Here is a 57,671-nt window from a genome sequence, read left to right on the forward strand (position 1 = left end):
ACTAACTATTACATTCTTTCATAATATATACTAACACACAAAAATCGCACAAAACGCACAAAATTAAACACATGATTTCATTGGACAATAATTATAATTCCTTTTATTTTTATCATTTCTTTTATAATCTGGATATACTAAATGATGATAATCTATTAAATAAATTCTAAATATATTATATGATTCTTCATAAGTCCCAATTAATCTAATTGATTTATCAAATCCTATTTGATAAATTTTTTCTTCGCCAAATATTTCATCCATGAATTTTTCATAATTCTTATTATTATCATAACTAATCAGTGAATTCCTTATAGCTTCTAATACCAAATCTCTTTTGTCACCTGATATTACATGGCAGTGTGTCATCCCATTATTTATTATCAAATCAGCTACAAATTCTTTATTTTTTAATTTATTTATCAATTCTCTTATTTGAAAGAAATTTTTTATAAATTCTTCTTGATCCTTTAGAAAATTATAAAATTTACCTACATTTACAGAATAATAAAGCCCTTCAAATGTAAGGTCTATAAAAAAACCTCCACTTTTAAATTTTAGTGGAGGTAATGTATTTACAACAACATTATTTATACTAGTTTGTTTATCTAGTCTAATTCCTTTTTTCTTTTTTTTAGCCATTATCTCACCTATTATTATAGCATCTAAAAATTTCTGTATCTGAAATTGTACTATTGCAAATTTCATACTTAGAGCATCCGTTTCTTGCTAAAATCCACGGACTTTCTTGGTGAGTTAAGCTTTCTAATTCATTAGCCGTAAACTTTCCATAAACATCCCAAACTTGTTCTAAAATATCTAATGTGTCTTTATTAAAATTAAAATTTTTAGACTCTGCTTTTGGTATTTCATTAAATCCATAATTCTTATACTTATCATACAAACTTCTAAAAACCGGACCATGAACCCAAGCTTCAGGTTTTTCTAAAAATAGCTTATTATCAATAGAATGTGCATCTTCATTCATTAATGTAATAAACCACGCATATGCATAATAAACTATTTTTTGTAATTTTTTTGGAGTCATACTATCCTTTATAAGATAGTATTCAGCCACTTGGAACATATTATACATACTCAACCACCCTCAAACTAATTCATTTAATCCCCAAAATGTGTATAATTGAATTACTAGTAATTCAATTATACACATTTTGTCAAATATTTTCAACACTTCCTTTCTAAATATCTATTATGAATCATTCTTGCATAAGACTCGTTTGTACTTCCTAATTGTCTAGAAATATATACCCAACTCTTACCTTCAATGTATCTAAGTTGAAAAACTAATCTTGTCCTAGAGTCCTCTATCCCCTCTATAAATTCCTCTATCTCAAGCCTAAGCTTCTTACATCTTCTAATTCTTCTGATAAATCTCACTCTTATCTTCTCTATGTATTTGTCATCCTCATAACCTTGAATCTTAAGTTCGTATTGGTTATAGGGAAAATCAGAAGCAGATGCAATAACCTTGTCAGTTACTTCTTGTGTTTTTAAATTATTAAGTCTATCCTCAAGTTCTTTAATTTCCAAGCATAAAGACTTGTATTGTGCTAACTGCTCCCTTGTCATTACTTCCTCCTATAACAATAAATATAATTCTCCCAAACCTCTATATAGAAACCTCGTCTCTCATAGTAATTGACTATTCTTATTCTGTCTCTAAAAGTCTTATATGGAATTAAAAGACACTTTTGCATTCATCATAAGTCCTCCGACTTAACGAAAGTGCCGTTTATTGTTTTACCAGTCCTAGCCTCTATTTTCTTATAAGCTTTTTCCAAGCAAATTATAGGATCTATATCTATTTGTTTGCATAGGATTATGAGGGCAACTATTATGTCTCCCATTTCTAATATCATTCTTTGGATATAGATTTCTCTTAGTTTGTCATGGTCTGTCCTTTCTACAAGGTCAAATTCTGACTTAAATTCAAATACTTCTTCTATAAATTTCATGAATTGTTTTTCTGCGTTCTTCCTGTGGAGTAGGTCTTTATCTTTAGCCCAATCTTCCACTAGGTTTTTTAGTTCGTTTCTTCCATTTTCATATCCGTCTTGGTAGGCTTGAGCTAGCTCGTTGCCTATTTTGTCTATGCTTGCATTATTCATTATTCCACCTCAATCTATTTATTATCTAAACTGTAATCTTCGATTCTATCAGCAACCTCAAAATAATCTTCCGTATCGTCTATTTCCGTAAATTTCTTTCTTAATTTATTTACTTCTTCTATATAATTTTTTGTGTTTTCAAAATTATCGCCATTCTTTGAAAGAATCTTATAGGCTTTTTTTAACCTTATTTCTTCATCTGCTAAAAGCCCATGAATTAAATTTAATTCATAATCATTAATTGTTATTGTATTCACTCTTCCACCTCTAAATTTCTAAATCAATGCTTGCTTCTTCTCTAAGTGTATTAGCAATATCTTTAAGATCTAAATAGTCTTTATCAATGCTGTCGTACATATCAATTAAGTTCTCATAAAACCTCTTAAGTCTTTGACCGCCAAAGCCGAAGAAGTCTCTCAAGACCATCATTGGTGCATACATACTCCACTTTGAGGCCCTATCTATTGCACTTTTCTCCCCATCTTCAAAAGCCTTTTTCTTAATTGCCTCTATCTGTTCCCATGTCAGGTTGTATGTTGCTACTTTCTTTTTCTCTTTTTTCTTTTTCATTCTTCTAGCCTTTCTTTTAGAACCTCAACAGTTGGCACTGTAGTTATTTTTATAGGATCTTCAAGGTCATCCGATAAGTCCACTTTAATATCAATCATTCTTGTAAGTTCCCTGTCCATCTCAAACTCATCTTGACCACTTGCAGATATCAAAATATCAACATCAGTCATTGTCAGCAAGTTGTCTATACAAGGATAGCTAGAGTTAAGGCTTATAACATTTGCCCCACGTTCAATAAGTTCTTTTGCTAGTGGAATTCCTAAGACATCAGATTGATTTATGATAACCACTGTCTTTTTATCTACTGGACCAATAATCCTAATAATAGCTTCAGCAGTTATTGTTAATCTTCCAGTTGCCACTCCCTCAATGTCATAACGTGGATGCCTTTCTAAAAATCCCACTGCATTTCTAGCAGTATTTTCATCAAGTGGCTTCAGGAATAAAACTTTATAAGGATCTCGAAGAATACCATCTTTACTGACATCAGCAACTATTGCCTCAGGAATTTGCCTTTTAATAGCCTTGATGTAACTATCCCTGCCCTTGTCCTCTATTTCTTTGTCATATACAACTATAAAATTTTCCATGCTCTCTCCAATCTACTCAACACTTACCTGTTAATCGTGAGTTTATTAATAACTAACCCTCTACAAGCTTGTAAAATGCTAGTTTAATCGTGAGTTAATCGTGCGAATTTTATAAAACACCGATTATTACCGATTATTTTATAGCGTTAAAACATTAACATTTCTTAACATTTTTCACTTTCTAACTTCTTCCAAATAAACCTCAACCCTTGGATTTTCCTTGTCATAAAGAACCCTTGAACCATCATGTGACACAATAATATTTGCATTGTCATCTTCGATGACTTCAGCAGCAACTAAAATGTCACAAGTGGCTTCCAAGAGATTTACTAAATCAACTTTGTGTCTTGTTGGCATAAAATAAAGACACTGAAGGTTATACTTTCCACTAAGTTTTTGCTTGTAGGGTCTTGTGATTTGCCTTAAACAGTCCTTTTCATAAGCAACATAAGCCTTTGAAGGCAGGAGTTTATGATATCCTCCACATTTAACAATTCTTGAAGAGTTTTTCTTAGTTATTGGTCTTCCATAAAGCGTTAAGTTCACTAGATATCAACTCCTAACTTCTCAAATCCTGCTTTTTGTTTTTGCATTGCCATTTCTTCCAGGTCTTCTGCAGAATAGGAATCAGTAATCTGCTTGAAGTTCTTAAACTTATTTTTATTCACAGGTTTAAAATCTCTAAATTTACCATCACAAAGCTTAACCAGAAAGGAGTTTGAAGCAGTGTTAAGATCAAAATTATCGCAGACCCATTTGCTTTTAGAAAGCTCCTCAATTAGCTTATTCACGTTAATATTTGAATTTATCTTTGTGAGGAAGTTAGAATCCACCTTAATTTTGAGCATGCTATTTAATAAAGAGATACTGTTATTAGACACACTATCCTTTACTTTACTTTCCTTTACTTTACTTTGTGTACTTTTGCTAACAATAACCCCAGTTTCTGCAACAGTAATGGGAGTTTCTGCAACAATAACCCCAGTTTTTGTAACATTAACTAATAAATAATCATCTATTAAGTTTTCTCTCTTTCTTCTTTTTGTTATTTCAAAGAATCTTTTTTGAATACCTTTAGAAGTTATAATTTTATATTTCTTAAATAATTCATTAGAAAATAGATCTACTTGCAAGCACTTTTTTAAAACTTCTTTAACATACACCTCTTTAGCCCCAACTGCGTCAGCAACTAAAAAGCATACATCTTCATCCCACTTCATGAAATACCCTTCATCTTTATAGATATTTCCGAGCAGCAGTATAATTATCGCAATACTATTTGGCCCACAAGACTTCATAATTTTTCTAATTTTTATATCATTCATGAAATCAACATCTAAAGGATAATACTCTATCCCTCTACTTAAAGGTCTTGCCATGTTAAAAACTCCTTTCAAGTTGCTAGCCCCGACATAAGTCAGTAGCTAGCACCCAAATTTTGTTTGTTTTTATTAGGATTAACCTTCAAAAGGAGTACCCTTTAAAAAATCTTCCTCTTCTTCAACTTCTTCAACAACTTCTGCATCTTCAATATTTTCAACTTCTTCTGTCTTAGATAGACTTAAAAGCTTTGTAATATCTTCGCAGATTCCAGCAAAATCATCTTTCTTTATATTCCTAGTACTTTCATATCCGTACTTACTTAAAACTGCCTTAACAACCTCAGCCTTACCTTCAGCTAGGTCAAATATTTTCTTTCTGTCGCAATTTCCAATAAATTCATCTTTATTTTCTAAAACAATGGTATCTTCAATTGATGGATCACTTCCCATTTCCTCCGCAGCATAAAGTTGAGATAGATCATCAGGAAATGCCTCTCTTAAAGCTTGAACTAGAGCAACCTTTCTTATCATAATGGCAGGCATGTTCTTCCAAGTTGCAGTTCCCTTATTAAACTCAGAAAGTGCTACTGTGTGGTCAAATGGGACATCCCAATCCTTTATATAAATTGATGCCCAACCACCTACTAAGTTTTCTTGACCCTTTAGGTAGAAAGTTCCCTCTCTCTTTTCGATACCTCTTTCGCTTTGAACTATAATTCCAGCTTTGAAGCCCCTAAAACTTTCATTGGTACTTGCCCTCTTTAGAAAGACATCCTTACCAGTTATGATGTTTGCATCATTGCCAAATTTAATAAGGTAGGCTTCCTTTAAAAAGGGATTCAACTTTTGAGCCTTACAAAGTTCCAAAAATAGTTTTAATTCCTTATCTGTAACCTTGTCAGCATCTCCAGTAACCAAAAACTTCTTAACATCACTTTGAGTCAGTGTTATCTCTTGACCATTAGTTTCGTATTTAACCATTAATTCCTTTGACATAAATTTCCCCCTCAGTATTTAACATTAAAATTTCTAAACTCGGTAATTGTAATACCTTCAATGACTTCTCCGTTTCCATCAACTACAATATTATCTGCAACTAAATTCAAATCTTTCTTTAGCTTAGTCTTATCAATGGACTTCTTAACCTTGATATAGTCGTCTAAGTGCTTATCTTCCAAATCTTTTAATAGGACTTCCTCGTCATAGTTCCATTTCTTTTGAACCTTGCCATAAGATGCAGAGCCTTTTGCAGTCTTTAACTTAAAGTCCTTATCTTCTTCTAGTCTTTTATCTGTATAGATTCTTAAAAGTCCTTCAAAGTATGCAATATCATCTGCAGCCTTCTTCTCCTCAGCTTCAATATATTCCTTGTACTTCCTAATCTCTTCTTCAGCATAGGCCTTTCTTTCTTCAAGGTTAGCCTTTATGCCCTTAAGTCTTTCAAAGCACCAGTCAGCACCTGAAAGAGAAGTAATTTCAAAGGCTTCTCTTTTCTCTTCAACTTCTACATCTTCAATTTCATCGATTAATTTTAAATTTTCCATAAGATCTCCTTTTATATTTTTAATTTTATTAAAAACACAATATGTTGGTGTTTAGTTTTTCTTTCTTGAAATACCATACAATATATAGTACAATTAAAGAAATCTAATATAGGGAGGTGATATTTATTGAAAAACTCAAAACAAACTTCCAAAAGAGCTGCTAGTGCTGCTTCAAGAGTGCTTCGTGACGGTAGAACTTCTAAAGCATCAAAAACAGCTGCAGGAAGTGCTCTATCTCAAAAAGCCTCAAGAAAAACTAAATAACTAACCAACTGAGCAAGATAATGATCTTGCTCTTTTACATATTCATAAAAATTTCTGTAATATCCTTTTTATTTAGCTTAAGAACTCTAGAAATGTTTTTTATATCTTTCAAAGTTAGATTTTCTCCACTATTAGCTATTCTTCTATATAAAGTATCTCTATTCATTCCAATTTCTTTAGCTAGTAAAGTTATATTTAAATTGTTTTCAGCTACTTTTCCTTTTAGTTTTAAAATATCAAGCATTAATAGCAAACCTTTCTTAACTCTCTTCTTCCAAAATCTTCAGTAATTCTGCTAACTTTGATGTTACTTACTTCCTGAGTTCCATTGATATTAAAATTATTTAAAATTTTATCAACTGTGTAGCAATAACCGTTTTGTGTAAGCTCCTCAACAGTGTGATTTTCTAGTAACATCTTCAAAGTCTCTTGATCCTTAAAATCAAGTTCAAATTCAATTTTAAATTTCATAATTTCCCCCTTATTTGTGGTATAATAAAGGCAAATAAAATATATTTATAATTTATTTAGTCCTGTTGTTTAGTCGCTGCAGGACTTTTTTCATTTGCCTTTTCTTTTAAATTTCCAAATTGTTTACTAACTATCCAACCTTTTGTGACTACAGACCCATTAAAGTCTTTTTTATTTGCATGAACATTCGAGTAAGTAAACCCACAAATTTCAGCTAGTTCTTTTAAGGTCTTTGTTTCTACCTTAGCCCCAGTTTCAATATTTACTGCAAGCCAAGATTCCAATAAATCGTATGCTAATCTTTGCAATTTTAAAGCCTTCGCCATAGTAATCAAGCTGTTGCCAGTTAAGTTTCTGCCAAGCAAATGACAACCAATATTTCTTGGTAACATTAATATATTGTCTACTGCCAAATTATCTTTATTTCCATCAATAAAGAATCTAGTTTCAGCATCTTTACCTTTTTGATTAATAGTTTTAAAGCCAAATCTTCTTCCCCAAAGCTTAATACTTGCATAAGATAAATCTATATCTAATCTATCTTTTATAATTTTCATAAGTTCAACCTTAGTCACTTTGCCAGAATACTCATCCATTATTTTTTTAATATCTGACTTTTTAACTCCGTTTATATAATCGTCAGCATAGATCCCATTTTCTCTTAGTATTACTGACACTATTGAACTGCTTATATCTAATCTTCTTGCCATTTCTCGCCCTGAAAGTTTAGTAAAGTTTTTAAGAATAAACTCTTTTCTATCTTCTGGACTAACAAAAACTAGGCTATATAATTTCGGTTTTAACATTTTGTTTTTCAGCCCTAATTATTACTTGAGCATTATTTATTATTTGCTTTGCCATATTAGAAATAGCATTTGCCTTATCAATATCAAAAGCATTCTTTTCAGTATCATCTGCTAATTTTTCTATTTCCTTACCTAATAATTCGTGTAAATCTGTTAATTTCATTCTTTCACTCCTAAAATAAATTAATTAAATAGCTAAAAACCTTGTCAATAACTGTCACTCCTGCATATATAGAGAAAAACAATAGCTTTATAAAGAAATTAGCCAACCAATAACCTAAAATAACAAGTAAGCCAATCCCTAAAATTCTTCTTGCAAGAACTGGTATCTTATAACAACTAATACTTAAAGCTTTCATTTTAACCTCCTAAATAACTTTCAACATTTCCTACATAATCTTCCAACTTTTTCCTAAAAATAATGTAAGAGTACTGCTTTTCATTGAGAATTGCAGCTCCAAAAGGCAATACCCCTTGTTGCAACCCAAGCCTTATAGTTTGCTCAGGCTTCCCAAGGATTTTCGCAGCATCTTTTATAGTTAAAGTAAGGTCACTTAACATAACTACACTCCTTTTAATTCAATTTACATATTTGCTATAATCATCATAAGGAGATGATTAAGTTGATTTATTTTAATACCTCACAACAGCTAGAAAACTTGTGTAAAGCATTATCTGAATTTACAACTGGCTCTAAAATAACCAACATGTTTGATAACTTAAATTTGAATGAAACTCCACAACAACCTAACGATACTAAATGGAGAAGATTGCATACTGCTTTCTGTAATTCTCAAAACAGTTCCAAATCTAGTGCCAAAATAATCCAATGTATTGAATGGATAATCTGTCCTCAAAACTTCATAAATGATAAGAATGCTTGGTCAGATGCAAAAAATACAATTAACAAAGTCATTCAATTTAATGGATTAAAATTAAATGATTCAGGTAAAGTTATTCAAATATCTAAACCAAAAAACTATTGTGAAGCTTATAAAAGATATTCATCATTAAAAAATAAATTAGATCCATTTAAAATTCACCCAAGAATTTTGTCTATTTGTAACCAAGAACTTCTCTCAAAGGATTATTACAGTTTAATTTTTGAAAGTTCAAAACTTGTTATTAAAAAAATTCAAGAAATTTCAGATTACGAGTTTGATGGGATAAATTTAATTAATAAATGTTTTGACTCCAAAAACCCAGTAATTGTTCTAAACTCTTTATCCACTAACCAAGAAAAAAATCTTTACTTTAGCTTAAAAGCTATGTTAAATCTTATTATCTACATGTATAGAAATCCTAAAGCTCATGAATTAAAGGCCTATGATACATCTTCCGAAAAAGATGCAATAGAAGCTCTAATTCTAATATCTAAAGCTTTGACTTTACTTGATGATTGTTCAAAGTCTTCCATTCATTGAGGTCTATCTCTTCATCAGTCACTGTTGCAATTATTCCTGTACTCTCATAAAAAGCTTCAAGCTTACCAGCATATTGGTAGGCTATTTCTTTTGAAACAAAGAACACTGAATCTCTTTTTGAAAGTGATAATGTTCCTTCCAAGTCTGCCAAGTACCTGTCGATTTTATTAATCCTAAATTTTAAAATATAAATCTTAAAATTCCTTTCCCCTTCCATCAATACCTCCCCTTTCAATTCAATTTTTCTATTTGATATAATCACTTCAAGGAGGTGATTATTATAAACGCACATATCAAACTTTTAAATGGCGACTCTGTCTTTATTAATGACTTAGAGTCAATATCCCATAAAGGCGATAGAAGCAGCGTAGAAGATGCTTATCCTAATTTTTCTTTCTATGCTAATTATTTCTATAACTTTATAGGTAAAAACAAATCCCTTTGTGTTTGTGGCAAAGACATACACCATGTAGAATTTTCAAATTCTAAATATTAATATTTAATTCAACAAGGGCATTACTAAGGTGGTGCTCTTGTTGTATTTTTTCAATAAAAACAATACACTCTTCAATTCTTTCTTTTTTCTTATCAAAGGGAATGCTTTCATTAAAGTTCAAATTTAAAATAATTTTATCCTTCATCAATACCTCCTCTCACTCTATCTGTTTACAACTAAATTCATCTTCAAGAATCAACACCACCATCTGTTATAATTACAGTAAGGAGGTGAATATAATGCGTGAAATCAAAAATATTTTCCATGATTCTTTGGATTATTTTAAAGAGCTATCAGATGATTTTGATTTATTTAGAAACGGTTCATATATAGACACAATTAAAGCCTTTTTTTGCTCAAATGAATACCCGAATTCTATACAAACTCTTGATAACATAATTCTAAAAGAAAAAGATATACTAGTTCATAAAACAACTAACACAGAATACACTATTCATGAGTTGAAGCCGATAACTATTTCTGATGAATTGACTGGATATATCGTTGGATATAAGGAAAGTCAATCCAACAACAATGTTTATAACATCAATTCAATCTCTGGCAATTCAGCGATTGGCACGAATGCTGTGTTTAATTATCAAAGTCAAACTATTGACGATCTTTTTAAAACAATAGATGAAGAACTCCCATTTAGTGAGGAAAAAAATCAACTGTTAAAAACTCTCCTTGAATTAAAATCCGAAGAAAAACCATTAGAGAAAAAATCTCTTGCAAAATTCTCAGATTTAATAAAAAAACATGAAAATCTTTTAATTCCTATCGGAACACTTATTGCAAAGATACTTTTTTCTGTTGATTAAGTTTAAAATATTAACCAAGTATAAAAAAGCAATCAGATCACTCTCAGATATTCCCTTATCTGGGAGTTTTATTAATTTAGATATCAATTCTGCCAAAATAGAATTAATCTCTCTCATCCATCTTCCACCTCCTAATTTAACAATTGGTTATTCTACTGTCAAAAAAAATTTCATTTACTTCATCATTTGATAAATCTAAAACTTTTGCTAAATTATCTATTTCAGTTCTTGTAAACTCCCTTTCTCCTCTTTCTTTGCGCGAGTAAGTTAATTCATGCACTCCAATAAGATTTGCTAATTGTTTTTGTGATAATTCTTTTTCAAGTCTTGCAATTCTTAATAATTTAAGATTCATTTAATCACCTCTCTTAATAACCATTTGTTATATACAATTTTACTAACCGTTTGTTATATTGTCAAGTATTTTTTGAAAATAAATTATATTTTTGGTTATATGTGTTTACCGAACGGTATATTTTAGTTATAATCTAATTACCAAAAGTTGTATTAGGTGGTGTGATTATGGATACTTTAGGTAAAAGAATTTTAAAGTTATTAAATGAAAAAAATTTAACTCAAAAAGAATTGGCAAAAATAGCTGGTACTACTGAAGTAACAATAGGTAGATATGTAAATGACAAAAGAGAACCAAGTGCTACTATGTTAGCTTCTATTGCCAACGCTTTGAATGTTAGTACTGATTACCTGCTTGGTCGCCCAGATGAACACCATATAACTAAAGAAAAATCTAAAGCAACAGAACTAGAAGAAGATTTCCCTGAAGGAGTATCTGTACTATATAGAGCAAACAAAAACCTCACACCTGAACAAAAAGAAATGATGCTTCGCATGATAAGAGCAACTTTTTTTGAAGATGAAGATAAGTAAATAATAAAGATTAGTAGGATGAAGATATATGCTGAACTCATAAGAAATTATGAGAAGTAAAAGATAAAAAACTTTTGCGATAACACGTTGAATATAAACACACTCGGAGCAGCTATGAGAGAAAGCGAAACTATTAAGAACGCAATGACTAATTTAAATCAAAAATCTAAAACACTTGAAACACATAGCGAAATTAAAAATGCCATAGAAAAATGGACTAATCCATTTGGAGGTGCTGCTATAGATGAAAATTTGTCCCTTTATGGAGTAATCTATAAAGTGCATTGGGTAAATTCAGGGGAACTCCTCATAGGACAATCCTGAGCCAAGCCAGAAAATCTTGTAAAAGTATCTGGAAGGTGCAACGCATAGATAGTGAGTAAAGAAACAATAATCTATCCACGAAAACCCAACATCCTACTTAACTATATTATAGCAAAAAAAGATGTTAAGAATGATAAAATTAAGTTTTTTTGAAGATGACGAGAAATAAAGTAGGTACTATATGAATTATGATGAACTAAACGAAGAATTATTTTCTCATATATTGTTATTAAATAAATTTTTTATTAAAAATCGTATTTCTTTAGATAAAGTATTTAATGAATTTATTATCGATTCTGATGATAGTAAATGTCAATTCATATTAAATACGCATCTAGGTGGAAATTATGAAAAAAGAATTATATTTAATTTGAGATATAAAAAATCTGATGAAATGGTATTTAGATTAGAAATTGATGGCAAACCTCATATAAATTTAGATGGAACTGTTACAGATAGAAACCATGTTCATATAAATAAATTCCATAATGGAAAAATACAAAAATATGGAATAAGCTTAAGCGAATTCTATGATATAATAATAAAAAATACAAGTGATATTTGTGAAGTCTTTGAAGAATTTTGTAAATACAATAAAATTAAGATTCCTGAATATCAAAAAGTTATGTAGGTGGTTTTATGACAATGTCAGGTTTAAAAAATCAATATTTAAAATTTTTAAATAACTTTGTCTCAGAAGTAAAAATTAATGATAGGGTTACTAGAATTACTACGCCTTTTTTAGATTCTGACAATGATTTGATTGAAATTTATATCGAATATAAAGGTTCAGATAATTATTATCTGACAGATGACGGTATAACATTAATTAATTTAGCTATGAAAGGCGTAAGTTTTGACAATGGTTCAAAACGTATAGAAAAGCTTAATAAGATAGTGACCGATCATGGCGTTTCCATTAATTCTAATGCACTCTTTACAGTTTCCAATAAAAAAGAGCTCCCTTTAAAACTGTTCTTTCTATCTCAAGCAATCCAGAAAGTGTCTGATTTGTATGTATTAAATAAACCATCAATTGTTAATATTTTCAATGACGATGTTAAACTGTTTTTTGATAAAAATGAAATAAGATATACTGAAGACGTTGTTTTGATGGGAAAAAGTAATTTAGGAACAAAATACGACTTTATAATACCTAAATCAAAAAATGCACCTGATAGACTTATACAAACTTGTAATACAATTGAACTAGGTCGTGCTCGAACATTTTTATTTGGTTGGATGGATACTGTTGATAAAAGAAAGGATAACTCCCAACTTTATATAATTTATAACGATTCATCTAAAGATACAACTTCAGAAATAGAGGGTGCTTTAAATAATTATGGTGCTAAATCTATACCATGGAGTAATATAAATGATGATAATTATAAAAAACTGTTAATAGCTTAAAATATATAGGGGAAAACTTCCCTTATATATTTTTTAACCACAAAAGAACAAAGATTTGATAATATGGACTTACTAAACTACAATTTACGCTGTGCCGTTAGCATGGCACATTTCGTACACAAAAAAATTACATACGAAGAAATGCTACTGCCAATAAATGTTGAAGATATCATAAAATACAGACCAGATATTAAGGTGGCAAAAGAAGACCTCTTAGGATTAGATGGATATAGTATTTATAATGATGTCACTAAAAAATATGTCATTGCCCTTGATAACGTAAATTTTGAACTGTCGCGTCAAAGATTTACCCTTGCCCATGAACTTGGCCATATATTTCTGCAACATCACACCAAATATAAATATTTAAATGATTATGTAAAGGAAAAATCTGCAGATGCCTTTGCAGGAGAACTCTTAATGCCTAGAGATATGATGTATAAGACAGCAAAGTTCCCACCAAATTATGTCTTGGACTTATATGGAGTTAGCTACAGTGCCTACGAGCAAAGAAAAAGATTTTTAGATGAGATGGAAGATTTTAACCAAAAAGTTGAAGAAAAAAGAATAATGTCAATAAAAGATGTCATTAAATACTCAAAACACGCTTTAATCTTAGATTAAAAAAAAGGAGAAAACCATGTCAAAAGAATACAGAGTAATAGAAATATTAAATAAAAACGAATTGCTAATCAACTATGGTTCCAATCAAGGGGCATCTGTTGGTAGAAAAGTAACCATAACTATAAAAGGTGAGGAGATAACTGATCCTGAAACAAATGAAATCCTTGGCACTTTAGATATTATAAAAGGAAATCTGGAAATTTACACAGTCTATCCTAATTTTTCAATTTGTAGAGATTTAACTTATGAAGATAGAGACATTATCAAGCCCTTTGGAATGAGAACTAAAACAATAGTTAGAACGAATCCTTTGAATATTTCTGAAGACGATATAAGCGGAAGATGGCCAAAAACTATACCTCCTATAAAGGTTGGGGATATTGTTAGTGTTCAATAATCACTTAACTTTATTTTATATGTATTGACATGTTATTACATTTTGATATAATACTAATATACCGGGTTGGAAAAATGTCCAATCATCTACAAAGCCGGAGTGTTATTTCAAAATAATAACACTCCGGTTTTTTGTTGCATAAAATTAATAATTATAAAGGATTTTAAAGATATGGAAGATATTAATTACGATAAGCCTTTCTTAACATTTGATGAACAAATAGATCATCTAGCAAATACTTATAATTTAATCATTACAGATAGAAATCAAGCAAAATTATTACTCTCCTCTCTCTCATACTATGATTTAATAAATGGCTACAAAGAATGTTTTATGGTCAATGAAAAGTATATAGATAACATAAAAATTGAAGATTTATATGACTTTTTGGAGCTTGATAGGACACTACAGAGCATATTAATAAAGTATAGCATTTATGTTGAAAATAGGTTCAAAAATTTACTAGCGTATGAGATTGCAAAAAATTATGGAGTGTCTATGGATCTCTATTTAAATAGGACTAATTATAAACCATCAAGCAGGTTAGAATATATTTTAAATAGACTTTTTAAAATTCCAAACAGTAAACATGTTCTTAATCCTACTAGACACTACTTAAAAAAGAATCATATACCACCTTGGATTTTATTTAAAAACGCTACTTTTAACGATACAATTGACCTTTTTGCAAACCTGAAAAATAAAGACGCTATAACAATCAGTGATTATCTTTTTAGCAATTTTATCGATTTAGATGAGAATTATAAAAAAGAATTTTCAATAAATAGTTTAATTATAGTTAGAAAATTCAGAAATAAAATAGCTCATAATTTACAATTTATTAAGTTTAGATCTAAACCAAATCAACTTATTCTTAAAAAAATTTCTCCCTTGTTTTATGGATCCTTAATTGAAAAGGAGGATTTCGAAATAAAAAGAGGTATGAGCGATCCTTACGCAATGATACTTTCTATAATTTCTTTGCTGAATGAAGACTTCTTGGTTTTTAAATTTATATTAGATTTACAAAGATTGTTTTTTATATATAAGAATGATCCAAAAGGCAATGGAGATGAAATGCTAAAAAGATATTGCGATATAACTAATATTCCGTATAACTTAGACGAGAGATTTGAAAGGTTTATTATAAAAAAAGTATATTAAAAAAATCCCCTACTCTACCGCCATAGAATAAGGGATTCAGGCTATGAGATTACCGCTATAACCTAAAATAATTATATCACATAGCCTAGTTTATAACTAGGAGGAAGATTATGAGATTACCCAATGGCTATGGAAGTGTATATAAACTTTCTGGCAATAGAAGAAAACCATGGAGGATATTGGCTCCTGCCGATAAGTTTGGCAACCAAAAGACAATAGGATATGCAAAAACAAAATCAGAGGGACTTACTATGCTATCTGATTACAATCAAAGTAAACCTCAAGACAGTAAACCGCCACTATCAGAAATATTTGAAAGCTTTATGATCACAAAAAGACATAAAGCACAAAAAACACAAGATATGTACTATACAACTTGGAATTACTTTGAAGACTTAGAAGATGAGCCCATAGACACAATCAAGTCAAGACACATACAAGATATAGTTGATAATCTTTTAGACGAAGGTAAAAGCTACTCTTCAGTCCACAAAGTAAAAGTATTAGCATCACAACTATATAAAATAGCAATGCAAGATGACTTAATAAGCAAAAACTATGCTCAATTTATAATTCTACCCGACAAACCAAAACCTAACAATGCAACTTTTAGTGAATTTGAAATAAATAAACTATTTGAATTTGCAAAGAATAATTACTGGGCAAAAGTAATGGTAGTAATGATTTATACTTGTATGAGACCAAGTGAACTTTTAAATGTAACAAAATTTAATGTACATCTTAATGAAAACTACATCATAGCAGGTGGAAAAACAGAAGCAGGTACTGACAGATATATCCCAATCTACTACAAAATAAAACCCATAATAAAACAACTTATGGCAACAAAAGGATCAGAATATTTAGTATCTATGGAAGGGGAAAAAGTGAGATATAGATATTACTTAGATAAACACTATGAAGTAATAGAAGAATTAGGACTTCAAAAACTAACACCTCATAAATGTAGAAAGACTGGAGCAACAGAATTCCAAAAAATGGGAATGGATATGGTCACTTTACAAAAAATCATGGGTCATGAAGATTTTAAAACCACAGAAAAATATTATATAGGAGATCTAACGGAAGCACTTCAAAAAGAAATGCAACAACTAGCAAAATAATTTGTGCGTAGTTTGTGCGTTATTTGTGCGTTATCCAAAAAAATTCAGGCGAATTCAAGCGAATTTTATGTATTTAAAAATATAAAGCAAAAAGCCTGCGAACATTGAATTCACAGGCTTTTAAGTGGTGCACCTTTACGGACTCGAACCGTAGGCCCACTGATTAAGAGTCAGTTGCTCTACCAACTGAGCTAAAGGTGCAAATTTTACATTTTTGATATTTTCTCTTTACATTACCAATGCAACAAAAAACATTATAATTAAAAAAAACACTCTTGTCAAGTGTTTTTTAGTCAACTTTTAAACATTTTATAATCAGCTTGTTCTTCAAACATAGAGTAAATATTCTCTATAGTTTTTTCACTAGCTTTTCTTGCTTCTTTAGGTTTTTTTTCTTCAATTAATTTATAAACTTTTTGTAAATTATTAAAATGTTTTTTGTAATTTTTCTTATCTCTAAAAATAAAATTTCCAAATCTGTAAAGTCTTTGATTTATCATGTTCATAACTTCAATTAAAATTTCATTATTAAGAGAACTGACAAGTGCCATATTCCATTCAATAATCAAATTCTGAATCAATTCATCATCTTTGTTATCGATTGCAACACGCAGTTGTTCATTCACATCTTCAAAATATTTTGTCTTTTTATTAAGACCATTCTGTGCCAAAAGTTCAACAGCAAGTGGCTCTAGCGATTTCCTAACTATATAAAGATTTTTGGCTTCTTTTACAGAGATTTTAGAAACTATGTAAGATTTTCTCGGAAAGCTTGTAACAAGTCCATCTTCCTCAAGCTTTTTTAAGGCTTCTCTAACTGGAGTCCTACTAACTCCAAGTTCTGAAGCTATTTCCATTTCAATTAGTTTATCTCCTGGCAATAATTTATTTTTTAAAATTTTTTCTTTCAAATCTCTGTACACCAAATTACTAAGTGATTTTTTATTGCTACGAAGATCCAAAATTTTCCCTCCTCCCTTTTAATAAAATGTTTTCCTGAATCACATTTTTTCTTCTTTTTTATTATATCATATAATTTTATTTTGTTTATAATTTTTTATTTAAGGGTAAAAAATAAATATAAAATTAGAATAATTGTATTAATTTTAAGGGAGGACATATGAAAAAGAAAATTTATTTAGTAACTTTAGGTATTGGTTTAGCCCTTACTCTTTCTGCTTGTGAAGCTCCAAGAAATACAGCATTAGAAGTTAAAAAGAATGATTCACAAATTGAATCTAGTAAAGAATCTGACGATAAAACAAATAAAAAGGATGATAAATCTTTTGAAAAAAATAAGTCCAATGTTAAAGATAATAAAAATCAAAATTCAAAAGATTCTAAGGATGAAAAAAGTGCTGATTCTCAAAAGGATTTATTAAATGTGCAAATCACAAAAGAAAATGCTTTCGATGAATTTAAAAAATTGCACCAAGATGCAAAAGTAGAATCTTTCAAGTTGGAAACAAAAAAACAAGATTTAGTTTACGTAATCCAAGGTTATGATTCTCAAAAAGAATACGAATTTGAACTTAATTCAGAGTCTGGTGAAGTAGTAAAAGACGGAGTTAAGGAAGAAAAAAATGAAGACAAAGTTTCTGATATTCAAAAAAATATGCTAGAATCAATCGATAGTATTACTCAAAAATCTCTCCAAGATGCAGGTGAAGGTTATGTAGTAACAGAATATAAACTTTACTATGACGATGTGAATTATATTGTAGAAGTAAGATTGGAAAAAGATGGCGAAGATATTTCCTATAGTTATGACATTGCAACAGGAAAATTATTAGAAAAGGACCTATGATATAAAACAAAATATAAAATAATTTTTATGCCAGAGAAAAAATATCTCTGGTTTTTTATTTTTATACAATTTAATATCTAATACAACTATTCTTTCCCAAAAATTATACTCTATTTCTTCTTATACTTAATCTTTAAGTTTTAGATTTACATTGTTTGGGAATAAATTAAATATAAAAATTGGAGGTATTTTTATGAAATTTGCTGTGCGTTATTATACAAAAACTGGAAATACAAAAAAACTTGCCGATGCTATTGCAAAGGTCCTTGGAGTTGAAGCTTTGCCTATTAGCACTCCCATAGATGAAGCTGTAGATATTTTATTTTTAGGTAATTCTTATTATGCCTTTAGTATTGACCCAGAAGTTATTAAATTTATTGATTCTCTCAATAAGGACATGGTTGGCAAAATTGTCAACTTTGGGTCTGCTGCTATGTTAAATTCTACTTGGAAAAAGGTAAAAAAAGAATCTGATAAAGTTGGAATTTCTTTAGACGAAAGAGAATTTCACTGCAAAGGAGAGTTTAAGGGACTTCACAAAGGAAGACCTAATGAAGAGGATTTAATGGCTGCTAAAGATTTTGCAAAGAAATTTTTAAATTAGATTCGGAAGCTATAAGTGAAAAAGGATAATTATGATATTTTAGAATTATCAGAAAATCGAGGTAAGACAATTGTAAGGACAAGTATTATTGGAATTTTAACCAACGTTTTATTAGCAGCCTTTAAAGCAACTTTAGGTATACTTGTTAATTCAATCGCTCTTGTTTTAGATGCAGTAAATAATTTATCTGATGCTCTCTCCTCTGTTGTTACTATTATTGGCGAGAAGCTAGCAAGCAAGGCTTCAGATAAAAGACATCCCATGGGCTATGGGCGAATCGAATACATTTCGTCAATGATTATATCTGCCCTAGTGCTATATGCAGGGATAACTTCCCTAGTTGAAAGTGTTAAAAAAATTTTAAATCCAAGTCCAGCATCCTACACAAAGCTTTCTATTATAGTTATTGGTATTGCTGTCGTTATAAAATTTATTTTAGGTAAATACGTAAAGAGCCAAGGTAAAAAGATCAACTCCACTGCATTAATTGCATCTGGTTCTGACTCTTTATTCGATTCAATTCTTTCTCTTTCAGTTTTTATATCTGCTATAATCTTTATGACTTGGGAGATTTCTCTTGAGGCCTACGTTGGAACTATCATCTCCATATTTATGATAAAAGCGGGAATAGAAATGATGCTCTCAACTATTGACGATCTCATTGGACACAGAGCAGACCGCTACATGGTGAAAAAAATTACTGATTTGATAAATGAAGAAGAACAAGTACTTGGTGTTTACGATTTGGCGCTATTTAATTACGGACCAAACAGATATTACTGTTCTCTTCATGTAGAACTTCCTGACACTATGTCAGTTTCTGATGTTGATAAACTCACTAGAAAATTGCAATACAAGGTATATAAAAATACTGGCATAATTTTAATTGCCCTTGGAGTTTATTCTTTTAATACCAAAAATAAAAAAGCTACAGAAATTAGAAAAACTGTTGAAAAGAAAATTTTAAATTATGATTGGGCTCTACAAGTCCACGGATTATATGCTGATACAGAAAAAAAGACTCTGCGATTTGACGTTGTTTTAAGTTTTGATATAAATAGAGAAGATGCTCTCAAAATATTAAGAAATGATTTTGAAAAATTATATCCAGATTATGAGATTCAAATAGTCCCCGATCTTGATTTATAAAAGTTCACTGAATATTTTATCCCCTTATCAATAAAAATGTAGGGGATAAAATTTTTTAATATCTAAAAAATACATAGAACTACTTTTGATTTGCACATAAATAATAATATAACTTCAATCCAATCGTCCATATTAATTGACAACTTTACTAAATAATTGTATAATCTTAAAAATTACTTTTAATTTTTATTGTTTATTTTTAGGCATCTTATATTTACTTAAAAAGGAGAAAAAGATGAAAGTCGTAAAATTTGGTGGCAGTTCTCTCGCTAATGCCACTCAGCTTAAAAAAGTTAAGGAAATTGTAAAAAAAGACGATGCGAGAAAATACATCGTTGTTTCTGCGCCTGGAAAGGGTGTGGGAAACAATCACAAGGTTACTGACCTTCTAGCAATGTGTCACGAATTAAGTGCCCATGCTTTAAATTTTAACGAAGTTTACAAGATCATCGAAGATATTTTTAAAAATATTGTTGATGATCTTGTTTTGGATATTAACATTGATAAAATTTTAAAAGATGTTAAAGATGAAATCACAGAAGTTGCAAGCTACGACTTTGTTGTCAGCCGTGGTGAATACATGAGTGCCAAAGTCCTTGCCAATTATCTTGGATATGATTTTGTTGACGCAAAGGACTTAATTGTCTTTACTGAGGGTGTTTTGAACCTTGATAAGTCAACAGAAAAAATAAAAAATATTTTAAATTCTCACGAAAGAGTTGTTGTTCCTGGTTTTTATGGACTTGATGAAAATAATAAAATTAAAACTTTTTCAAGAGGCGGATCAGATGTCACTGGTTCTGTTATTGCTTCTGCTCTTTATGCAGAAATTTATGAAAACTTCACTGATGTAAGTGGATTTTTGGTGGCAGACCCAAAAATTGTAAAAGACTCCTGCCCTATTGGCACAATTACTTATAAAGAACTTAGAGAATTGTCTTATATGGGTGCAAAAGTTCTTCATGAAGATGCAATTTTTCCTCTTCGTGACAAAAATATTCCCATTAATATTAAAAATACAAATTTCCCCGATGATGACGGGACTTTAATTTTATCTAAATGTAATTTTAGAAATAAAAATATTGTAACTGGAATTTCTGGCAAAAAAGATTTTACTGTAATTAATCTTGAAAAAGTCAATATGAACTCTGAAAAAGATTTTTTTAGAAAGCTAACTACTGTTTTTGAAAGCAATGACATTTCTATTGAACATATGCCCTCAAGTATTGATTCTGTTTCTGTAATTGTCGCTGATTCTTACATTACTCCAAAATTAAACAAAGTTTTGGAAGAATTAAAAATTTATTTAAATGTGGATAGTATTAGTTGGGAACGTGATATTTCTCTCATTGCTGTTGTCGGTCGTGGCATGATAAATGAAAAGGGTGTTTCTGCTAGAATTTTTACTGTCCTTGCAAAGTATGGCATAAATATAAAAATGATAAGTCAAGGTTCTAGTGAAATTAATATAATCATTGGTGTTGAAACAAAAGATTTTGAAAAGGCAATCGAAGCAATCTATCGTGAATTTTATAAGGAGGAAAAAGATGAAATATAATGTAGCTGTTATTGGTGCAACTGGTCTTGTTGGAAGTATGATGTTAAAAGTATTAAGTGAGAAAAATTTTCCAATAGACAATTTATTTTTGTTTAGTTCCAAAAAATCTGCTGGTAAAATTATAAATTACTGTGGCAAGGATTACACTGTCGAAGAGTTAAAAGAAGATTCTTTTGAATATAGAGATATAAAAGTTGCCTTATTTTCTGCTGGTGGATCTGTTAGTAAAAGATTTGCACCAATAGCTACCAAAGCTGGGGTAACTGTTATTGACAATAGTTCTGCTTTTAGAATGGCCCCGCAAGTTCCCCTAGTTGTTCCAGAAATTAATCCAGAAGATATTCTTTATAATAATGGAATTATTGCAAACCCAAATTGTTCTACAATTCAATCAGTTTTACCTCTAAAACCAATTCACGACAAATACAAAATTAAAAGAGTCATTTATTCCACTTACCAATCCGTTTCTGGCTCTGGGATAAAAGGTATTTCTGACTTAAATGAAGGAACTAATCTTGCCTACAAATATCCAATTAAAAATAATTGCATCCCTCAAATCGACGACTTTCTAGAAAATGGATACACTAAAGAGGAAATGAAGATGATAAATGAAACTAAGAAAATTCTTCACGATGACTCTCTACTTGTGACAGCGACAACTGTTCGTGTTCCTGTTTTGAATTCTCACAGCATTTCCATAAATGTAGAAGTTGAAAAGCCTTTTGAAATTTCTGATGTTAAAGAAATTATAAAAAATTATCCTGGAATGATTTTGAAAGATGACCCAACTAATCAAATTTATCCAATGCCACTTCTTTCAAAGGACACAGATGATGTCTATGTGGGAAGAATAAGGCGAGACTTTACTGTCGAAAACGGAATAAACTTGTGGTCTTGTGCAGATAATATTAGAAAAGGTGCTGCAACTAATGCAGTGCAAATTGCAAAGAAACTTTTGGAGGTTTAAATTGAAAATTGCATTAATGGGATTTGGAACTGTCGGCACAGGTGTCGAAGAAATTTTATATAAAAAAAAGATAACCTTTTAAAAAATAATTTTGATATAAAAATTGAAAAAGTTTTAATTAAAAATGTAAATAAAAAAAGAAATCCTTGGAATAAAGATCTAATTTTTACAGATAATTTTGATGAAATCTTAAATTCTGACGTTGACGCAGTCATTGACGCCACATCTTCTGTTGATGAAACTTATAATAGGATTATATCTCTTATGAAATCTGGCAAAAATATTATAACAGCAAATAAGGCTGTGGTTTCAAAACATTTTGAAGAATTAAATGAACTTGCTAAAGAAAATGATATTTATTTTTCTTATGAGGCTTCTGTTGCTGCTGCTATACCTATTATTCATCCTATTACGGAAGAACTTCCCTTTAACAAAATAAAAGAAATTTGTGGGATTTTAAATGGCACATCTAATTATATCTTGTCAAAAATGGAAAAAGAAAATTTAGATTATAAGGAAGTTTTAAAAGAGGCACAGGCTCTCGGTTATGCTGAATCTGACCCCACTGCTGACGTGGATGGCTTGGATTCAATGAGAAAAATTAGAATACTTTCTTCTCTTTTTTACAATGCACAAATTAATGAAGAAGAGATTTTTACCTTTGGAATTTCAAATATTAAAAAATCCGATTTAGATTTCATAAAAAAAGAAGGTTATTCCATTAGGCTAATCGCAAAATCAAAATTAATTGATGATAAAATAAATATCTTTGTAATGCCCACTCTACTAAATGATGATTTCTTTACCAAAACTTTTGACAGCACCAATGCAATAAAAGTTTTTGGAGATAGTTTTGGTGAATATGAACTAAAGGGTGCTGGAGCTGGAAAGCTTGAAACAGCTGATGCCATTATGCGTGACCTTTTAAGAATTCTCTCCAAAAGAGAAATCAAAACCTTTTATAATAACGAAAATAACTTTGATGTTTCAAAAGAATTTACAGAAAAATATTATATTAGAACATCTGAAATTTCAGATACATTAAAAGATATTATCGCAAAAGATAATCTAATAGAAAAAGATCATCATATAATTACAAAAGAAGTTTCTCTTTTTCAAATAAGTGAAATTGTAAAAAACTATACAGAAGAAATTTTTATTGCAAGGGTTGAAGAAATATGAAATTTTTATCTACAAGAAATTCAAATTTAAAAATCTCTGGACTTGAGGCAATTGTAAAGGGCATCTCTGATGATGGCGGTCTTTTTGTTCCTGAATCTTTTCCAAGTTTTAACATAATTAAAAATCTAGATTTAAGTTACACAGATTTAACCCACAAAATCTTATCACTTTACCTTACAGACTTTGATAAAGATGATTTGAAAAAAATAATTGAAAAATCCTATGATAGTTTTGAAGATGAGATTGCAAAAATAGATTACAATAAAAACATTTATCTTGAACTTTATCATGGAAAGACTTCTGCCTTTAAGGACTTTGCCCTTTGTCTTTTGCCCAATCTTTTATCCTATGCCAAAAAATCTCTTGGCATAAAAGAAAAAACTTTGATTTTAACGGCAACATCTGGAGATACAGGTAAAGCTGCCCTAGAGGGTTTTTACAACATAGATAATATTGACATTTTAGTTTTATATCCAACAGAAGGTGTAAGTTCCATTCAAAAATCTCAAATGGACACAACAGACTCTCTAAACTCAAAAGTCATCTCTATCGACGGCAATTTTGATGATGCACAATCTGCTGTGAAAAAAATCTTTAATGACAAAAAAATAAAAGATGAACTGGCAAGAAAAAATATTTATCTTTCTTCTGCAAACTCAATAAATATTGGAAGACTGCTACCTCAAATTGTATATTATTTTTATGCCTACGCTGATTTAATCAAAAACAAAAAATAAATACAGGTGAAAAAATAAATTTTTGCGTACCAACTGGAAACTTTGGCGATATATTGGCCGGATACTACGCAAAAGAGATGGGTCTTCCAATTGACAAACTTGTAATAGCATCAAATTCAAATAATATTTTGACAGATTTTTTCACAACAGGCACCTACGATGCAAATAGAGAACTTAAAAAAACTATTTCTCCATCCATGGATATTTTGATTTCTAGCAACTTGGAAAGGTTAATTTATCACAAATCTTCTGATGTAATTGTTAAAGAAAAAATGAACGAACTACAAAATTCTCATGCCTTTAATTTTGATTATGATTTCTCTGATTTTTTATGTGGCTTTGCAACAGAAGATGAAACAAAAAATACAATTGCCAAAACTTTTAAGGAAGATGGATACCTCATTGACCCACACACAGCTGTGGCGAAAAATATTGTGGATAAATTAGATTTAAAAAACACTGTTATACTTTCAACTGCAAGTCCATATAAATTTTCATCATCAGTTTTATCTGCCCTTAACGGAAATGTTTCTTACAATGAATTTGAAAATATAAAAACTTTAAATAAAATTACAAATGTAAAAATTCCAACAGAAATTGGGAAACTAAAAAATAAAAAAACAATTCACAACAATAAAATAAATAAAAGTGAGATAGAAAACGAAGTTTTAAAATTTGCAAGAAGGGGCAATAGAATAGCTGTACCTGCAACTTCTGCAAACTTGGGCCCAGGCTTTGACACTTTAGGACTTTCACTAAAACTTTATAATAAATGTGAATTTAAAATAATAGCAGATGAGAAAACATTTGAAAAAAATATTAAAAATAATTTAATTTACAAATCCTATGCACATACCTTTGAATATTTTGGCGAAAAAATAACACCAGTAGAATTTAATTTAGATTCTAATATTCCAATGTCAAGAGGTCTTGGTTCTTCTGCTTCTTGTGTAGTAATGGGAGTTATGGCTGCTTTCTATGTAATGGGTGAAAATCTTGATAAATATGAAATCTTAAAAATTGCAACAGAAATAGAAGGTCACCCCGACAATGTTTCACCTGCTATTTTTGGAGGTGCAACTGTATCAATACTAAAAAATAATGAAGTCTTTGTAGAAAAATTTAAAATTTCTGACAAAATAAAATTTTTGGCACTTATCCCAAATTTTAAACTTAAAACAGATTTAGCAAGAGGTGTTCTTCCAAAAAATTATTCAAAAAAAGATGCAATATTTAATATATCAAGAGTTTCCCTTTTGACTTTATCTCTTATATCAGGCAATTATAAAAATTTAGAGATTGCTTTCGAAGATAAAATTCACGAGCCTTACAGATATAAACTTATTCCTGAGATAAATGAAATTAAAAAAATAATAGATGAAAGTTCTGCTATAACTTATTACCTAAGTGGTGCAGGCTCAACTATTATGATTATTCTAAAAGAAGATGACCACAAATCGGAAAAATTCATTGAAGAAAAAATAAAAAATCTAAAAAATGACTACACTTTACTTCCCTTAGAAATAGATGACAATGGTGCTTTTATAATTTAAAAACTATCATTTTATTTTTAAAGTCTATTTGTATACCTTTTTTCTTTATTATTTACACAAATAATGCTATCATAAAATTAAAAACAAAGGAGATCTTATGAAAAATTTTAAAGTAAAAGACTTAGTAATAACGTCGCTTTTCATCGCTCTTGTATATGTATTTACGTGGATTGTAAAAATTCAGCTTCCCTTTGCACCCAACGGAGGACTAATTCATCTTGGCAATGTTCCATTTTTCTTAGCAGCAATATTTTTTGACAAAAGAGTAGGCATGACTGCAGGAGCAATTGGAATGGGACTCTTTGACCTAACAAGCGGCTGGGTACTGTGGGCACCAATGACTATCATTTCTGCGTTAATAATGGGATACATATTGAATAAACTCAATTATGGAAAATTAAATACAAAAAATTTAATTATTTCCTTTGTACTTGTTGCAATTGTAAAAGTTGCAGTTTATTATATTGGCGAAATTTTTATTTTATCATCATTCATAACACCACTTGCATCAATTCCAGGAAATTTAATTCAAATTGCAGTTTCATCTGTAATTGTACTTGTAATATTAAAACCAATGGAGAAAGTTTTTAAAAATATAAAATAATTTTACATCAAAAAAGATAGCCCTTTCGCTATCTTTTCTTATTATAATCTTTAATTTCAAAAATTATCTTCTATAATAATCTCTCTATTCTTATTTATATCTTCTGCTTTTTTTAGCATTATTTCCAAATCTTTTTCATCAAAACTATAAACCTTATCGCAAAAATAGCAGCTGACTTCTGCCTTTTTATCTTCATGAAGTATCTCTCTTATTTCCTTTGGACCCACAGATATAATTGCATCTTCAACTTTTTCGCGAGAACAATTGCACTTGTAACTTATCTCTCTTTTTTCCAAAACTTTAAAATTAATATCCTTCATCAAAATTTCAATTAGCTTTTCTGCATCATTATACTCATCAATAATTGACGTTACATTTGTGACCTTTTTTAAATTTTCCTCTAGCTTTGAAATTTGTTCTTCAGTTGCACCCGGCATAAGTTGAATTATAAAACCACCAGCAGCCTTAATTGAATAATCAACATCAACTAAAACCCCTAAACCAACAGCCGATGGAACTTGATCAGACTGCAAAAAATAAACTGCAAGATCTTCTGCAATTTCACCAGTTGTAAGATTAACAGTGCCTGTATAAGGCTCTTTCATACCAGTATCCATCACAAGGGTTAAGCTTCCATCTCCAACAATTCCAGACACATCTATTTTTCCATCGCTTTCTCTAATAGGAAGATCTGCCAAAGGGTTTGTAACATAACCTTTTACATATCCATCGTTTTTACAAGTTGCAACAATTTTGCCAGCAGGTCCATTTCCATTAATAGAAAGAGTTATTGAGTCCTCTTCATTTTTTTGCCAAGAGCCAATAATTGCTGCAGCAGTTAAAACTCTACCTAAAGCTGCACTAGTAGTCTTTGATAACTTATGAATTTTCGCAGCCTCTTCAACTACATCAGTTGTTATAGCAGCAGAAATTTTTATAGTTTCAGTTTCATCAATTGCCCTTAAAATATATCCCATCATATCACCATCTATTATTATAACAGGTTAATATGAAAATCTCTAATCTAAGTATTCTTATAAATAGAGAAGAAGCAATAAGTGCAGGTTATGAAACTTTCAAAAGATGCCATCCTTAATATTTTTAAACAAATTTAATTTTTATAATGCTTTAAATAAGTATAATTTACTTTCTTGCAATTATTGTATACCTTGAAGTTTTATCACTAACATCTTTAAATTCATAGTCATCGTAAATTTCTACTTCAAAAAATCCTATATCTTCTAATAATTTCTTCACATAAAATAAGTCATAGGCTCTCTCTAAATGTTCTTCATAAAATCTTTCGTACAAATTGTCTTTGGCATTTCTGAAAAAATTGACTCCATAGGTATTTAATTTTTCCTCTTCATCATAAATATTTTCCCAAATATATAGTACATCTTCCACTTCATCCACTGTTACAGGGTCAATATTTTTAAATTTGTACTCTGTATTTAAGTCAAAAATAAAAATTCCATTTTCATTTAAATGCTTATAGGTTGATTCTATTGCTCTTTCAAAATCTTTTTTCTCTGTTAAATAGTTTAAGCTGTCGCCAACAGAAAAAATTGCATCGTAATTTGATGGCGCAGAAAATCCTGCCATATTTTGCCTAAATAATTTTAAATTTTTACTCTTAATTTTATTCTCACATACAGAAAGCATATCGTAAGACAGATCAAAAGCGTGAATTTTAAAATCCTTTGCAAGTTTTTCTGTCAAACCCCCTGTTCCACAAGCCATCTCTAAAATTAATTTAGGCTCTAGTGACCTTTTCTCTAGAACCTCTTTTACAAATTTATAAATTTTTTCATAATCTAGATCATACATCAACTTGTCGTAGAAATAAGCAAAATCTCCGTACATCATATTCTTTTTTCAATCTCCTCTAATATTTCCTCTAAAACAATTGTGGAATTTTCATTTATAACTACATCAGCACGCCTGTCCATTGGTGTTTTATCATTATTTATAATAATCAAGTGGTCAACATAATTTGGAAGAAAATTTACAGGAGAAACTGTAAGGGACGAACCAACTACAATTAATGTTTCTGTATTATCAAGTTCTCTTGCTCCTCTTTCAAAATCATCAGGCATCATATCTCCAAACATCACTACATTAGGTCTAAGTGTTCCACCACACTTATCACATTTTGGCGGAATTTCATCTTTTTCTACTTTTTCACGCATAACGGAGAAAGGATATTCACTTCCACAATTAATGCAGTGTATTCCCCTCGTTTCTCCATGAACTTCATAAATATTTTTTGAACCCGCTTTTGCATGCAAATTGTCAATATTTTGTGTAATTATTCCAGAAAGATATCCCATTTCTTCTAACTTTGCAAGAGCAATATGTCCCTTATTTGGTTCTTGATCGTTTAAATCTTCTAAAATTTTATAGCCCTCTTTGTAAAATATTTCTGGATGATTTAAAAGTCTATCTTTTGAAAGTGCAAGTGCTGGATCCATCTTTGAATAATAACCTGTATTACTTCTAAAGTCTGGTATCCCTGAGTCAGTAGAAATTCCTGCACCTGTTAGTGCAAAAACTTTTTTAGAATTTAAAATTAAATCACAAGCTTCTTTTATCTTATCCATGTCGACCTCCTAAAAAACAATATAGTGATACACAAAGTACAAAATCACAAGTGCAATTATTGGAACGAAATTAAACAAATCAATTCCTTCCACATCTCTATATCTAATTCTTACGTTCTCTCTGCTTTCTCTTTCTTTTTTCAAATTTTTTAAAATAACTCTAATTAAAATTACAGAAAGAATTGAAATAAGAATTAGCAAAATAATTATAGAAAGTTCAAGAGAGCCAATTTCTCGCGATAATTTCGTGCGACGCAAAAATTCAAATAATCTCTCATTCACATATCTCGCTGTGAAAACTGCAATTATATTATTCACAAAATGTGCCACAATAGATGGCAAGATTGAACCTGTGTACTCAATTACAGTAGCAAATAAAAGCCCCAACAAAAATGGAGCGATAAAATTTTGTATATCAAAGTGAAACAATGCAAACACAAGAGCAGAAACAACTATGGCAAACTTTTCTCCATAAACATTATAAGCGTTAACAAGAGTCCCTCTGAAAAAAATTTCTTCACAAATTGCAGGCACAAGGCACATAAAAATTAAATAATTAAAAATTGGCACATTCTGCAACATTATTTCCATAGGAAAATTTTTGTATTCAATAAAGTTTGAAAGAAGTGACAAAAAAATTCCATTCATCAATAGAATAATCGGATAGGAAAGTATCACTATAATAATAGTTTTTAAAATAACTTCAAAGGAAGTCTTTTTTATCTTTAAAACCTCTTTAAGACTCCCCGTTGAAGAAATCAAAATTGCAGGTAATAAGATTATAAATACTTCTGTAATAAAGGTCCCCAAAAAATTAAATTTTTCTTGTATATTAAAACCAATTGTTAAAAATATTATTGCAAGTATAAGCGTGAGTGTATTTACACTCATTACATTTAAAGTTTTCTTTTTAAAATTACTCATTCTTCTTCCTTATAAACTCTTATCAAAAATTTTTCTTGTCACATCTATTATATACAAAATTGTTGGAAAATTCATCTTTAATTGATATTGTATACCTCACTTTGGTATAATTATTTGGAAGGTGATCTTATGAAAAATAGTTCCTTTGAACTTGCACTAAATAAACTTTTAATTTTATATATTATAGATAATTTTAACCATAAATTAAAAGAAAACGATCTAAGTTATTTTGTTTTAAATATAGAACTTTTTAATTATTTTTATTTTAAACAATATTTAAAAGAATTGGAATCCAATGGCCTGGTTCTCTTTGACAGTGATAAAAAATACTATTTGTCAGATGATGGTAAAAAAACTTTAAATATTTTCTATGAACAAATTCCAAAAGAAAATATAAATTTCTTAGATGAAAAAATGGAAAAATATAATCACGAACTTGCAGTTAAAAATTCAATTATTGCAAATTCCTTAGAAGAAAATGGATCTCACTATGCAGATTTGAAAATAATTGATGGAGAAATCCCAGTCCTCAACTTAAAAATTGAAGCATCAGATGCTTTAATGGCAAAAAAAATTTCTGCAAACTTTAAAAAGAATGCAGAAAATATTTATTCGGAAATATTAAAAATATTAACAGAAGAATAATCTCTAAAGGCCACGATTTAAATTTTGCGGTCTTTTTAACTTCTAAACTCTCCATGACCAAATATTATATATTTATAGCTAACTAACTCTTCTAAACCAACTGGTCCTCTTGCATGAAGTTTTTGTGTCGAAATTCCCAGTTCTGCTCCTTTCCCAAACTCTCCACCGTCTGTAAATCTTGTAGACGCATTTACATAGACGCAAGCTGAATCAACTTCTTCTAAAAATTTCATAGCTCTTTCATAGGAATTTGTCAAAATAGATTCTGAGTGTCCAGTGGAGTATTTAGTTATGTGTTCTATTGCCTCATCAACATCTTTAACCGTCTTTACAGAAAATTCATAGTCTAAATATTCTCGAGAAAAGTCATCTTCTGTCGCAGAAACTGAATTTTTAAATTTTGAAATTGATGCATCATCTGCGTGAACTTTTATATCATACTTTTCTACAACCTCATTTAATAGATCAAAAAATTCATCAGGCAAATTTTCGTTAAGGACTAAAGATTCTACTGCGTTACAAACTCCAATTCGCTGTGTCTTTGCATTTTCTATTATCTTAACTGCTTTTTCTACATCACAGTCTTCATCTACATAAATATGGCAATTGCCAACACCTGTTTCAATTACAGGCACCTTTGCATTTTCAACAACTGAATTAATTAAAGACTCAGATCCTCTTGGTAGCAATAAATCTACATAACCCTTTAGTTGCATAAGTTCTTTTGCGGATTCTCTTGATGTATTCTTTACAATTTGCACAAAATTTTCATCATATCCTGCATTTTTTATTCCAAGTCTAATTGCATCTGCTATTGCAATATTTGAATTTATTGACTCCTTGCCGCCCCTCAAAATTATTGCACTAGATGCCTTTAGGGCTAAAATAGAAGCATCAAGAGTTACATTAGGTCTTGCCTCATAAATAATTGCAATAACTCCCATTGGAACAGTTTTTTTACCAATTAAAAGTCCTGCTGAATTTTCTTCCATAGAGAGAACTTTTCCCACAGGATCTTTAAAATCAATCACTTCGTCAATTGACTTTGCCATTGATTCTATTCTTTTATCATTTAAGAGAAGTCTGTCAATAAGACCTTCAGGCATATTGTTTTCTCTTCCTTTTTTTATGTCCTTTTCATTTGCTTTTAAAATATTTTCACTCTCGTTTAAAAGTGAATTTTTAATTGAAGCAAGCATTTTATTTTTTTCAGATGTGTTTAATTTTTTTAATTTATGAGATGAACCTTTTGCAATTTGCCCCAACTCTTTAACACTTAAAATATGTTCCAATTTTTTCTCCCTTCACTATATCTCTAATTATTTTCATATTGTCCCCTGACGCAATTACAACTTCAATATTTTTTTCTATTGCAAGCTTTGCTGCCTTTATTTTTGTATACATTCCACCTGTGCCTACGTTAGATTCGGTTTCTTTTGCCATTCCTTCTATCTCTCTAATATCTTGAACTTCGCGAATTATTTTTGCATCAGAATTTTTCCTTGGATCATCTGTATAAAGTCCCTCAATATCTGTCAGCATTATAAGAAGGTCTGCTTCTGTAATTCTTGCAATTATTGCAGAAAGTGTATCGTTGTCGCCAAATTTTATTTCGTATGTGGAAATTGTGTCATTTTCGTTTATTATTGGAATGGCATTCATCCCCTGAAGTTTTTCAAAAGTATTTTTGGCATTTTTTCTCATCTCGTCATCTTTTTCAATTTGCCTAGTTAAAAGAATTTGTGCAGAATTATATCCATAAGATATTAAAGACCTGTCATAAATATTTGTTAGAGCAACTTGACCAACTGCTGCTGCTGCTTGTTTATCTGATGTTTCCCTTGGTCTTTCTGACAAATTTAATTTTTCACGCCCTGCTGCAATAGCTCCACTTGAAACTAAAATTACATCTATCCCTCTATTTTTTAAATTTGCTATTTCAAAACAAAGTTCGTCGATTTTTTGTAAATTTATCTTTCCATTGTCATGAGTTATGGAAGATGAACCAACTTTTATAACAACTTTTTTTATTTCTTTTGAAAAATTTCTCATTTCAATCACCTTAGATATAATATACTTTAAATCTTAATTTTAGTAAATAATTTTTCTATTTTTCTAAAAAAGTATATTTTAAATAAATAATCATAAGATTTAAAATTTTACCCTCCTACTTTTTCAATATGCTATAATATTTTTGGAGTGTGATTATTTTGCCAAAAATTTTAAAAAAAGAATTACTTGCGCCAAATATTTATTTATTTGACATATATGCACCTAAGATTGCAGCTTCTGCAAAACCAGGTCAGTTTATTATTTTAATAGCCGATAAATATTCTGAGAGAATTCCTCTTACAATTTCCGATTACGATGTTAAACGAGGAAGTGTGCAAATAGTTGTGCAAGCTTCTGGTGAATCAACAAAAAAAATTGTATCTTTTAAAGAAGGTGAAAGCTTTAAAGACTTTGTTGGTCCTCTCGGTCATGCATCTGATTTCTTTGAAATGAATACGAAAGAATTAAAAGATAAAAAATACTTATTTGTTGCCGGAGGTGTGGGAACTGCACCAGTTTACCCTCAAGCAAAATTCTTTAAAGAAAATGGACTAAATTGTGACATTATAATTGGAGCAAAATCCAAAGAATTTGTGATCTTGGAAGATGAATTAAAATCGGTCTGCGACAATTTATACATAGCAACAGACGATGGAAGTTATGGCTTCAAGGGAATGGTAACTGACAAAATCATAGATTTAGTTGAAAATGAAAATAAAAAATATGACCACATCGTTTCCATTGGACCAATGATTATGATGAAATTTGTATGCTTAACTACAAAAAAATATAATCTTCCTACGACTGTTTCTCTTAATCCAATTATGGTGGATGGAACTGGAATGTGTGGAGCTTGTCGTGTTAGCATTGACGGAAAGACTAGATTTGCTTGCGTTGACGGACCCGAATTTGACGGTCACCTTGTGGATTTTGATTCTGCAATGAAAAGGCAAAGACAATATATCGACAACAAAAAGACAAAAACTATTTATGATCACCACTGCACAATGGATCTTGCTGTGTCCGATCACTTGGCAGAAAAATCTGTGCAAGACGAAAACTTAGAAGGAGAAAAGCACGACAACTTTGTAATAAAAAAAGCAAAAGATAGATTTAAAAAAGTACCTATAAAGGAACAAGTCCCTGACGAAAGAAATAAAAATTTTAAAGAAGTTTGTTTGGGATATACTGCAGAAGAAGCTGTAGAAGAATCTAGCAGATGTTTAAATTGTAAAAAACCTGGCTGTGTTGATGGATGTCCCGTTTCAATTGATATACCTGGTTTTATAAAAGAAATTGCAAATGGTAATTTCGAAGAAGCTTACAAAGTTCTTTCTCTATACACTTCCCTTCCCGCTGTCTGTGGAAGAGTTTGTCCACAAGAAACACAATGTGAAGAGAAATGTGTGCTTGCAAATCGTGGCGATGCAGTTTCTATAGGTAAACTCGAAAGATTTACAGCAGACTATGCAAGACGCCATCAAATAAAAGATTCATCCGAAATAAGAAAAATAAATAAAAAAGTTGCCATTATAGGTGCTGGCCCCGCTGGACTTACTTGTGCAGGTGAACTTGCAAAAATGGGCTATGATGTGACAATTTTTGAAGCTTTGCAACAAAGTGGCGGCGTTTTAATTTATGGTATTCCTGAATTTAGACTCCCAGATGAAGTTGTGGAATATGAAGTAGAAAATATTAAAAATCTTGGCGTTAAAATTGAAAATAATTTTGTCATTGGAAGAACTATGACAATTGACGACATAATAAAAGAAGGTTTTGAAGCAGTATTTATAGGATCTGGTGCAGGACTTCCTAAATTTATGAATATTCCTGGAGAAAACTTAAATGGAGTTTACTCTGCAAATGAATTTTTGACAAGAAATAATCTAATGAGATCCTTTGACGAAAAATATGACACACCAGTAAATGTTGGAGAAAAAGTTGCTGTCGTTGGTGGCGGAAATGTTGCAATGGACGCTGCAAGAGTTGCAAAAAGACTTGGTGCAGATGTATCTATTGTTTACAGAAGAACGGAAAAAGAACTTCCTGCAAGAACAGAAGAAGTTCACCACGCAAAGGAAGAAGGCATTAAATTTGAAATGCTAACTGCTCCAGTAGAAATTATTGGCGATGAAGATGGATGGGTAAAATCGCTTAAATGTGTTCGAAATGAACTTGGAGAGCCTGATTCATCTGGAAGAAGAAGACCCGTTCCAATAAAGGGAAGCGAATACGAAGAAAATTTCCAAACTGTAATAATGGCGCTTGGAACAAATCCAAATCCACTTATTTCTTCAACTACAAAAAATCTTGACATAGAAAAATGGGGCGGAATAATTGTAAATGAAGAATCTCAAACTTCTCGTAAAGAAATCTTTGCTGGTGGAGATGCAGTAACTGGATCTGCCACAGTAATACTTGCCATGGGTGCAGGAAAAAATGCAGCAAAATCAATTGACGAATTTTTGAGAAATAAATAAAATAAAAATCTTAGATATTGCATATATAATTTGTAAAATAGCTAATGAGAGATAATAAATTTTTATAATCACAAAAAGATGTAGTGTCCTTTAATCTTAAATTAAATGGCATTACATCTTTATTATCTATAAAATACTATTTTAAAAAGGAAATATTTATTAATAAAATTAATATAACTTTAATAAGTCTAATTACAAAATTATAATTAATATTACAGATTTTATAATTCATATTTTGTGACTAGAGAGATTAAAAACTTCAGTTCTATAATATGAAAAATTCCAAATATAATAAAAACAGGCGCCACATCACATTTATGACTCCTACTTTTTATTTATGTTATGAATTAAATTCTTTATATTCTCTTTTCGCTTTTTCTTGCTCTTCTTGTATTACTTTTATGCTAGCCTTTATTATTCTCTTATCTGCAACTGCAAGTTCTGTCAAAATACAACCTGAAGATTTTACGTTAAACTTCTTTTTCTCATTTTCGTCTGGAATAAATCCAAGTTTTTCTATTATAAGCCCAGAAATAGTTTCGTGATTTTCTGAATATAAAGATGTTCCCAAACCATCATTTATATCTTCAATATCCATTGATCCATCTACAATATATTCGTTTTCGGCAATTTTTTCTATATTGTGATTTTCATCATCATACTCATCTTCAATTTCACCAACAATTTCTTCAACTATATCTTCTACTGTTACCATGCCAGAAAATCCACCATATTCATCAATTAAAATCGCAACATAATTTTTAGATGCTTGAAGTTCTTTTAACAACATATCAATCTTTTTAGTTTCTGGCACATAATAAGGTGACTTTATGCAATTGTCAAGATTTATAGAACTGTAATTATTTTTTGCATACTCCACAAATAAATCTTTTATATAAACAGTTCCGAGAATATTATCCGTATTCTCTCTATATACTGGCATTCTCGAATAACCGTTTTTTAAAATTTCTGTAACTGTTTCTGTAGTAAATTCATCGTAATCTACCATGTAAATAGACGTCCTAGGTGTCATTATTTCATAAGCTAGCTTATCGTCGAAGTCCATAATATTTACAATCATCTCTTCGCCAGCAGAATTTATCACACCTTGTTGTGTGGATACTTTTATATAGCTTTTTAATTCTTCTTCTGAAATTTTTTCTTCTACATCTTCAGAATATTTTCCCATCATCTTCAATACAAAAACTGTTGAAAAGGATAATAATTTCACAAAAGGATAAAATATTTTTGATGCAACTGAAATAACTTGAATTGAGTTCAGTGCAACTTTCTCAGAATTTTGAAGTGCAATTCTTTTTGGAACAAGTTCACCTAAAACAAGAGTTATATATGAAAGCAAAAAAGTCACTAAAATAAAAGCTACTGTTGTTCCATATGTAACGCCCTGATTCTTCAAAAATCTACCAAAAACTTGCGATATACTTGTCGCTGCAGATCCTGATGAGAAAAATCCAGAAAGAGTTATCGCAACTTGTATTGTTGATAGAAATCTAGTCTGATCAGAAGAAACTTCTAAAAGCATTTTTGCTTTCTTATCTCCTTCTTCTGCCAACTCTTTTATTTTGTTATGATTTACTGAAACCATTGCCATTTCAGCTGAAGCAAAAAACGCATTAATTCCTGTTAGTACTGCTATTAAAATAAGTTTAGCCCACAAGGCCCCATCGTCCATTGACATCTTCCTTTCTATCTTTTAAACTTATTATAACAAAGAAAACAAAATTTTAAAAATATAAATTAGATTAAATCAACGTTTAACTCTATTATTTTTATTAAAATTATTGTGGTATATTTAAATTAAATTCATGAAATTGGAGGTTTTAAATGAAAAACTTAAAAAAAATATTTAAGAAGCCTTATTTTAGGATTGTGATTTTAATAGTTGCACTTTTAATAGCCTTTTCTGTTGGCAAAAAAAATATGGAAAAAGAAATGACACCAACTATAACTTCTTCCCTTATAAAAAATAAACTTGTAAATGCTAAGGAACTCACAACCCTTAAGTATTACTACACAAATGTAGGTGAATTTGAAAATCAAAATACTTTTTATGGATACAAAGTTCCCTTTACTTCTAAAAAATTTATCGTTTCCTATGATGGAGTTATAAATGCAGGAATTGATCTTGATAAAATTAAGGTAAGCGTAAATGATAACAATATAAAAATAAAAATTCCTCCCACAAAAATTTTGAGTCATGAAATTTTTGAAGATTCTCTAAAAGTTTTTGATGAGCGTGAATCCATCTTTAATAGAATTGATATTGAAGATTACAACAACTTTTCAAAGGATCAAAAGAAGGAAGTTGAAAAAAACGCAATTAAAAAAGGCCTTTTAAAAGAAGCGGATACATCTGCAAAAAGAGCAATAGAAGATATACTCTCAACAGATACTATTTTAAAAGATTACAATATCCAAATTATAACTGACAGCAAACTAAATTGATTTTTTAAAATTAAATATTTTATAATTAAAGTAACCCCAAGTCTTTATGTGACTTAGGGTTATTTTAATTATTAGATTCTTTTGATTGAAGCGAAAAAACTTTCAAGATCGTAAATCCAAAAAAGAATAAATCTTAAATGATAACACTATAAGGTTCATCTTTATAGTACTCATCTTTTAAATTTATATTAATCCTTTCTTTCTCTATAAGTTTCTTCTACTTTAAGTAATTTTTTTACTTTTTCTAAAGAAACATCGTCTAAAGACTTGCATTTCCATTTTGGTTCATATCCCTTTTCTATAATTTTGGATTTTATTCCTTCGTTCATAGATCTTGTATCTACTGCATAATTTAATACTTTAAGATCTAAATTTAGAGTTTCTTCATAAGTTAAACTTTTACAAACAAAATATTTTTCAAACTGAGTTGCAAGCATAAAGGGATCTTTTTTCTTTAAATTCTCAAAACTTTCTTGTAAAAATTTATCTTCTAAATTTTTTTCTAAATTTTCAAATATTTCTTTTAAACTGGAGTGAGAGAAATGTTTTTCAATTTTTTCCATATTTTTATCTAAAAAAGATTTTTCAGATTCTACTGCATACTTTTCAGCCTCTTTTTTTACTTTTTCTATTAATTCTTCTCCGTTATAAATTTCGGAAAACTCAAAAAGTTTTTCTACTATATTTTTATAATCCTTTGAATTTACACAAACATCTGCTAAATTATATTTTATTAAATCATAAGACTCTAAACTTGCTCCACACAAACCTACATACTGTCCTAAAGCTTTAGGAAGTTTCGATATATAATGGCAAACTCCAACATCTGGTACAAAACCGAGACCAGTTTCTGGCATAGCCCAATTAACATTTTCTTCACATATTATTAAATCAGAATTAATACTAAGTCCGATCCCTCCGCCCATTACAACACCATACCAATGGCTTACAACAGGTTTCTTGTAATTTGCAATATACTTATCGAGAGAAAACTCCTTAGAAAAAAATCCATCTTTTTTATCACAATCAAAATTATTTACAAAATCATAATAAAGTTCTTTTAAATCTCCTCCTGAACAGAACCCCTTTTCAGACTTGCTATCAAAAAGTATTGCCTTTACTCTTTTATCTTTTTCCCATTTTTCTAGTATATTTCTTAATTTTATAATCATCTGAAAATTAAGTGCATTTATTTTTTCTGGTCTATTTAAATAAATCACACCCACATTTCCAACTATCTCTTCTTTAATTAAATCATCTTTAATCATATTATCCCCATATTTAAAACATTTATCTAAAATCATAATTTACTTAAATTTATTAGAAATAAAATAAACCTCTATAAATTTAAAAACTATCTAACTCTAACTTTTGCAGAAATATCTTCTGCCAAAACTTTTATTACAACAACAGACTTTGTCATTTCTTCTGTGACTTTAAATTCTTTATCAGTTTGCACCTTCATTAAAACTTCAAGAGCTTCTATTTTTTCCTCTATGTCTTCAACTATGCTAGCTTTTCCACGACACATTACACATTCATATTCTGCGCCATGACCACAAGCAGTATTTGCTGTAATTATATTTTCGTCTTTGTCAATTTCCACAAAAACATTCTCATTTTTGTTGATACAATCTAACTTGTGACCTTCCTTTGCACTATGCATATAAAAAATAAATTTTTCTTCATTTAATTTGTATCCATAATGCAAAGGGACAACATAAGGATAGTCACCATCAAATAACCCAAGATGCATAAATCTAGCAGATGAAACTATCTCTTCTATCTTCTTAATATCCTCTACTTCTCTATCTCGTCTTCTCATAATACACCTCAACAATATTGTAATAAATAAAAATAAACTAGTCCACTTTATTAAAGTTTTAAAAAAATCCCAACAAAAAGTTGAGATCTAAATAATTATTTTTTGTTTTTTGACATATCTACAATTAAATTTGCAATATTTTCAAAATCAAAAGCAGAAGAATTTATACAAATATCATAATTTGAAATTTCTCCCCACGTTTTCCCAGTATTCCTGCTATAATGATTTGCACGTCTGTTGTTTTCTCGATTCATTTTAAGCTCAAGCTTTTCTTTCTTCACGTTATAAGTATTCAAAATTCTTTCTTCTTTAAAATCATTAGAAGCATAGATAAATACAGATAGTTTTGGAAAATCTTTCAAGACAAAATCTGCGCACTTGCCAAAGATTATTGCCTTTTTATTTTTTGCAATTTCTCTTATTGTTCTTGAATCCAACAAAAAAGCTGCATCATTTGTAGCAATATCTTCCTGTGAATATGAATAATTTTGTCTATACAAATCATAAATTGTTCCCTGTAAAAAGGAATCATCTTTTTTTATATCTTCAGGCTTAAGTTTTCCCTCAAGACTCATTAACTCAATTAATTTCTCATCGTAAAATTCATACTGCAACTTGTCTGCAACTTTTTTTGCAATTTCATTTGCACCGCTGCCATACTCGCCGTCAATTGTAATTAACTTTTTGTCCGTCTTCTCAAAAATCTTTCCAAATAGTGACATATCTTCACCTCTGTAATATTATATACTATCTGTGTGAAATATTTTTTAATTAATATTAAATTATTGTGAAAAATTTTCAAAATTTATTCAAATCTTCTCTTTAAATAATTTTCTATTGGTATCTGTGCCAAAAGTGTAGAAACAAAAATTATAGTCGCACCTATTATCTCTCTTTTGTCCATTCTTTGAGATAAGATAAGCCAACCGAAAAGAGCTCCAAAAACTGATTCAAGGGAACTTATCATAGATGCTATAACTGGATCCAAATCTTTTAGTGCAAGTATCTGTAAAGTAAATCCAATTCCAGAGGACAAAATCCCCGCATATAAAATAGTTGTGTATGATTTTAAAATATTTTCCATACTTATGTCTTCTAAGAAGAAAGCCATAGCAAAAGAAATAATTCCACAAACTCCAAATTGAATAGTCGAAACTAAAACTGTATTTGTTCCTCTTGAATATTTTGAAAGTGATAAAATATGTAATGCAAAAGTTATTGCAGAAAAAATAATTATTATATCACCTTTATTTATTCTAAAGCCACCATTTACAGATAAAAAATAAGTCCCCGTCATAGAAAAAATTATACAAAATCTTATTTTTTTACTTATTTTATTTCCTCTAAAAAATCCAATTATTGGAATAAAAACTATATAGAGCACTGTCAAAAATCCAGCTTTGCCTGCAGTGGTGTAAATGAGTCCTGTCTGTTGCAAATTAATTCCAATAGTAAAAAGAATTCCACACACAATTCCACCTTGGACTGTTTTCTTTATATCAAACTTCTCTTCTCTAAAGGTTTTTGACTTTTTTTTAAATAATATATATGTGAGATACAAAAAAATAACAGAAACAAAACACCTTGCAGCAGTAAAAGTAAAAGGCCCCAAATATTCCATTCCAGCTGACTGTGCCACAAAAGCAAGTCCCCAAATTATTGAAGTTACAAATAACATTATTGAAGATTTAAATTCTCTACTCATCAAAACACCTCCAAAAAAACACCAATCCAGAAGATTATAATCAACTAAATTGGTGCTAGTTTCTTTTATTCAATAATATCATAATTTACCTTACAAAAACAATAATGTATAAAAATTTATTTCTTGTTTTTTATTTAAATTTTATTTCAAAATATTTTTATGCCTTTAAAGTACCACACACGTTCATGTATCGAAATGTTCTATATTTTAAAGTACCAAATTCTTGCATGTATCTATATATTATATGTTTGTTTAGTGTATTTTCATAAATATATTTTTCATTTTATTCTTTTATTGTTTATATTTAGCTATTTTTTGGTATAATCTAGTTGAGCGAAAGATTTCACAAAATTTTAAATCTTATATTATATAGATTATGTTAATATATTGTAAAAATATTATTTAATATTTATCTATTAATCTATAAACTTTTAATACACATTAAATAAAATTCTAAGGAGGTGAATTATGAAAAATCTGAAGAAACTTTTGTCTATTTCTCTATTAGTAACATCTCTTTTTACAGCAAATGTTTATGCAAAAGATGAAAATATATCTCCGACCCTTAAAGAATTAAATGCAATACCTATTTCAAATACAAAAGAAAACAATATTAATTTACCTACAAAAAACAAATTGGAAGAAGGCTTCATTGGAAATTCCACTGAATTCACAAATATGATGAATGCTTATAGATTTTCTCTTGGTCTAAAAGAAGTTAATGAAGATAGAAAGCTTGTCGAGATTGCTCAAAAAAGATGTGAAGAAGAGATCAATCAGTACATAACACAAAATAATATAAACCACATTAGCAAGTCCAATGCAAATGCAAATCTTGGCGAAAATATTTATGGCAGATTTCAATTTGGAAAAACTAAAAATCAACAAAATGTAAATGGTAGAGCACTTGCTGAGTGGAAAAATTCCCCTGGTCACAACGCAAATTTATTGAATAAAAATGCCAAAAATTGTGGATTTGCATATCTTAGAAAAAATATAAATGGAAAAATTTATGAAGTGAGTGTTTATGTATTCGATACCTCTGTAAAATAAAATTATTGGCTAGAGATTTTATTTATAGTTTTTTTACTTTCACTTTTTATATTTGATAAATAAAATTTATTATAATATTTCACAATATTATTTTTAAGTGCTTAATTAATAGACGTTTTTTTAATCTATTGTATAATAGTAGTAGAGGTGAATTTATGATTAAATTTAATTTGTACGAAGAAGGAGGACTAAAAGTCCACTTCCTTAAAAAAAATGAAAAAGCTGAAGGAGAATTTAATAAATTTTTAGAGGATAAAAAATTTATTGGAAAACTAAATGAAATGATTTATCTTCCAATTTTAAATGATGATTCTCATATTTTTATTGGTCTTGGAGAAGACGAAATTGGTCTTGAAGATATTAGAAATATTTTCTTTAAACTTGGAAATATCTTGAGAGAGAACAAAGAACATAAAGTTGAAATCAAAATGCCAGAACTTTCTCTTTGCAACAGAAAAACTCTCATGGCTTCTTACGAAGGACTTCGCCAAAGTGAATATGAATTTACAAAAAAGACTGATCTAGAAGATAAAAAAGAAGACTTTGAACTCACAGTAAATTATTCAGCTTTTAATGGTCCAAAAGAAAAACTTCAAGAAGGCTTAGAAAAAATCACAAATATTATGGACGGAGTTTTTCTAGCAAGAGATCTTGTAAATGAAACTGCCAATGTAATATATCCAGAAAGTCTTGCAAATATAACAAAAGAAAAATTGGAAAAAGTTGGAGTAAATGTAAAAATTTATGAAGAAGATGAAATAGAAAAAATTGGCATGAAGGCATTTTTAAGAGTTGCAGCAGGTGCATCTAATAGACCAAGACTTATTGTGATGGAATATAACAATGCTAACACAGATAAAATTGCTCTAGTCGGAAAGGGATTAACTTATGATTCCGGCGGATACAATCTTAAATCTGCCTCTGGAATAAACTATATGCACTGCGACATGGGCGGAGCAGGAACTGTAATTGGAACAATGTATGCTCTAGCAAAAAATAAAGCAAAGGTAAATGTTGTTGGAGTTGTCGCCGCTTGTGAAAATATGATTTCTGGAACATCTTACAAACCAGGAGATATTATTGATTCAATGAAAGGACTAACTATTGAAGTTGATAACACAGATGCAGAGGGAAGGCTTACTCTAGCAGATGCAGTTCACTATGCTACAAACGATCTTGGTGCAAAGAAAATTATTGACCTTGCTACTCTTACTGGTGCAGTTGTTTCTGCTCTTGGAGAAGTTTATACTGGTGCCGTATCAAATAATGAAGAATTTTATAAAGATGTAGAAGAAGCAGGAAAAATTTCTGGCGAAAAGATTTGGGCATTCCCTTATGATGAAGATTTCAAAAAGTTAAATAAATCAGAAGTTGCCGATATTAGAAACACTTCAAACAATGGTGCAGGTTCAGTAACAGCAGGACTTTTCGTGGGAGCTTTCGTTAAAGAAAATATACCTTGGGTACACCTTGATATAGCTGCAACTGCATACAAATCAAAAGCAGAAAACTACCTTCCAAAAAGAGCAACGGGAGTTCACGTAAAGACCTTAAATAACTTGCTAGATCCTACAGATTGCTAAAAAGCAGACGATTTTCGTCTGTTTTTTATTTATATTTTTTTGACTATTCAAATACTAGTATGTATTCTCCATCCGCAAATCTATTAACTTTTACGGGCTCGCTTACTCTAAAAAAAGTTTTCTCTAAAAAAGTTCCATAAAAATAATCTTTTTTATATCCTGTAATATTCTATATCTAGGTATAAATTCAATATGTGCTCTTCTATTCTCCACTTTTTGTATTTTTCATCATAACTATCAGGATTTGCCATCTGAACTAGATGACCTACACACCAAGATACTCTATAATCATTTCCCTCATAATATCCATCTTTTTTGTTCTTTGCTCCTATAAGCTTTGCTATTGACATTGCAACGCTTGGTTTTTCTGCTATAACTAATTTCATTTTTCCTCCTTAATTTTTTATAAAAAAAGAGCGAAAGATTTCTCCTTCGCTCGCAATTTACCATAGTCTTTACTACATCACTTATTTATTTTTTATTAACAAACTATTATCTTCTCTTAGTTTCACAAATTATTTTAGATTTTAATATAAATTTTAAGAACCATATACTTTTCTATCGTAGATTCTTCTTATTATACGATAGTTAAATTTCATATCTGAATGTTTCTATAGAAGCTAGTATTTCTTCCCATGAAATGTTTTTAGCATAGTCATTTTTTCTTTGATAATTTTTCCAAATATTTCTTAGATCTTCACTTTCCTTTATGGCGTCTATATAAATATTTCGATTTATAAAATAGTCTAAGGTTTCCCTCTCTTTTGCCTTTGCTTTTACTGCTTCAAGCAATTTATCTATGTCCAGAGTGGGATTTAGTTTTAATAAGGTATATACATCATAATAATCTCTAGCTCTTGTGTTTAAAATATTTCTTACAAGAATACTCTCTATCTTTTCAGCTAATATACTAGTAATTGGATAGGCTTTTAAATATATTTCCTCATCAGAGAAAATAGGCAGATAAGAATAATCTATTTCCCTAGGAATAATGAGATCTCCTGTAGTAATATCTATTTTTACCGCTACCTTCATATTAAAAAAATTAGCTATTAGTGTAACCCTAAAATCTTCATACTCCCCAACTTCATGTATATTTATAATTTTTTCTATATGCCAATTTACATTATCATCCAATTCTATAGATAGTATTTCTTCTATAATTTTCTCTATACTATTTTGATCTATTGCTAGACCTTTTACAGTTGTATCAATGTCCATGGTGCTTCTCATGTTAATGCCTATTAGAGAGGAAATTAAAAAGCCTGCTTTAATGACGAAGTTTTTTCTATACTTACTGTGATATAAACGCTCTATAAAACGATCCATCATATAATAATTTATTAAGGTGTTGGCTGGTAATTTTAATTCTTTTTCCTTGTTTTTTATTGTATCTTTTAATTGCCTAGGATCTTTAAATATCATATGAGAACCTCCATGTAATTTCTCATCTGCTCCTTGCTCCCAAAGATTTCTGCATATTTAATTAAGTCTAAGCTATTTAAAATTCCTGCCTCTAAGCCTGCTTTCAAAGCATTAACTAGTAAGTTTCTATCTCCACTTTCTACTTTAGCCATCATTTCAGCCAAGCTTCTTTCTTTCGAATAAACCCAAATCTTATTTCCAAAAGGGCTTGTTATTTCCACCTGACCCAATTTCCATAGTTCCTCTTTTAGGTAATAAAATTTATATCCCTTATCCTTAAGAAGACTGCTATTATATCCGCTGGAAATAGTTGCTACAATCTTTACTGGATTTTCATCGCTTAGGGAATGGAGATAAAGGGCAGTTTCATTGGAAAAAATTGCCTTAGGAGCCCTATACTGAGTAATGTAATAGGGATCTTCTACAAATTCTGGGTGAAGATATAAGCCCCTTACCAGCCTTTCAACCTTTTTATCCTTAGCCATTTGTTGAAGTTTTCTTATACTAATACCAAGTTTATCTAATTCTTCTGCTGATAAAATACCCTTATTCTCCCTCATAAGACTTAGAATTTCATTTTCATCTCTAATCATATTTACTCATCAACCTTTACTTATCTATCGTATATATTTTATCGTATACGATAGATAAGTTCAATCCTTTGACTTCTCATTCATCTTATATCATAAAGAATGTATATATCTTTCTCCTTATATGAAGAATATGAACAGACTAATTTTACATAGTATAAATTCCACTTTTAACTTTTAAAAGTTCTACTCCTTTTGATAATCTACTAAGATAAACAATAGGTACATTATTTTCTCTACAATATTTACATGTTATAATTCATCCTGAATTTTCAAGATATTTTTTAATCTTATCTTTATAGTTCATGAATATACCCCTTTTTCTACTCTCTAATTCTGGTTTTTAAGAATAAAAAAGGGGACTTCTACACTTTGGTGTAAATAGTCATCTATATATAATAGAACATTCTTTAATTTTTGTTAAATATTTCTATTACTTTATTTTTCAAACGAATTATAAAACTATTTCTATAGGCTAAATTATTTATTAAAAATTTATACTCTCTATTTATAGAATCAACGTAAGTAAACATAGACACCGCAAATGCAATAAATAAAACTCCTAGTGAATTAAATAAAGCCCCTTTGGATGTGTCGAATTCATCTCCATAGATACATAATAATACTCCTATAAATAATAATATAATCATTGGCAACTTTACTCTTAGCTGTTTTTCTTGAATTGTTTTAAGCTCATCTTTTAACTGTTTATAATAATTTGGATCAAATATTAACTTTTTATTAATCCACTTTTTATAGCTATCTAAATTTGCTTTATATATATTCTTCTTTAGAAAAAATATGCTTCCTATAATTAATATGCACGCGGATAAGATATAATTGATGAAGGTCTCACTATTATTTAAAATAAATGGTATAAGCGAACAAATCATTATTCCTATACCTATGGATTCTGACTTTATTATTTTTCTTTTGTAGAATAAATATCCTTCTCCACTCTCTTTACTGACATAATAATTATCATCTCCGCTTTTATTCTCTTCTCCATTATCTTCTTTAATTAAATAATCGGTACTCACCTCAAAAATATTTGATAACATCATTAACTTTTCTACTTCAGGATAACCTTGATTATTTTCCCACTTGCTTATAGCCTGCCTGCTAGTTCCTAATCGTTCTGCCAGTAGTTCTTGTGACATCCCTTTTTCTTTTCTTAACTTATAAATTTTTTCTCCTAAATTCATTAATATTTTCTCCTTTTGTACTACAATTAAATCATCTTAAAGTTTCCCATACATTTTTTTTACAATCAATGACTCAATTGCCAAATTTAATATAATTAAAACAGTCCAAGATATTATTAAAAATTTGTAATCAATTTTAAAAAGCAATCCCCAATGTAAAGTTGAATTTATTCCATCTATGAAAATCCAATTTAAAAATATAGAAGATAATACTGCCAATGTACATGAGAATATTGATTTTATTAATATGTCAAAAATATAATTGCTCTTAATTTGTCTTTTTGTAAATCCCAATCTTTTTAAAATTGTCATAGTATAATTATTTTCTTTTATTTCAGAAATAATAGAATTTACGATAATTAATATTCCTGATAGTAAAATAAATATTACTACACTATCTAAAATATACATAAACTGCTTATCAATTTTTTCCTCGTATGTCTTCGCTTGATTCACACTTCTTATTGATATATTAGAATCCTTATCTATTTGTTGAAATGAATTTATAAAATTTTCAAAGGTCTTTCCTTTTTTTAAAATTATATTAGCACTTCTAATCTTATATCTTTCATCAGCTGACAAAAAACCTTCTTTACTCAAAATTAATGACTTTCCATCATTAATCACTGATTTATAACTTCCTTTAATTTCAAAATCTTTTTTCCCAATTTTTATTGTATCTCCAATTTTTAAGCCATTTTTTTGTAATACAAGTTCCGAAGCCAACAAAGTATTTGTATTCTTAACATTTTTTAGATCTTCATTATTTAAATTCAAATACCTTTTTAGTTGACTTTCCATTCTATCATCAATTACATATCCATTAACTTGTATTTCCATACCTTTATAGTCAATGTATCTTTGATATAAAGGATATACTTCTTCAACCATATTTGTTTTTCTTGTATTTTCCAAATTCATGTTTGTAACGGTTGAATCTGAATTAGCATTTAAAACTACATCTCCAAAATATGAATAGTTCAATAAATTATCTATCAATTTGTTAAATTGATTCCCTGTAGCCGCCATTCCTAATGCTAATGTTACTATTAATGTTGTGAGAATTACCACTTTTTGAACTCGATTTTTATTATTACTAAAATTATTTTTTATTAACAAACCATTACAGTTATCTATGAAATATTTATTGCCTATTATTCTCTTTATAAATATTTCTAAGAATATTTTTGTAATAGATATTACCAAAAGAACAACACTAACTATCCTTAAAATTATTTCATATGGTTTGAAAGGAAGATGGTTAAATATTAAGTTCATTCCCAAAACAAAACCAATAATTAAAAAATATATCTTTTTATCACTGACTTTTTTCGTACTTATTGTTTCTCTTTCATTTAATCCATCTGCAATACTCTCATTTAAGTATTTTTTACCCAGCATAATAGATGTTATAAATCCTATAAAAACAACTATTACACTTCCCCAAAATATTCCTATATACGGAAACAGATACGGTATTTTATCTACCTTTAATAATCCGCCAATAATATTTAAAATTATCTTAGAACTTATTATTCCAAAGAATATCCCTGAAAGCACGCCTATTAATGTTATAAATACTCCAATCCCACCTACTATAAAAAATAAATTCCTTTTCCTAGTTCCTAATACTTTTAGTATGGCTATGTCGTTTCTCATTTTTTTAATATAAAAACCTATTGTAATCCAAGTTAAATAATAAGCTAATATCATAATTATAGCTGAAACGATATAAAAAAGATTAAAAAATATATTCAATTCCTTATCAAAAGACGTAGATTTGTATCTTGATTCTTCTATTTTGTACTTACTTCCAATTGTAGAGCTAATATTTTTTATCGATTCTTCAACTTGAGTTTTTTTAAATAAATTTACTCTATATTCTTTTGTACTTATTACATTATTCAATTCTTGGTCAATTACAATACACGAAAAAGAATGTTTCATAACTGTTCCACTATTTTTTAAGATTCCAGATATTAAGTATTCTTTTTCGCCACCGCCTGCTTGTATTTTTATACTATCTCCAATTGATAGTTTATAATCATCACGCAATGATTCTGTTATCATACATTCATTTTTCTCAGGTAAAGTTCCATCTACTACAGATAGGATTCCATTATTTACCTCAATCTTAGGGTTAGTTCCTATTAATAATATAGTTGCTATTTTATCTTTTAACTCTACATTCTTCTCCATTTCTGAATAACTAATTATTGATTTTATCGCTTTATTATTTTGTAACTTATTTTTTAAACCTAAATCATTTTCTCCACCATTTAATTCGATTATTAAATCTGTTCCAGAGGCTCTATTACCAATATAGTTGTTATAATAATTTTTAGTAGAAGCAGCGCAAATTATTGTTGTAACAAAAATCATGATAGCTAAAGCTATTGAGGCTATTGATAAAATATTTCTTGTAATATTTTTTCTTATCTTCCTTTTTAAATAAAATAATACTTCATTCATTCTATCTTCCCGTCTTTTATTGTAATAACCTTACTTGCATATTCCATATCTTGATTAGAGTGTGTAACCATCAATATTGTCGTGCCTAATTCTCGGTTTATATTTTGAAATATTTCTAGAATTATTTTTTTGCTTTTACTGTCTAAATTTCCTGTTGGTTCATCTGCAAAAATAATTTTTGGTCTATTTACTATAGCTCTAGCAATTGCAATCCTTTGTTGCTGACCGCCAGATAACTCTTTTGGAATATATGAAATATACTTTTCTAATCCTATATAGGATATAAATTTTTTTGCCTCTATCATAGCGTCCTTATTTTTAATACCATTGATTAATAATGGCAACATAACATTTTCTAACGCTGTAAGTTCCTGTAGTAAATCATAGTTTTGAAATATAAAACCTATATTTTCTCTTCTAAAAATAGCTTTCTGAGATTCATTCATTTCATTTAAGCATTGATTACTAATGAATACTTCACCTTTAGTTGGTTTTAAAAATCCAGCTAACAAATTTAATAATGTTGTTTTCCCTGATCCACTTTCTCCCTTTATTGCTATAAACTCTCCCTCTTCAATATTTAAGTTTACATTACTTATAATTTCTCCAGAGCTTAATTTAGAATCGTATAATTTACACAAATTGTTTGTTCTTAAAATTTCCATCTGTATAAAACCTCCCTTTTCATATTTAGAGTTTATTATTTTTTTCTTTCCAGTCTATAACTTTAAGATTACACTTTCGCAACTACTGATTGCATTTTAGTTGCATCTTTGCTTTTTACTGATTCTACCAACTTTCATTCCAGCTTATTCAACGATATTCATATAATTACAATTATTTTCTATATGCTAAAAACCTCCTTTTTTTCTTCATATATAAAAAAGACGATTGCTTGATTTCTCAAACTATCGTCTTTTTATAATTTCATATCTAACTTTTCTTAAACTTTTTTAAATAATCCCATTACTTCTAATTTTTTAATATACTTTCAAAAAATAATATACCATTGCTAAATTAAAAGTAGGCCTGTCCTATTACTAATCTTGTGGCAAAAAACTGTTAACTTTGTTTTATTTATATACCAGCTCCATAATTTCTCTTACTTTATTTTCAATCCCCATTTTTAATGCTATATTATAAAGAGCGTGTATATCTTTCTCCTTATATGAAGAATAATGAACGGACTAATTTTTCATAGACTTCTATATCCATTTGATCCTTATAAAAAATAAAATCACAAAGCGTCTTTTCATATAAATATAATCTTACTTTGTTGCCAAACATTATCTCTATTTATATGACACCCAAGTTAGACAGACTTTTTTATATAATGAACATTAAGCCCACTTGGTTTTTCATTAAATTTATTTGACATAGAGCCAATTCAAATTCTTTTAAATTAGATTCTTCTGCTCTTTTTATCCATTCTCTTAAATATTTAGCTGCTCTAACTCTTACTTGGTTGACTAAGAACATAGTAGCACCCACAGGGCACACAGTGAAATAATTCTTTTAACCTATATTCTAATTTTAAATCCTCACTAAAATCAAGTATTAAAGAAACCTCTTTAGCCTGTTCAGAAGTTAGCTCAAAAGGAGGTCTTGTGAGTAAACTCCTACTTTTCTTAAAATATTTTCTAAGCTTAAAAGAAATATCCTTTTGAATTCTCTTTCTAACATTCTCTAGAGCCCATGAAACTTGCCTTATGAAGTGATACCTATCAACTATATGAATAGAATTTCTAAAGAACCTATTCTTAACAGACTTAAAAGTATTAGACATATCACTTACAAAAAACTTAATTTATATGCACCTTCAAACTTTATTTTTAGTTATTTTAAGTTTAGGACTTAATGCGTATAAGTGCAAATTTTTTATGTAAAAATATCTGTTAGAGATTTACTCCCCCAACAGATATTATAGAAACTAAAAAATCTGCTAAAGATTTCTCTCTAGCAGACTTATTTTTTTATAAGAATAATCCACCATGTGATACAAATAGTGGTGCAAATACAAGGGATACAACAGTTATAAGTTTAATTAAAATGTTTAGGGATGGTCCTGATGTATCTTTGAATGGGTCACCAACAGTATCTCCTGTTACAGCAGCTTTGTGAGCTTCTGAACCTTTACCACCATGTGCTCCACCTTCAATATACTTTTTAGCATTGTCCCAAGCTCCACCTGCGTTTGACATAAAGATTGCCATTAATACACCTGTTACAAGAGCTCCTGCTTGAAGTCCGCCTAATGCTTCTGCTCCAAATAAAAGTCCAACTAAAATTGGAACTATTACAGCAATAAGACCTGGCACTACCATTTGTTTTAAAGCTGCTCCTGTTGAAATATCTACACATCTTGCATAGTCAGGAGTTCCTTTACCTTCCATAATTCCAGGAATTTCTTTAAATTGACGTCTAACTTCGTCAATCATTTCTGAAGCCGCATTACCTACTGCTGACATTGTTAGAGCAGAGAAAGCAAACGGAAGCATACCGCCAATAAAAGTAGCGGCAATTACTTGTGGCTTAGAAATGTCAATTCCTGTAAGTCCTGTTGCATTAATATAAGAAACGAAAAGTGCAAGAGCAGTAAGTGCTGCTGACCCAATTGCAAATCCCTTTCCTATAGCTGCAGTTGTATTACCAACAGAATCAAGTGAGTCTGTGATTTCACGAACATCTTCTGGTAAGTCGCACATTTCTGCAATACCACCAGCGTTATCTGCAATTGGTCCATAAGCATCAACGGCAATTGTCATACCAGTTGTTGAAAGCATACCAACTGCTGCAAGAGAAATTCCATAAAGTCCAATAACTGGATCTGTAGTTCCACCTGCTCCAGCATATGCTGCAATAATTCCAATTGCTATTACAATAATAGGCCCAACTGTTGACATCATCCCAACAGAAAGTCCTGCAATAATATTTGTAGAAGCTCCTGTTTGTGATTCAGCTCCAATTCTTTTTACTGGTGCATAATTATCTGCTGTGTAATATTCTGTGAATTTTGAAATTATAAGACCAACTGCGATACCAATTATAACTGGTGCAAAAGGTTTTAAACTTCCAAAAATAGAATTTGATAAAATTGCTGAAGCAATCATAGTAACAGCAGCTGAAACGTATTCTCCTGCATTAAGAGCTTTTTGTGGGTTTTTATCTCCCTTTACAAAAAATGCAGCAATAATAGATGCAATAATTCCAACTGTTGCAACTAAAAGACCAAACTTAACACCATTATCTCCATAAGCAACTACTCCAAGAGTAATAACTGAAAGAAGTGCTCCAACATAAGATTCGAAAAGGTCTGCTCCCATTCCAGCAACGTCCCCAACATTATCTCCAACATTATCTGCAATAACTGCAGGGTTTCTTGGATCGTCTTCTGGAATTCCCGCTTCAACTTTACCTACAAGATCAGCTCCAACGTCCGCTGCTTTAGTATAAATTCCTCCACCTACTCTTGCAAAAAGTGCAATAGAAGATGCTCCTAATGAAAATCCTGTAATGATTTCAGTTTGTCCTCCTGTAAAGAAATATGCTAAACTAATACCAATAATTCCAAGTCCAACTACGCACATTCCCATTACAACTCCACCAGAGAAAGCAACATCAAGCGCTTTACCTAGTCCACCTTTCCAAGCTGCATTAGTTGTTCTAACATTTGCCTTAGTAGCAACTTTCATACCAACATAACCAGCAGTTACTGAAAAGATAGCTCCTACAACGAAACATATAGCAGTTGGAACTGATTTTAATCCTACTGCCAATATAATTGCAAGTACTATTACAAATACAACGAGAGCCTTATACTCTCTTTTCAAAAATGCCATAGCTCCTTCAGAAATATATGAAGAAATTTCCTCCATTCTTTCATTACCGGCATCTTGTTTTGACACAAAGCTTGCTTTATAAAAAGCAAATAAAAGTGCCAAAACACCGGCTATAGGAGCTAGATTTAAAATATTCATTCTAATCCTAATCCTCCTTAAATTTTAATTAAATTGCAACCAAAATAATAAGTGCAATCGCAAACACAATGCTTGTAATCATGACAATTCTGTTTTGAATGTCTTTTTTACTAGAACCTTTGTGTGAACCCCACATAGCAGTTTCTTCGCCTTGAAGAGTTCCCAAACCAGCTTGTTCTGATTCCATTTGTGCTACTATCGCTATTATAACCACGCTCGCAATAATAATTATAACAGATAATAAAGTTTGCAAACTTATACCTCCCTTAAATTTCTATAACATATAAATTCTAACACAGCAAGCCATCCTAATCAACGAATTTATACGTTTTTTGGTAATTTTTTAGATTACACCTATTTTGATTCTTTCTTTATAATTTTTAGATTCCTCTAAACATAAACTTTTGAAATCCAAAATAATATTTGAACTTCACTTTTTTCTACTTATGTTATAATAAAAGTAACAATGAATAACCAGGAGGTTTTTATGAAAAAAAATGTTGGAATAATGGGCTTTGGAAGAATAGGAAGAGATGCTCTGAGAATTTGGGCTCTAAGAGATGATGTAAACTTCGAAGTTACCCATGTAGCCGTTAGAAATTTAGAAAAAACTTTAAAAGAAAGAACTCATCTATTCAAGTTTGATTCAATTTATAGAAAATTCCCCGGCGAAATTGAATTTACAGAAGATGGTATGATAATCAATGGAAAAAAAGTTACTTTTGTCGAATCAAAAACTCCAGACCAAATGAATTGGAAAGAACTTGGTGTTGATATTGTAATTGATTCATCTGGCGCATTTAAAGACGAAGAAAAAGCAAGAGGTCACTTAGAAAGTGGCGCAAAAAAAGTCGTTTTAACTTCTCCAGGTAAGGGCGATATGTTGACAGTTGTGATGGGTGTAAATGATGATAAATACGATCCTACTATTCACGATATAATTTCAAATGCAAGTTGCACAACAAATTGTCTTGCTCCAGTTACTAAGGTTATTTTAGAAAACTTTGGAATTAAAAAAGGACTTATGTCTACAGTTCACGCTTACACTAATGACCAAAACATCCACGACGGAGTCCACAAAAAGGATATGCGTCGTGCAAGAATGGGTGCAGAAAATATTATCCCAACTTCAACTGGTGCAGCAAAAGCAGTTGGAAAAGTTATTCCAGAAGTTGACGGTATTCTTACGGGTTTTGCCCTAAGAGTTCCTGTCCCAACAGGATCACTTGTCGACGTAACTTTTGAACTTGAAAAAGACGCAAGCGTAGAAGAAATCAATGCAGCAATCAAAAAAGCTTCCGAAAATGAACTAAAAGGAATTTTAGAATACTCTGAAGACGAACTTGTTTCTTCTGACATTATTGGCAACACTCACTCTTCTATTTTTGACTCCCTTCTAACAACAGTTAATGGAAAAATGGTTAAACTTATTTCTTGGTACGACAACGAATGGGGTTACACTGAAAGAGTAATTGACCTAACAGAAAAAATTGCCAAAAGTTTATAATTTAATTTATGTAAAAGACTTGCCAATTTAGGTAAGTCTTTTTACAAATAATTTATCAAAAACAAAACCATACTCTTAAAAAATCTACTTTAATCTTTTATAATTGTTCCACTATTTTCTGGTTCATTTGTATTTAAAATCTTTATAGTTATATTCTTTTTCTTCACAGGATTAATTGCATCTCCTTGATAGACCTCAGCACCCTTTTCTATAATCTCTTTTAACTCACTATAATTTAATTTGTCAATTGTCTTGGCATGGGGATCACTTTTTGGATCTGATGTCATTATTCCATTTACATCAGTCCAATTTTCATATACTTTGCTGTCAAGTGCATAAGCAATTAAACTTCCCGTATAGTCACTACCCCCTCTTGTAAAAGTAACTATATCTCCATTTGTATTTCTTCCATAAAACCCTGGAACAACTGCTTTTTTATTTTCTCCAATTTTACTTTTTATAGCATCTGTAGACTTTTCTAAGTTTACTTTCCCATTTACATCAAAAATTATTAAATCTTTGGCATCTATAAAATCATATTCTAAATATTTTGCTAGAATTTTTGCATTTAAAAATTCTCCCCTACTTACTATAAAATCCTTATCTGTGGAATTTTCAATTTCATCAAAGACATATTTTAGTTCTTCATCCCAAAAGCCTTCAAGTCTTAAATCTTTTGCTATTGAAAAAAATCTACTTCTTATCTTTTCCAGTTGAGTATCTCTATATACTTTTTGAAGCTCTAAATTTTCTTCCAAAGATTTTATTATTTGATTTAACTCTTCTATTTTATTATTCTTTTGAGATAAACCTATTAGTTCATCTGTTACTTTTGTATCCTCGCTAAATCTTCTCCCAGGTGCAGAAACAACTATTACATCTCTATCATTCTTAGAAAAAATAATTTTTTTTACTTTTGCAAATTGTCCTGCATCTTTTAGAGAACTCCCTCCAAACTTTGACACAGATTTACCTTTAATAGTTTCAATAGCAAAGGGTGTTTCTTGATAGACGCAATAGTTTAGCCAATTTGAGAAAAATAAATTTCCCGAGGATCTCCACTTCATTTTAATATCTTTATCTGGATCGTTGTCTTTATAATAATTAAGCGGAATATTTATTTTTTTAGACTTAGCTAAATCTCTAATATATTCATTATGAAGAGTTTCTCTATCATATTCCCAATGACCAAAGTTAAAAATAAATCTATGATCCTTCGTTGTTGCAAGAGAAACCCCAGTGTCACTTCTTGCAGCAAGAACTTCAAGATCAGAGATGTCTTCTAAATCTTTTTCATCTACATAGGTATGCCTTGACGTTGGAATCAAAAAAGTATCATCAAACCCCTTTATTATTTTATTATCCTTCAATTTATCAAACTCAAAAACTCCAAATATTTTTTCATCTGCAACTTTGTGTTCAATATCATAATAATATCGAAGAGCTGCCTGTGCAGACCAACATATAAACATTGTAGAAAACACATTTTCCTTTGCAAACTCAAAAATTGTCTTTAATTCTTCCCAATACTTTATCTTTTCGTAGGCAACAAGTTCAATCGGTGCACCAGTAATTATCATAGCATCGTATTTATTGTCTTTAATATCATCATAGGTTTTATAAAAAGCCTTTAATCTTTTTAAATCACTGTTTGCTGGATTATATGATTCCATCCTCACAAGATCAATATTTATCTGAAGTGCAGTATTTGAAAGCATTCTCAAAAGTTGAAGTTCAGTTTCTTCTTTTTTAGGCATTAAATTTACAATTGCAACACTAAGAGGTCTTATATCCTGCTCCTTTGCAGAAGAATCTCTCATAGTAAATATATTTTCTCTTTCTAAAACATCTTCAACGATTAACTCTTTCGGTATTATTAATGGCATCTTTTATCTCCTTATAAAATTTTATAATTTTGTACTTGTAAAATAAAAAAAGCCTCCGTCCACAAAGGACGAAAGCAAATTCGTGTTACCACCTTAATTTTCCCTTACCTCACAATAAGAAACTCTTCAAGTACTATCATACTCTATTGCTATAACGGGCACGCCCGCACTTATCTAAATATCGAAAAGTGCTCAAGAAAGACCATATTCGCCTATTTCTCTTCTACTTCTTTCACCAAACGAAGCTCTCTGTAATCATTAAAATAAGTTACTCTTCTTCCTGTTGAGTTTAAATTTTATAGACATAATAGCACCTATTAGAACTCGTGTCAACTATACATTCAAATTATAAATATAAAATAGTCTTTAAAATTTTCTAAACTTAAAATAAAAAGGTGATAATTAAAATAGAATTTTCTATCCTAAAATATCGCCTTAATATAATTAACTTTTAGTTTTAAGCTTCTTTTCTTATTACATCAATTATAGAACCATCTCTATATTCTACAAGGGCAACTACATCATTTGAAAATTTAACTTCTTCTGGTTTTCCAGTTAATTTTTCTGCCATTTGTTGTAATTCTTTTATACTTTTTATTTCAATTCCAGCTTCTTCAAATTTTTCAATTAAATCTTTTCTACCTGGATTAACAGCAATACCATAATCTGTACATATAACATCAACTGATTCTCCTGGTGTACAAACCGTTGTAACTTTATCTTTTACAATTGGATTTC

General features: G+C 29.7%; 68 protein-coding genes, 1 tRNA gene and 1 pseudogene (1 of these 70 cut by a window edge). 26 read left to right on the plus strand and 44 right to left on the minus strand.

Features of this window, described 5'->3' with window-relative positions; translation table 11 throughout:
• Nucleotides 1–63 precede the first annotated feature (63 nt).
• The 11 genes from RH95_RS09200 to RH95_RS02425 all read right to left on the minus strand — a co-directional run bounded on the left by RH95_RS09200 (nt 64) and on the right by RH95_RS02425 (nt 6,158).
• Entirely contained in the window at nt 64–642 is a 579-nt protein-coding gene (locus RH95_RS09200) for a UU032 domain-containing protein (RefSeq protein WP_010242848.1), read from the minus strand.
• A 4-nt stretch (nt 643–646) separates the two neighbouring features.
• Complete coding sequence (locus RH95_RS02380; RefSeq protein ID WP_010242850.1) at nt 647–1,096, minus strand: Panacea domain-containing protein; 450 nt, start codon at nt 1,094–1,096, stop codon at nt 647–649.
• Between the two features lie 92 nt (nt 1,097–1,188).
• Nucleotides 1,189–1,593 (minus strand): hypothetical protein, encoded by a 405-nt coding sequence (locus RH95_RS02385; RefSeq protein WP_010242852.1) that lies wholly within the window; start codon nt 1,591–1,593, stop codon nt 1,189–1,191.
• A gap of 131 nt (nt 1,594–1,724) precedes the next feature.
• On the minus strand, nt 1,725–2,132 hold the full coding sequence (locus RH95_RS02390) for a MazG-like family protein (protein ID WP_010242854.1): 408 nt from the start codon (nt 2,130–2,132) through the stop codon (nt 1,725–1,727).
• A gap of 14 nt (nt 2,133–2,146) precedes the next feature.
• Nucleotides 2,147–2,389 (minus strand): hypothetical protein, encoded by a 243-nt coding sequence (locus RH95_RS02395; protein ID WP_010242856.1) that lies wholly within the window; start codon nt 2,387–2,389, stop codon nt 2,147–2,149.
• A gap of 10 nt (nt 2,390–2,399) precedes the next feature.
• Nucleotides 2,400–2,702 carry a hypothetical protein gene (locus RH95_RS02400; protein WP_010242858.1) on the minus strand — a complete coding sequence of 101 codons (303 nt, stop codon included), beginning with the start codon at nt 2,700–2,702 and terminating at the stop codon, nt 2,400–2,402.
• Nucleotides 2,699–3,292 carry a Rossmann-fold NAD(P)-binding domain-containing protein gene (locus tag RH95_RS02405; RefSeq protein WP_010242860.1) on the minus strand — a complete coding sequence of 198 codons (594 nt, stop codon included), beginning with the start codon at nt 3,290–3,292 and terminating at the stop codon, nt 2,699–2,701. Before RH95_RS02405 ends, RH95_RS02400 begins: the two co-directional genes overlap by 4 nt.
• Nucleotides 3,293–3,466: 174 nt before the next feature.
• Nucleotides 3,467–3,838 carry a RusA family crossover junction endodeoxyribonuclease gene (locus tag RH95_RS02410; protein WP_010242861.1) on the minus strand — a complete coding sequence of 124 codons (372 nt, stop codon included), beginning with the start codon at nt 3,836–3,838 and terminating at the stop codon, nt 3,467–3,469.
• The gene (locus RH95_RS02415) at nt 3,838–4,671 is read right to left on the minus strand and encodes a DUF4373 domain-containing protein (RefSeq protein WP_010242863.1); all 834 of its coding nucleotides are present in this window, start codon (nt 4,669–4,671) and stop codon (nt 3,838–3,840) included. Before RH95_RS02415 ends, RH95_RS02410 begins: the two co-directional genes overlap by 1 nt.
• A gap of 78 nt (nt 4,672–4,749) precedes the next feature.
• Nucleotides 4,750–5,610 (minus strand): phage recombination protein Bet, encoded by an 861-nt coding sequence (bet, locus tag RH95_RS02420; protein WP_010242865.1) that lies wholly within the window; start codon nt 5,608–5,610, stop codon nt 4,750–4,752.
• 11 nt (nt 5,611–5,621) lie between these two features.
• Nucleotides 5,622–6,158, minus strand: a complete 537-nt coding sequence (locus RH95_RS02425; RefSeq protein WP_010242867.1) for a host-nuclease inhibitor Gam family protein — start codon at nt 6,156–6,158, stop codon at nt 5,622–5,624.
• 126 nt (nt 6,159–6,284) lie between these two features.
• Here RH95_RS02425 and RH95_RS09665 point away from each other — a divergent pair, with 126 nt between their 5' ends.
• Entirely contained in the window at nt 6,285–6,422 is a 138-nt protein-coding gene (locus RH95_RS09665; protein WP_010242869.1) for a hypothetical protein, read from the plus strand.
• A gap of 34 nt (nt 6,423–6,456) precedes the next feature.
• Here RH95_RS09665 and RH95_RS02430 read toward each other — a convergent pair whose 3' ends face one another.
• The 6 genes from RH95_RS02430 to RH95_RS02455 are packed head-to-tail and all read right to left on the minus strand — an operon-like array spanning nt 6,457 to nt 8,260.
• Nucleotides 6,457–6,666: a helix-turn-helix domain-containing protein gene (locus tag RH95_RS02430; protein WP_010242871.1), complete on the minus strand. Its 210-nt coding sequence runs from the start codon at nt 6,664–6,666 to the stop codon at nt 6,457–6,459.
• On the minus strand, nt 6,666–6,893 hold the full coding sequence (locus tag RH95_RS02435) for a hypothetical protein (RefSeq protein ID WP_010242873.1): 228 nt from the start codon (nt 6,891–6,893) through the stop codon (nt 6,666–6,668). Before RH95_RS02435 ends, RH95_RS02430 begins: the two co-directional genes overlap by 1 nt.
• A 56-nt stretch (nt 6,894–6,949) precedes the next feature.
• Nucleotides 6,950–7,699 carry a hypothetical protein gene (locus RH95_RS02440; protein WP_010242875.1) on the minus strand — a complete coding sequence of 250 codons (750 nt, stop codon included), beginning with the start codon at nt 7,697–7,699 and terminating at the stop codon, nt 6,950–6,952.
• Nucleotides 7,677–7,862, minus strand: a complete 186-nt coding sequence (locus RH95_RS02445) for a hypothetical protein (RefSeq protein WP_010242877.1) — start codon at nt 7,860–7,862, stop codon at nt 7,677–7,679. Before RH95_RS02445 ends, RH95_RS02440 begins: the two co-directional genes overlap by 23 nt.
• Nucleotides 7,863–7,872: 10 nt before the next feature.
• The gene (locus RH95_RS02450; RefSeq protein ID WP_010242879.1) at nt 7,873–8,058 is read right to left on the minus strand and encodes a hypothetical protein; all 186 of its coding nucleotides are present in this window, start codon (nt 8,056–8,058) and stop codon (nt 7,873–7,875) included.
• 1 nt (nt 8,059) lies between these two features.
• A complete protein-coding gene (locus tag RH95_RS02455) occupies nt 8,060–8,260 on the minus strand; it encodes a helix-turn-helix domain-containing protein (RefSeq protein WP_010242881.1) in 201 nt (66 codons plus the stop codon).
• A gap of 62 nt (nt 8,261–8,322) precedes the next feature.
• On the opposite strand from RH95_RS02455, the gene RH95_RS02460 reads away from it, so the two are divergent.
• The gene (locus RH95_RS02460) at nt 8,323–9,123 is read left to right on the plus strand and encodes a TIGR02391 family protein (RefSeq protein ID WP_010242883.1); all 801 of its coding nucleotides are present in this window, start codon (nt 8,323–8,325) and stop codon (nt 9,121–9,123) included.
• Here the strand turns inward: RH95_RS02460 and RH95_RS02465 are convergent.
• Both RH95_RS02465 and RH95_RS09560 read right to left on the minus strand, forming a co-directional pair.
• The gene (locus tag RH95_RS02465) at nt 9,074–9,340 is read right to left on the minus strand and encodes a hypothetical protein (protein ID WP_010242885.1); all 267 of its coding nucleotides are present in this window, start codon (nt 9,338–9,340) and stop codon (nt 9,074–9,076) included. The genes RH95_RS02460 and RH95_RS02465 overlap by 50 nt on opposite strands.
• Nucleotides 9,341–9,608: 268 nt before the next feature.
• On the minus strand, nt 9,609–9,764 hold the full coding sequence (locus tag RH95_RS09560; protein ID WP_158309960.1) for a hypothetical protein: 156 nt from the start codon (nt 9,762–9,764) through the stop codon (nt 9,609–9,611).
• 94 nt (nt 9,765–9,858) lie between these two features.
• Here RH95_RS09560 and RH95_RS02470 point away from each other — a divergent pair, with 94 nt between their 5' ends.
• Entirely contained in the window at nt 9,859–10,440 is a 582-nt protein-coding gene (locus RH95_RS02470; RefSeq protein ID WP_010242887.1) for a hypothetical protein, read from the plus strand.
• A 136-nt stretch (nt 10,441–10,576) separates the two neighbouring features.
• On the opposite strand, the gene RH95_RS02475 is transcribed toward RH95_RS02470, so the two are convergent.
• Nucleotides 10,577–10,795, minus strand: coding sequence for a helix-turn-helix transcriptional regulator (locus tag RH95_RS02475; RefSeq protein ID WP_010242889.1), 219 nt, complete (start codon nt 10,793–10,795; stop codon nt 10,577–10,579).
• 167 nt (nt 10,796–10,962) lie between these two features.
• On the opposite strand from RH95_RS02475, the gene RH95_RS02480 reads away from it, so the two are divergent.
• From RH95_RS02480 to RH95_RS02515, 8 genes are all read left to right on the plus strand, one after another.
• A complete protein-coding gene (locus tag RH95_RS02480; RefSeq protein ID WP_010242891.1) occupies nt 10,963–11,328 on the plus strand; it encodes a helix-turn-helix domain-containing protein in 366 nt (121 codons plus the stop codon).
• 87 nt (nt 11,329–11,415) lie between these two features.
• Nucleotides 11,416–11,652 (plus strand): hypothetical protein, encoded by a 237-nt coding sequence (locus RH95_RS02485; RefSeq protein WP_158309961.1) that lies wholly within the window; start codon nt 11,416–11,418, stop codon nt 11,650–11,652.
• 181 nt (nt 11,653–11,833) lie between these two features.
• A complete protein-coding gene (locus RH95_RS02490) occupies nt 11,834–12,283 on the plus strand; it encodes a DUF6978 family protein (protein ID WP_010242896.1) in 450 nt (149 codons plus the stop codon).
• An 8-nt stretch (nt 12,284–12,291) separates the two neighbouring features.
• Nucleotides 12,292–13,065, plus strand: coding sequence for a DUF1829 domain-containing protein (locus tag RH95_RS02495; RefSeq protein WP_010242898.1), 774 nt, complete (start codon nt 12,292–12,294; stop codon nt 13,063–13,065).
• Between the two features lie 63 nt (nt 13,066–13,128).
• Nucleotides 13,129–13,689, plus strand: a complete 561-nt coding sequence (locus RH95_RS02500; protein WP_036742985.1) for an ImmA/IrrE family metallo-endopeptidase — start codon at nt 13,129–13,131, stop codon at nt 13,687–13,689.
• Between the two features lie 16 nt (nt 13,690–13,705).
• Nucleotides 13,706–14,086 carry a hypothetical protein gene (locus RH95_RS02505; RefSeq protein ID WP_010242902.1) on the plus strand — a complete coding sequence of 127 codons (381 nt, stop codon included), beginning with the start codon at nt 13,706–13,708 and terminating at the stop codon, nt 14,084–14,086.
• Between the two features lie 171 nt (nt 14,087–14,257).
• Nucleotides 14,258–15,250: an Abi family protein gene (locus RH95_RS02510; RefSeq protein WP_010242905.1), complete on the plus strand. Its 993-nt coding sequence runs from the start codon at nt 14,258–14,260 to the stop codon at nt 15,248–15,250.
• Between the two features lie 110 nt (nt 15,251–15,360).
• A complete protein-coding gene (locus tag RH95_RS02515) occupies nt 15,361–16,374 on the plus strand; it encodes a tyrosine-type recombinase/integrase (protein WP_010242908.1) in 1,014 nt (337 codons plus the stop codon).
• Nucleotides 16,375–16,499: 125 nt separating this feature from the next.
• Here the strand turns inward: RH95_RS02515 and RH95_RS02520 are convergent.
• Together RH95_RS02520 and RH95_RS02525 are read right to left on the minus strand one after the other, a co-directional pair.
• Nucleotides 16,500–16,575, minus strand: a tRNA-Lys gene (locus RH95_RS02520).
• 92 nt (nt 16,576–16,667) lie between these two features.
• Nucleotides 16,668–17,336 (minus strand): GntR family transcriptional regulator, encoded by a 669-nt coding sequence (locus RH95_RS02525; protein ID WP_010242910.1) that lies wholly within the window; start codon nt 17,334–17,336, stop codon nt 16,668–16,670.
• Nucleotides 17,337–17,494: 158 nt separating this feature from the next.
• Between RH95_RS02525 and RH95_RS02530 the strand changes: the two genes are divergently transcribed.
• The 9 genes from RH95_RS02530 to RH95_RS02570 all read left to right on the plus strand — a co-directional run bounded on the left by RH95_RS02530 (nt 17,495) and on the right by RH95_RS02570 (nt 26,535).
• Complete coding sequence (locus RH95_RS02530; protein WP_010242911.1) at nt 17,495–18,181, plus strand: PepSY domain-containing protein; 687 nt, start codon at nt 17,495–17,497, stop codon at nt 18,179–18,181.
• Nucleotides 18,182–18,374: 193 nt separating this feature from the next.
• Complete coding sequence (locus RH95_RS02535) at nt 18,375–18,785, plus strand: flavodoxin family protein (protein ID WP_010242912.1); 411 nt, start codon at nt 18,375–18,377, stop codon at nt 18,783–18,785.
• A gap of 15 nt (nt 18,786–18,800) precedes the next feature.
• Entirely contained in the window at nt 18,801–19,934 is a 1,134-nt protein-coding gene (locus tag RH95_RS02540; RefSeq protein WP_010242913.1) for a cation diffusion facilitator family transporter, read from the plus strand.
• A gap of 235 nt (nt 19,935–20,169) precedes the next feature.
• Nucleotides 20,170–21,492: an aspartate kinase gene (locus RH95_RS02545; protein ID WP_010242914.1), complete on the plus strand. Its 1,323-nt coding sequence runs from the start codon at nt 20,170–20,172 to the stop codon at nt 21,490–21,492.
• Complete coding sequence (locus RH95_RS02550) at nt 21,482–22,459, plus strand: aspartate-semialdehyde dehydrogenase (protein ID WP_010242915.1); 978 nt, start codon at nt 21,482–21,484, stop codon at nt 22,457–22,459. The genes RH95_RS02545 and RH95_RS02550 overlap by 11 nt, the downstream gene beginning before the upstream one ends.
• Nucleotides 22,460–22,576: 117 nt before the next feature.
• Nucleotides 22,577–23,641: a homoserine dehydrogenase family protein gene (locus RH95_RS02555; protein ID WP_235777707.1), complete on the plus strand. Its 1,065-nt coding sequence runs from the start codon at nt 22,577–22,579 to the stop codon at nt 23,639–23,641.
• The gene (locus RH95_RS09795; protein ID WP_010242918.1) at nt 23,638–24,378 is read left to right on the plus strand and encodes a PALP domain-containing protein; all 741 of its coding nucleotides are present in this window, start codon (nt 23,638–23,640) and stop codon (nt 24,376–24,378) included. The genes RH95_RS02555 and RH95_RS09795 overlap by 4 nt, the downstream gene beginning before the upstream one ends.
• A 53-nt stretch (nt 24,379–24,431) precedes the next feature.
• On the plus strand, nt 24,432–25,931 hold the full coding sequence (gene thrB / locus RH95_RS09205) for a homoserine kinase (RefSeq protein ID WP_010242919.1): 1,500 nt from the start codon (nt 24,432–24,434) through the stop codon (nt 25,929–25,931).
• Between the two features lie 97 nt (nt 25,932–26,028).
• The gene (locus RH95_RS02570; protein ID WP_010242920.1) at nt 26,029–26,535 is read left to right on the plus strand and encodes an ECF transporter S component; all 507 of its coding nucleotides are present in this window, start codon (nt 26,029–26,031) and stop codon (nt 26,533–26,535) included.
• Between the two features lie 56 nt (nt 26,536–26,591).
• Here the strand turns inward: RH95_RS02570 and hslO are convergent, their stop codons facing one another.
• From hslO to RH95_RS02590, 4 genes are all read right to left on the minus strand, one after another.
• Nucleotides 26,592–27,512 carry an Hsp33 family molecular chaperone HslO gene (gene hslO, locus RH95_RS02575; RefSeq protein ID WP_010242922.1) on the minus strand — a complete coding sequence of 307 codons (921 nt, stop codon included), beginning with the start codon at nt 27,510–27,512 and terminating at the stop codon, nt 26,592–26,594.
• 166 nt (nt 27,513–27,678) lie between these two features.
• A complete protein-coding gene (locus RH95_RS02580) occupies nt 27,679–28,404 on the minus strand; it encodes a class I SAM-dependent DNA methyltransferase (protein ID WP_010242924.1) in 726 nt (241 codons plus the stop codon).
• Nucleotides 28,401–29,138, minus strand: coding sequence for an SIR2 family NAD-dependent protein deacylase (locus RH95_RS02585; RefSeq protein WP_010242926.1), 738 nt, complete (start codon nt 29,136–29,138; stop codon nt 28,401–28,403). Before RH95_RS02585 ends, RH95_RS02580 begins: the two co-directional genes overlap by 4 nt.
• 9 nt (nt 29,139–29,147) lie before the next feature.
• The gene (locus RH95_RS02590; RefSeq protein ID WP_010242928.1) at nt 29,148–30,062 is read right to left on the minus strand and encodes a type II CAAX endopeptidase family protein; all 915 of its coding nucleotides are present in this window, start codon (nt 30,060–30,062) and stop codon (nt 29,148–29,150) included.
• Nucleotides 30,063–30,191: 129 nt separating this feature from the next.
• On the opposite strand from RH95_RS02590, the gene RH95_RS02595 reads away from it, so the two are divergent.
• Nucleotides 30,192–30,707: a DUF4364 family protein gene (locus RH95_RS02595; RefSeq protein ID WP_010242930.1), complete on the plus strand. Its 516-nt coding sequence runs from the start codon at nt 30,192–30,194 to the stop codon at nt 30,705–30,707.
• A 35-nt stretch (nt 30,708–30,742) separates the two neighbouring features.
• Here RH95_RS02595 and RH95_RS02600 read toward each other — a convergent pair whose 3' ends face one another.
• Entirely contained in the window at nt 30,743–31,999 is a 1,257-nt protein-coding gene (locus RH95_RS02600; protein ID WP_010242932.1) for a glutamate-5-semialdehyde dehydrogenase, read from the minus strand.
• Nucleotides 31,977–32,759 (minus strand): glutamate 5-kinase, encoded by a 783-nt coding sequence (proB, locus tag RH95_RS02605; protein ID WP_010242934.1) that lies wholly within the window; start codon nt 32,757–32,759, stop codon nt 31,977–31,979. Before proB ends, RH95_RS02600 begins: the two co-directional genes overlap by 23 nt.
• A gap of 158 nt (nt 32,760–32,917) precedes the next feature.
• Here proB and RH95_RS02610 point away from each other — a divergent pair, with 158 nt between their 5' ends.
• Nucleotides 32,918–35,239, plus strand: coding sequence for a bifunctional dihydroorotate dehydrogenase B NAD binding subunit/NADPH-dependent glutamate synthase (locus RH95_RS02610; protein WP_010242936.1), 2,322 nt, complete (start codon nt 32,918–32,920; stop codon nt 35,237–35,239).
• A gap of 340 nt (nt 35,240–35,579) precedes the next feature.
• Here RH95_RS02610 and RH95_RS02615 read toward each other — a convergent pair whose 3' ends face one another.
• A complete protein-coding gene (locus RH95_RS02615; protein ID WP_010242938.1) occupies nt 35,580–36,932 on the minus strand; it encodes a hemolysin family protein in 1,353 nt (450 codons plus the stop codon).
• 152 nt (nt 36,933–37,084) lie between these two features.
• On the opposite strand from RH95_RS02615, the gene RH95_RS02620 reads away from it, so the two are divergent.
• Nucleotides 37,085–37,705, plus strand: coding sequence for a DUF4230 domain-containing protein (locus tag RH95_RS02620; protein WP_010242940.1), 621 nt, complete (start codon nt 37,085–37,087; stop codon nt 37,703–37,705).
• Between the two features lie 188 nt (nt 37,706–37,893).
• Here RH95_RS02620 and RH95_RS02625 read toward each other — a convergent pair whose 3' ends face one another.
• From RH95_RS02625 to RH95_RS02640, 4 genes are all read right to left on the minus strand, one after another.
• Nucleotides 37,894–39,009, minus strand: a complete 1,116-nt coding sequence (locus RH95_RS02625) for an enoyl-CoA hydratase/isomerase family protein (protein WP_235777706.1) — start codon at nt 39,007–39,009, stop codon at nt 37,894–37,896.
• A gap of 50 nt (nt 39,010–39,059) precedes the next feature.
• Nucleotides 39,060–39,530, minus strand: coding sequence for a pyridoxamine 5'-phosphate oxidase family protein (locus tag RH95_RS02630; RefSeq protein WP_010242944.1), 471 nt, complete (start codon nt 39,528–39,530; stop codon nt 39,060–39,062).
• 95 nt (nt 39,531–39,625) lie between these two features.
• Nucleotides 39,626–40,252, minus strand: a complete 627-nt coding sequence (locus tag RH95_RS02635; RefSeq protein ID WP_010242946.1) for a cytidylate kinase-like family protein — start codon at nt 40,250–40,252, stop codon at nt 39,626–39,628.
• Nucleotides 40,253–40,335: 83 nt separating this feature from the next.
• The gene (locus tag RH95_RS02640) at nt 40,336–41,235 is read right to left on the minus strand and encodes a DMT family transporter (RefSeq protein WP_010242948.1); all 900 of its coding nucleotides are present in this window, start codon (nt 41,233–41,235) and stop codon (nt 40,336–40,338) included.
• A gap of 468 nt (nt 41,236–41,703) precedes the next feature.
• Between RH95_RS02640 and RH95_RS02645 the strand changes: the two genes are divergently transcribed.
• Together RH95_RS02645 and RH95_RS02650 are read left to right on the plus strand one after the other, a co-directional pair.
• Nucleotides 41,704–42,288: a CAP domain-containing protein gene (locus tag RH95_RS02645; RefSeq protein ID WP_010242950.1), complete on the plus strand. Its 585-nt coding sequence runs from the start codon at nt 41,704–41,706 to the stop codon at nt 42,286–42,288.
• 155 nt (nt 42,289–42,443) lie between these two features.
• Nucleotides 42,444–43,871, plus strand: coding sequence for a leucyl aminopeptidase (locus tag RH95_RS02650; RefSeq protein ID WP_010242952.1), 1,428 nt, complete (start codon nt 42,444–42,446; stop codon nt 43,869–43,871).
• Between the two features lie 197 nt (nt 43,872–44,068).
• Here RH95_RS02650 and RH95_RS02655 read toward each other — a convergent pair.
• The 9 genes and pseudogenes from RH95_RS02655 to RH95_RS02695 form a co-directional block, all read right to left on the minus strand.
• A pseudogene (locus RH95_RS02655) lies at nt 44,069–44,257 on the minus strand (toprim domain-containing protein); the annotation flags it as partial.
• Nucleotides 44,258–44,459: 202 nt separating this feature from the next.
• A complete protein-coding gene (locus tag RH95_RS02660) occupies nt 44,460–45,296 on the minus strand; it encodes a nucleotidyl transferase AbiEii/AbiGii toxin family protein (protein WP_010242956.1) in 837 nt (278 codons plus the stop codon).
• On the minus strand, nt 45,293–45,889 hold the full coding sequence (locus RH95_RS02665; protein WP_010242958.1) for a type IV toxin-antitoxin system AbiEi family antitoxin domain-containing protein: 597 nt from the start codon (nt 45,887–45,889) through the stop codon (nt 45,293–45,295). The genes RH95_RS02660 and RH95_RS02665 overlap by 4 nt, the downstream gene beginning before the upstream one ends.
• A gap of 407 nt (nt 45,890–46,296) precedes the next feature.
• Entirely contained in the window at nt 46,297–47,091 is a 795-nt protein-coding gene (locus RH95_RS02670; RefSeq protein ID WP_010242960.1) for a helix-turn-helix domain-containing protein, read from the minus strand.
• Nucleotides 47,092–47,127: 36 nt separating this feature from the next.
• On the minus strand, nt 47,128–49,563 hold the full coding sequence (locus RH95_RS02675; RefSeq protein WP_010242962.1) for an ABC transporter permease: 2,436 nt from the start codon (nt 49,561–49,563) through the stop codon (nt 47,128–47,130).
• Nucleotides 49,560–50,228: an ABC transporter ATP-binding protein gene (locus tag RH95_RS02680; protein ID WP_010242964.1), complete on the minus strand. Its 669-nt coding sequence runs from the start codon at nt 50,226–50,228 to the stop codon at nt 49,560–49,562. The genes RH95_RS02675 and RH95_RS02680 overlap by 4 nt, the downstream gene beginning before the upstream one ends.
• Nucleotides 50,229–51,013: 785 nt before the next feature.
• Nucleotides 51,014–51,370, minus strand: coding sequence for a transposase (locus RH95_RS02685; protein WP_268869483.1), 357 nt, complete (start codon nt 51,368–51,370; stop codon nt 51,014–51,016).
• A gap of 166 nt (nt 51,371–51,536) precedes the next feature.
• A complete protein-coding gene (locus tag RH95_RS02690) occupies nt 51,537–53,540 on the minus strand; it encodes a sodium-translocating pyrophosphatase (protein ID WP_010242966.1) in 2,004 nt (667 codons plus the stop codon).
• A 28-nt stretch (nt 53,541–53,568) separates the two neighbouring features.
• Nucleotides 53,569–53,793 carry a preprotein translocase subunit SecG gene (locus tag RH95_RS02695; protein WP_010242968.1) on the minus strand — a complete coding sequence of 75 codons (225 nt, stop codon included), beginning with the start codon at nt 53,791–53,793 and terminating at the stop codon, nt 53,569–53,571.
• A gap of 234 nt (nt 53,794–54,027) precedes the next feature.
• Between RH95_RS02695 and gap the strand changes: the two genes are divergently transcribed.
• On the plus strand, nt 54,028–55,047 hold the full coding sequence (gap, locus tag RH95_RS02700; protein WP_010242971.1) for a type I glyceraldehyde-3-phosphate dehydrogenase: 1,020 nt from the start codon (nt 54,028–54,030) through the stop codon (nt 55,045–55,047).
• 89 nt (nt 55,048–55,136) lie between these two features.
• Here the strand turns inward: gap and RH95_RS02705 are convergent, their stop codons facing one another.
• Together RH95_RS02705 and citF are read right to left on the minus strand one after the other, a co-directional pair.
• On the minus strand, nt 55,137–56,933 hold the full coding sequence (locus tag RH95_RS02705; RefSeq protein WP_010242973.1) for a homoserine O-acetyltransferase/O-succinyltransferase family protein: 1,797 nt from the start codon (nt 56,931–56,933) through the stop codon (nt 55,137–55,139).
• Between the two features lie 457 nt (nt 56,934–57,390).
• On the minus strand, nt 57,391–57,671 hold the final stretch of the coding sequence (citF, locus tag RH95_RS02710) for a citrate lyase subunit alpha (protein WP_010242975.1). 1,267 nt of this gene lie beyond the right edge of the window; only the last 281 of its 1,548 coding nucleotides appear in the window; its start codon lies off the right edge, out of view; it ends in the stop codon at nt 57,391–57,393.

The sequence above is a fragment of the Peptoniphilus rhinitidis 1-13 genome, assembly GCF_000246925.1.
Lineage (GTDB): Bacteria > Bacillota > Clostridia > Tissierellales > Peptoniphilaceae > Peptoniphilus_A > Peptoniphilus_A lacydonensis.

Coding starts and splice junctions, on each gene's coding strand:
- RH95_RS09200 (WP_010242848.1), bottom strand. CDS start 642: ATGGCTAAAAAAAAGAAAAAAGGAATTAGACTAGATAAACAAACTAGT.
- RH95_RS02380 (WP_010242850.1), bottom strand. CDS start 1,096: ATGTATAATATGTTCCAAGTGGCTGAATACTATCTTATAAAGGATAGT.
- RH95_RS02385 (WP_010242852.1), bottom strand. CDS start 1,593: ATGACAAGGGAGCAGTTAGCACAATACAAGTCTTTATGCTTGGAAATT.
- RH95_RS02390 (WP_010242854.1), bottom strand. CDS start 2,132: ATGAATAATGCAAGCATAGACAAAATAGGCAACGAGCTAGCTCAAGCC.
- RH95_RS02400 (WP_010242858.1), bottom strand. CDS start 2,702: ATGAAAAAGAAAAAAGAGAAAAAGAAAGTAGCAACATACAACCTGACA.
- RH95_RS02405 (WP_010242860.1), bottom strand. CDS start 3,292: ATGGAAAATTTTATAGTTGTATATGACAAAGAAATAGAGGACAAGGGC.
- RH95_RS02415 (WP_010242863.1), bottom strand. CDS start 4,671: ATGGCAAGACCTTTAAGTAGAGGGATAGAGTATTATCCTTTAGATGTT.
- bet (WP_010242865.1), bottom strand. CDS start 5,610: ATGTCAAAGGAATTAATGGTTAAATACGAAACTAATGGTCAAGAGATA.
- RH95_RS02425 (WP_010242867.1), bottom strand. CDS start 6,158: ATGGAAAATTTAAAATTAATCGATGAAATTGAAGATGTAGAAGTTGAA.
- RH95_RS02430 (WP_010242871.1), bottom strand. CDS start 6,666: ATGCTTGATATTTTAAAACTAAAAGGAAAAGTAGCTGAAAACAATTTA.
- RH95_RS02435 (WP_010242873.1), bottom strand. CDS start 6,893: ATGAAATTTAAAATTGAATTTGAACTTGATTTTAAGGATCAAGAGACT.
- RH95_RS02440 (WP_010242875.1), bottom strand. CDS start 7,699: ATGTTAAAACCGAAATTATATAGCCTAGTTTTTGTTAGTCCAGAAGAT.
- RH95_RS02445 (WP_010242877.1), bottom strand. CDS start 7,862: ATGAAATTAACAGATTTACACGAATTATTAGGTAAGGAAATAGAAAAA.
- RH95_RS02450 (WP_010242879.1), bottom strand. CDS start 8,058: ATGAAAGCTTTAAGTATTAGTTGTTATAAGATACCAGTTCTTGCAAGA.
- RH95_RS02455 (WP_010242881.1), bottom strand. CDS start 8,260: ATGTTAAGTGACCTTACTTTAACTATAAAAGATGCTGCGAAAATCCTT.
- RH95_RS02465 (WP_010242885.1), bottom strand. CDS start 9,340: ATGGAAGGGGAAAGGAATTTTAAGATTTATATTTTAAAATTTAGGATT.
- RH95_RS09560 (WP_158309960.1), bottom strand. CDS start 9,764: ATGAAGGATAAAATTATTTTAAATTTGAACTTTAATGAAAGCATTCCC.
- RH95_RS02470 (WP_010242887.1), top strand. CDS start 9,859: ATGCGTGAAATCAAAAATATTTTCCATGATTCTTTGGATTATTTTAAA.
- RH95_RS02475 (WP_010242889.1), bottom strand. CDS start 10,795: ATGAATCTTAAATTATTAAGAATTGCAAGACTTGAAAAAGAATTATCA.
- RH95_RS02480 (WP_010242891.1), top strand. CDS start 10,963: ATGGATACTTTAGGTAAAAGAATTTTAAAGTTATTAAATGAAAAAAAT.
- RH95_RS02490 (WP_010242896.1), top strand. CDS start 11,834: ATGAATTATGATGAACTAAACGAAGAATTATTTTCTCATATATTGTTA.
- RH95_RS02495 (WP_010242898.1), top strand. CDS start 12,292: ATGACAATGTCAGGTTTAAAAAATCAATATTTAAAATTTTTAAATAAC.
- RH95_RS02500 (WP_036742985.1), top strand. CDS start 13,129: ATGGACTTACTAAACTACAATTTACGCTGTGCCGTTAGCATGGCACAT.
- RH95_RS02505 (WP_010242902.1), top strand. CDS start 13,706: ATGTCAAAAGAATACAGAGTAATAGAAATATTAAATAAAAACGAATTG.
- RH95_RS02510 (WP_010242905.1), top strand. CDS start 14,258: ATGGAAGATATTAATTACGATAAGCCTTTCTTAACATTTGATGAACAA.
- RH95_RS02515 (WP_010242908.1), top strand. CDS start 15,361: ATGAGATTACCCAATGGCTATGGAAGTGTATATAAACTTTCTGGCAAT.
- RH95_RS02530 (WP_010242911.1), top strand. CDS start 17,495: ATGAAAAAGAAAATTTATTTAGTAACTTTAGGTATTGGTTTAGCCCTT.
- RH95_RS02535 (WP_010242912.1), top strand. CDS start 18,375: ATGAAATTTGCTGTGCGTTATTATACAAAAACTGGAAATACAAAAAAA.
- RH95_RS02545 (WP_010242914.1), top strand. CDS start 20,170: ATGAAAGTCGTAAAATTTGGTGGCAGTTCTCTCGCTAATGCCACTCAG.
- RH95_RS02550 (WP_010242915.1), top strand. CDS start 21,482: ATGAAATATAATGTAGCTGTTATTGGTGCAACTGGTCTTGTTGGAAGT.
- RH95_RS09795 (WP_010242918.1), top strand. CDS start 23,638: ATGAAATTTTTATCTACAAGAAATTCAAATTTAAAAATCTCTGGACTT.
- RH95_RS02570 (WP_010242920.1), top strand. CDS start 26,029: ATGAAAAATTTTAAAGTAAAAGACTTAGTAATAACGTCGCTTTTCATC.
- hslO (WP_010242922.1), bottom strand. CDS start 27,512: ATGGGATATATTTTAAGGGCAATTGATGAAACTGAAACTATAAAAATT.
- RH95_RS02580 (WP_010242924.1), bottom strand. CDS start 28,404: ATGATGTACGGAGATTTTGCTTATTTCTACGACAAGTTGATGTATGAT.
- RH95_RS02585 (WP_010242926.1), bottom strand. CDS start 29,138: ATGGATAAGATAAAAGAAGCTTGTGATTTAATTTTAAATTCTAAAAAA.
- RH95_RS02590 (WP_010242928.1), bottom strand. CDS start 30,062: ATGAGTAATTTTAAAAAGAAAACTTTAAATGTAATGAGTGTAAATACA.
- RH95_RS02595 (WP_010242930.1), top strand. CDS start 30,192: ATGAAAAATAGTTCCTTTGAACTTGCACTAAATAAACTTTTAATTTTA.
- proB (WP_010242934.1), bottom strand. CDS start 32,759: ATGAGAAATTTTTCAAAAGAAATAAAAAAAGTTGTTATAAAAGTTGGT.
- RH95_RS02615 (WP_010242938.1), bottom strand. CDS start 36,932: ATGGACGATGGGGCCTTGTGGGCTAAACTTATTTTAATAGCAGTACTA.
- RH95_RS02620 (WP_010242940.1), top strand. CDS start 37,085: ATGAAAAACTTAAAAAAAATATTTAAGAAGCCTTATTTTAGGATTGTG.
- RH95_RS02625 (WP_235777706.1), bottom strand. CDS start 39,009: ATGATTTTAGATAAATGTTTTAAATATGGGGATAATATGATTAAAGAT.
- RH95_RS02630 (WP_010242944.1), bottom strand. CDS start 39,530: ATGAGAAGACGAGATAGAGAAGTAGAGGATATTAAGAAGATAGAAGAG.
- RH95_RS02635 (WP_010242946.1), bottom strand. CDS start 40,252: ATGTCACTATTTGGAAAGATTTTTGAGAAGACGGACAAAAAGTTAATT.
- RH95_RS02640 (WP_010242948.1), bottom strand. CDS start 41,235: ATGAGTAGAGAATTTAAATCTTCAATAATGTTATTTGTAACTTCAATA.
- RH95_RS02645 (WP_010242950.1), top strand. CDS start 41,704: ATGAAAAATCTGAAGAAACTTTTGTCTATTTCTCTATTAGTAACATCT.
- RH95_RS02650 (WP_010242952.1), top strand. CDS start 42,444: ATGATTAAATTTAATTTGTACGAAGAAGGAGGACTAAAAGTCCACTTC.
- RH95_RS02660 (WP_010242956.1), bottom strand. CDS start 45,296: ATGATATTTAAAGATCCTAGGCAATTAAAAGATACAATAAAAAACAAG.
- RH95_RS02665 (WP_010242958.1), bottom strand. CDS start 45,889: ATGATTAGAGATGAAAATGAAATTCTAAGTCTTATGAGGGAGAATAAG.
- RH95_RS02670 (WP_010242960.1), bottom strand. CDS start 47,091: ATGAATTTAGGAGAAAAAATTTATAAGTTAAGAAAAGAAAAAGGGATG.
- RH95_RS02675 (WP_010242962.1), bottom strand. CDS start 49,563: ATGAATGAAGTATTATTTTATTTAAAAAGGAAGATAAGAAAAAATATT.
- RH95_RS02680 (WP_010242964.1), bottom strand. CDS start 50,228: ATGGAAATTTTAAGAACAAACAATTTGTGTAAATTATACGATTCTAAA.
- RH95_RS02690 (WP_010242966.1), bottom strand. CDS start 53,540: ATGAATATTTTAAATCTAGCTCCTATAGCCGGTGTTTTGGCACTTTTA.
- gap (WP_010242971.1), top strand. CDS start 54,028: ATGAAAAAAAATGTTGGAATAATGGGCTTTGGAAGAATAGGAAGAGAT.
- RH95_RS02705 (WP_010242973.1), bottom strand. CDS start 56,933: ATGCCATTAATAATACCGAAAGAGTTAATCGTTGAAGATGTTTTAGAA.